53 protein-coding genes and 2 pseudogenes (2 of these 55 cut by a window edge) are annotated in these 56,272 nt (G+C 63.2%); 29 read left to right on the plus strand and 26 right to left on the minus strand.

What is annotated here, in order from left to right:
- Positions 1–1,492: the 5' portion of a beta-glucosidase gene (locus OSC50_RS08340; RefSeq protein WP_266246099.1), read on the minus strand. The gene continues 1,259 nt to the left of window position 1, outside the view; only the first 1,492 of its 2,751 coding nucleotides appear in the window; it begins with the start codon at positions 1,490–1,492; the stop codon falls past the left edge of the window.
- Between the two features lie 507 nt (positions 1,493–1,999).
- Here OSC50_RS08340 and OSC50_RS08345 point away from each other — a divergent pair.
- The 12 genes from OSC50_RS08345 to gspD all read left to right on the plus strand — a co-directional run bounded on the left by OSC50_RS08345 (position 2,000) and on the right by gspD (position 12,180).
- Entirely contained in the window at positions 2,000–2,224 is a 225-nt protein-coding gene (locus tag OSC50_RS08345) for a hypothetical protein (protein WP_181081271.1), read from the plus strand.
- Positions 2,225–2,317: 93 nt separating this feature from the next.
- The gene (gene gspE / locus OSC50_RS08350) at positions 2,318–4,036 is read left to right on the plus strand and encodes a type II secretion system ATPase GspE (RefSeq protein WP_266246096.1); all 1,719 of its coding nucleotides are present in this window, start codon (positions 2,318–2,320) and stop codon (positions 4,034–4,036) included.
- Positions 4,033–5,235: a type II secretion system inner membrane protein GspF gene (gene gspF, locus OSC50_RS08355; protein ID WP_266246094.1), complete on the plus strand. Its 1,203-nt coding sequence runs from the start codon at positions 4,033–4,035 to the stop codon at positions 5,233–5,235. Before gspE ends, gspF begins: the two co-directional genes overlap by 4 nt.
- Positions 5,236–5,255: 20 nt before the next feature.
- The gene (gene gspG / locus OSC50_RS08360) at positions 5,256–5,681 is read left to right on the plus strand and encodes a type II secretion system major pseudopilin GspG (RefSeq protein WP_181081274.1); all 426 of its coding nucleotides are present in this window, start codon (positions 5,256–5,258) and stop codon (positions 5,679–5,681) included.
- 3 nt (positions 5,682–5,684) lie between these two features.
- Positions 5,685–6,116 (plus strand): type II secretion system protein, encoded by a 432-nt coding sequence (locus OSC50_RS08365; RefSeq protein WP_253508476.1) that lies wholly within the window; start codon positions 5,685–5,687, stop codon positions 6,114–6,116.
- Complete coding sequence (locus tag OSC50_RS08370) at positions 6,113–6,469, plus strand: prepilin-type N-terminal cleavage/methylation domain-containing protein (protein ID WP_181081276.1); 357 nt, start codon at positions 6,113–6,115, stop codon at positions 6,467–6,469. The genes OSC50_RS08365 and OSC50_RS08370 overlap by 4 nt, the downstream gene beginning before the upstream one ends.
- Positions 6,466–7,095, plus strand: a complete 630-nt coding sequence (locus OSC50_RS08375; RefSeq protein ID WP_266246091.1) for a type II secretion system protein GspJ — start codon at positions 6,466–6,468, stop codon at positions 7,093–7,095. The genes OSC50_RS08370 and OSC50_RS08375 overlap by 4 nt, the downstream gene beginning before the upstream one ends.
- Positions 7,092–7,817 carry a type II secretion system protein GspK gene (locus OSC50_RS08380; protein ID WP_266246089.1) on the plus strand — a complete coding sequence of 242 codons (726 nt, stop codon included), beginning with the start codon at positions 7,092–7,094 and terminating at the stop codon, positions 7,815–7,817. The genes OSC50_RS08375 and OSC50_RS08380 overlap by 4 nt, the downstream gene beginning before the upstream one ends.
- Positions 7,814–8,857, plus strand: coding sequence for a PilN domain-containing protein (locus OSC50_RS08385; RefSeq protein ID WP_266246087.1), 1,044 nt, complete (start codon positions 7,814–7,816; stop codon positions 8,855–8,857). The genes OSC50_RS08380 and OSC50_RS08385 overlap by 4 nt, the downstream gene beginning before the upstream one ends.
- Entirely contained in the window at positions 8,832–9,443 is a 612-nt protein-coding gene (gene gspM, locus OSC50_RS08390; protein ID WP_181081280.1) for a type II secretion system protein GspM, read from the plus strand. Before OSC50_RS08385 ends, gspM begins: the two co-directional genes overlap by 26 nt.
- On the plus strand, positions 9,440–9,964 hold the full coding sequence (locus OSC50_RS08395; protein ID WP_253508469.1) for a general secretion pathway protein GspN: 525 nt from the start codon (positions 9,440–9,442) through the stop codon (positions 9,962–9,964). The genes gspM and OSC50_RS08395 overlap by 4 nt, the downstream gene beginning before the upstream one ends.
- A complete protein-coding gene (gene gspD / locus OSC50_RS08400; RefSeq protein ID WP_266246085.1) occupies positions 9,961–12,180 on the plus strand; it encodes a type II secretion system secretin GspD in 2,220 nt (739 codons plus the stop codon). Before OSC50_RS08395 ends, gspD begins: the two co-directional genes overlap by 4 nt.
- Before the next feature lie 133 nt (positions 12,181–12,313).
- On the opposite strand, the gene OSC50_RS08405 is transcribed toward gspD, so the two are convergent.
- Positions 12,314–12,652, minus strand: coding sequence for a polysaccharide lyase family protein (locus OSC50_RS08405; protein WP_266246083.1), 339 nt, complete (start codon positions 12,650–12,652; stop codon positions 12,314–12,316).
- Between the two features lie 313 nt (positions 12,653–12,965).
- Here OSC50_RS08405 and OSC50_RS08410 point away from each other — a divergent pair, with 313 nt between their 5' ends.
- On the plus strand, positions 12,966–13,301 hold the full coding sequence (locus OSC50_RS08410; RefSeq protein ID WP_266246081.1) for a DUF6124 family protein: 336 nt from the start codon (positions 12,966–12,968) through the stop codon (positions 13,299–13,301).
- Between the two features lie 222 nt (positions 13,302–13,523).
- Here OSC50_RS08410 and OSC50_RS08415 read toward each other — a convergent pair whose 3' ends face one another.
- From OSC50_RS08415 to ssp4, 3 genes are read right to left on the minus strand one after another with little or no spacing between them, the layout of a single operon-like run.
- Positions 13,524–14,666, minus strand: a complete 1,143-nt coding sequence (locus tag OSC50_RS08415; protein WP_181081285.1) for a hypothetical protein — start codon at positions 14,664–14,666, stop codon at positions 13,524–13,526.
- Between the two features lie 25 nt (positions 14,667–14,691).
- A complete protein-coding gene (locus OSC50_RS08420; RefSeq protein WP_253508459.1) occupies positions 14,692–15,198 on the minus strand; it encodes a hypothetical protein in 507 nt (168 codons plus the stop codon).
- Positions 15,195–16,109, minus strand: coding sequence for an Ssp4 family T6SS effector (gene ssp4, locus OSC50_RS08425; RefSeq protein WP_266246077.1), 915 nt, complete (start codon positions 16,107–16,109; stop codon positions 15,195–15,197). The genes OSC50_RS08420 and ssp4 overlap by 4 nt, the downstream gene beginning before the upstream one ends.
- A gap of 187 nt (positions 16,110–16,296) precedes the next feature.
- Here ssp4 and OSC50_RS08430 point away from each other — a divergent pair, with 187 nt between their 5' ends.
- Positions 16,297–16,785 (plus strand): Hcp family type VI secretion system effector, encoded by a 489-nt coding sequence (locus OSC50_RS08430; RefSeq protein ID WP_266246075.1) that lies wholly within the window; start codon positions 16,297–16,299, stop codon positions 16,783–16,785.
- Between the two features lie 80 nt (positions 16,786–16,865).
- On the opposite strand, the pseudogene OSC50_RS08435 reads toward OSC50_RS08430, so the two are convergent.
- Together OSC50_RS08435 and OSC50_RS08440 are read right to left on the minus strand one after the other, a co-directional pair.
- Positions 16,866–17,567 (minus strand): annotated as a pseudogene (locus OSC50_RS08435) (DUF1835 domain-containing protein); the annotation flags it as partial.
- A 181-nt stretch (positions 17,568–17,748) separates the two neighbouring features.
- The gene (locus OSC50_RS08440) at positions 17,749–18,825 is read right to left on the minus strand and encodes an aldo/keto reductase (protein WP_181081289.1); all 1,077 of its coding nucleotides are present in this window, start codon (positions 18,823–18,825) and stop codon (positions 17,749–17,751) included.
- 259 nt (positions 18,826–19,084) lie between these two features.
- On the opposite strand from OSC50_RS08440, the gene OSC50_RS08445 reads away from it, so the two are divergent.
- The 4 genes from OSC50_RS08445 to OSC50_RS08460 all read left to right on the plus strand — a co-directional run bounded on the left by OSC50_RS08445 (position 19,085) and on the right by OSC50_RS08460 (position 22,518).
- On the plus strand, positions 19,085–19,717 hold the full coding sequence (locus OSC50_RS08445) for a glutathione S-transferase family protein (protein WP_266246072.1): 633 nt from the start codon (positions 19,085–19,087) through the stop codon (positions 19,715–19,717).
- A 9-nt stretch (positions 19,718–19,726) separates the two neighbouring features.
- Positions 19,727–20,647 (plus strand): LysR family transcriptional regulator, encoded by a 921-nt coding sequence (locus OSC50_RS08450; RefSeq protein WP_253508448.1) that lies wholly within the window; start codon positions 19,727–19,729, stop codon positions 20,645–20,647.
- Entirely contained in the window at positions 20,647–21,513 is an 867-nt protein-coding gene (locus OSC50_RS08455; RefSeq protein WP_253508446.1) for a LysR family transcriptional regulator, read from the plus strand. The genes OSC50_RS08450 and OSC50_RS08455 overlap by 1 nt, the downstream gene beginning before the upstream one ends.
- A 78-nt stretch (positions 21,514–21,591) precedes the next feature.
- Complete coding sequence (locus OSC50_RS08460) at positions 21,592–22,518, plus strand: pyridoxamine 5'-phosphate oxidase family protein (protein ID WP_266246069.1); 927 nt, start codon at positions 21,592–21,594, stop codon at positions 22,516–22,518.
- Positions 22,519–22,546: 28 nt separating this feature from the next.
- Here OSC50_RS08460 and OSC50_RS08465 read toward each other — a convergent pair whose 3' ends face one another.
- From OSC50_RS08465 to pmrG, 4 genes are all read right to left on the minus strand, one after another.
- Positions 22,547–23,377: a helix-turn-helix transcriptional regulator gene (locus tag OSC50_RS08465; RefSeq protein WP_266246067.1), complete on the minus strand. Its 831-nt coding sequence runs from the start codon at positions 23,375–23,377 to the stop codon at positions 22,547–22,549.
- Between the two features lie 389 nt (positions 23,378–23,766).
- A complete protein-coding gene (locus tag OSC50_RS08470; protein WP_266246065.1) occupies positions 23,767–25,287 on the minus strand; it encodes an ArnT family glycosyltransferase in 1,521 nt (506 codons plus the stop codon).
- Positions 25,287–26,942, minus strand: a complete 1,656-nt coding sequence (gene arnT / locus OSC50_RS08475) for a lipid IV(A) 4-amino-4-deoxy-L-arabinosyltransferase (RefSeq protein ID WP_266246063.1) — start codon at positions 26,940–26,942, stop codon at positions 25,287–25,289. The genes OSC50_RS08470 and arnT overlap by 1 nt, the downstream gene beginning before the upstream one ends.
- 165 nt (positions 26,943–27,107) lie before the next feature.
- Positions 27,108–27,797, minus strand: coding sequence for a lipopolysaccharide core heptose(II)-phosphate phosphatase PmrG (pmrG, locus tag OSC50_RS08480; protein WP_181081302.1), 690 nt, complete (start codon positions 27,795–27,797; stop codon positions 27,108–27,110).
- A gap of 261 nt (positions 27,798–28,058) precedes the next feature.
- Between pmrG and OSC50_RS08485 the strand changes: the two genes are divergently transcribed.
- From OSC50_RS08485 to OSC50_RS08510, 6 genes are all read left to right on the plus strand, one after another.
- Positions 28,059–28,727, plus strand: coding sequence for an ABC transporter ATP-binding protein (locus OSC50_RS08485; RefSeq protein ID WP_266246061.1), 669 nt, complete (start codon positions 28,059–28,061; stop codon positions 28,725–28,727).
- A gap of 1 nt (position 28,728) precedes the next feature.
- A complete protein-coding gene (locus OSC50_RS08490; RefSeq protein WP_266246059.1) occupies positions 28,729–31,191 on the plus strand; it encodes an ABC transporter permease in 2,463 nt (820 codons plus the stop codon).
- Positions 31,181–32,245: a lipocalin-like domain-containing protein gene (locus tag OSC50_RS08495; RefSeq protein WP_266246058.1), complete on the plus strand. Its 1,065-nt coding sequence runs from the start codon at positions 31,181–31,183 to the stop codon at positions 32,243–32,245. The genes OSC50_RS08490 and OSC50_RS08495 overlap by 11 nt, the downstream gene beginning before the upstream one ends.
- A gap of 137 nt (positions 32,246–32,382) precedes the next feature.
- A complete protein-coding gene (locus tag OSC50_RS08500; protein ID WP_266246056.1) occupies positions 32,383–33,378 on the plus strand; it encodes a hypothetical protein in 996 nt (331 codons plus the stop codon).
- 2 nt (positions 33,379–33,380) lie between these two features.
- Positions 33,381–33,737, plus strand: a complete 357-nt coding sequence (locus OSC50_RS08505; RefSeq protein ID WP_253511862.1) for a hypothetical protein — start codon at positions 33,381–33,383, stop codon at positions 33,735–33,737.
- 146 nt (positions 33,738–33,883) lie between these two features.
- Positions 33,884–35,326 (plus strand): hypothetical protein, encoded by a 1,443-nt coding sequence (locus tag OSC50_RS08510; RefSeq protein ID WP_266246054.1) that lies wholly within the window; start codon positions 33,884–33,886, stop codon positions 35,324–35,326.
- 72 nt (positions 35,327–35,398) lie between these two features.
- On the opposite strand, the gene OSC50_RS08515 is transcribed toward OSC50_RS08510, so the two are convergent.
- The 13 genes from OSC50_RS08515 to OSC50_RS08575 form a co-directional block, all read right to left on the minus strand.
- The gene (locus tag OSC50_RS08515; RefSeq protein WP_181081811.1) at positions 35,399–36,262 is read right to left on the minus strand and encodes a LysR family transcriptional regulator; all 864 of its coding nucleotides are present in this window, start codon (positions 36,260–36,262) and stop codon (positions 35,399–35,401) included.
- A gap of 85 nt (positions 36,263–36,347) precedes the next feature.
- Positions 36,348–37,766 carry an amidase gene (locus OSC50_RS08520; RefSeq protein ID WP_266246052.1) on the minus strand — a complete coding sequence of 473 codons (1,419 nt, stop codon included), beginning with the start codon at positions 37,764–37,766 and terminating at the stop codon, positions 36,348–36,350.
- On the minus strand, positions 37,763–39,031 hold the full coding sequence (locus tag OSC50_RS08525) for a Zn-dependent hydrolase (RefSeq protein ID WP_266246050.1): 1,269 nt from the start codon (positions 39,029–39,031) through the stop codon (positions 37,763–37,765). Before OSC50_RS08525 ends, OSC50_RS08520 begins: the two co-directional genes overlap by 4 nt.
- Before the next feature lie 13 nt (positions 39,032–39,044).
- The gene (locus OSC50_RS08530; protein ID WP_181081808.1) at positions 39,045–39,740 is read right to left on the minus strand and encodes an ABC transporter ATP-binding protein; all 696 of its coding nucleotides are present in this window, start codon (positions 39,738–39,740) and stop codon (positions 39,045–39,047) included.
- Positions 39,740–40,489, minus strand: coding sequence for an ABC transporter ATP-binding protein (locus OSC50_RS08535; protein ID WP_181081807.1), 750 nt, complete (start codon positions 40,487–40,489; stop codon positions 39,740–39,742). The genes OSC50_RS08530 and OSC50_RS08535 overlap by 1 nt, the downstream gene beginning before the upstream one ends.
- Positions 40,486–41,496 carry a branched-chain amino acid ABC transporter permease gene (locus OSC50_RS08540; RefSeq protein ID WP_253508430.1) on the minus strand — a complete coding sequence of 337 codons (1,011 nt, stop codon included), beginning with the start codon at positions 41,494–41,496 and terminating at the stop codon, positions 40,486–40,488. The genes OSC50_RS08535 and OSC50_RS08540 overlap by 4 nt, the downstream gene beginning before the upstream one ends.
- A 1-nt stretch (position 41,497) precedes the next feature.
- Positions 41,498–42,358 (minus strand): branched-chain amino acid ABC transporter permease, encoded by an 861-nt coding sequence (locus tag OSC50_RS08545; protein ID WP_266246047.1) that lies wholly within the window; start codon positions 42,356–42,358, stop codon positions 41,498–41,500.
- Between the two features lie 59 nt (positions 42,359–42,417).
- Positions 42,418–43,620, minus strand: a complete 1,203-nt coding sequence (locus OSC50_RS08550) for an ABC transporter substrate-binding protein (protein ID WP_181081804.1) — start codon at positions 43,618–43,620, stop codon at positions 42,418–42,420.
- A 148-nt stretch (positions 43,621–43,768) separates the two neighbouring features.
- Positions 43,769–44,536, minus strand: coding sequence for a FadR/GntR family transcriptional regulator (locus OSC50_RS08555; protein WP_181081803.1), 768 nt, complete (start codon positions 44,534–44,536; stop codon positions 43,769–43,771).
- A 107-nt stretch (positions 44,537–44,643) separates the two neighbouring features.
- Entirely contained in the window at positions 44,644–45,393 is a 750-nt protein-coding gene (locus OSC50_RS08560) for an alpha/beta fold hydrolase (protein ID WP_181081802.1), read from the minus strand.
- Positions 45,394–45,500: 107 nt separating this feature from the next.
- Positions 45,501–46,913: an efflux transporter outer membrane subunit gene (locus tag OSC50_RS08565; RefSeq protein WP_266246044.1), complete on the minus strand. Its 1,413-nt coding sequence runs from the start codon at positions 46,911–46,913 to the stop codon at positions 45,501–45,503.
- Positions 46,906–48,876 carry a MacB family efflux pump subunit gene (locus OSC50_RS08570; protein WP_253508421.1) on the minus strand — a complete coding sequence of 657 codons (1,971 nt, stop codon included), beginning with the start codon at positions 48,874–48,876 and terminating at the stop codon, positions 46,906–46,908. Before OSC50_RS08570 ends, OSC50_RS08565 begins: the two co-directional genes overlap by 8 nt.
- A 1-nt stretch (position 48,877) precedes the next feature.
- On the minus strand, positions 48,878–50,047 hold the full coding sequence (locus tag OSC50_RS08575; RefSeq protein ID WP_266246042.1) for an efflux RND transporter periplasmic adaptor subunit: 1,170 nt from the start codon (positions 50,045–50,047) through the stop codon (positions 48,878–48,880).
- 263 nt (positions 50,048–50,310) lie between these two features.
- On the opposite strand from OSC50_RS08575, the gene OSC50_RS08580 reads away from it, so the two are divergent.
- The 5 genes and pseudogenes from OSC50_RS08580 to OSC50_RS08600 form a co-directional block, all read left to right on the plus strand.
- A complete protein-coding gene (locus OSC50_RS08580) occupies positions 50,311–50,793 on the plus strand; it encodes a sigma-70 family RNA polymerase sigma factor (protein ID WP_181081798.1) in 483 nt (160 codons plus the stop codon).
- Between the two features lie 119 nt (positions 50,794–50,912).
- Positions 50,913–52,250: a lysine N(6)-hydroxylase/L-ornithine N(5)-oxygenase family protein gene (locus OSC50_RS08585; protein ID WP_181081797.1), complete on the plus strand. Its 1,338-nt coding sequence runs from the start codon at positions 50,913–50,915 to the stop codon at positions 52,248–52,250.
- Between the two features lie 77 nt (positions 52,251–52,327).
- Positions 52,328–53,548, plus strand: a complete 1,221-nt coding sequence (locus OSC50_RS08590; protein ID WP_181081796.1) for a putative DNA modification/repair radical SAM protein — start codon at positions 52,328–52,330, stop codon at positions 53,546–53,548.
- Positions 53,545–54,378, plus strand: a complete 834-nt coding sequence (locus OSC50_RS08595) for a TIGR03915 family putative DNA repair protein (RefSeq protein WP_253508419.1) — start codon at positions 53,545–53,547, stop codon at positions 54,376–54,378. Before OSC50_RS08590 ends, OSC50_RS08595 begins: the two co-directional genes overlap by 4 nt.
- Before the next feature lie 12 nt (positions 54,379–54,390).
- Positions 54,391–54,840: pseudogene (locus OSC50_RS08600) on the plus strand (GNAT family N-acetyltransferase); the annotation flags it as partial.
- A 196-nt stretch (positions 54,841–55,036) separates the two neighbouring features.
- Here the strand turns inward: OSC50_RS08600 and OSC50_RS08605 are convergent.
- The gene (locus OSC50_RS08605) at positions 55,037–56,056 is read right to left on the minus strand and encodes a branched-chain amino acid aminotransferase (RefSeq protein WP_181081794.1); all 1,020 of its coding nucleotides are present in this window, start codon (positions 56,054–56,056) and stop codon (positions 55,037–55,039) included.
- A 183-nt stretch (positions 56,057–56,239) separates the two neighbouring features.
- Positions 56,240–56,272, minus strand: the 3' portion of a protein-coding gene (gene lpdA / locus OSC50_RS08610; RefSeq protein ID WP_266246038.1) for a dihydrolipoyl dehydrogenase. Its footprint extends 1,347 nt past the window's final position; only the last 33 of its 1,380 coding nucleotides appear in the window; its start codon lies off the right edge, out of view — the gene reads right to left on this strand; it ends in the stop codon at positions 56,240–56,242.

A 56,272-nucleotide genomic window follows, 5' to 3' on the forward strand; every position in this document is an offset into this window, starting at 1 on the left:
TAAACACCTGCTCGCCGCTGACGGTCGGGGTGATCTGCCCGCTGTAGCGAATCGACGTCGCGCCGGTGTCGCCATTGACCGGCAGGCTGTCGGTGGACCAGTCCAGGTCGACGTGCTGGTCGGTGCGGCTGGCGGCCGGCTCGCCGGACCAGTTGGTGTTGCTGAAGAACTCGGTCTTCAGACCTTTGACCGGCTTGCCGTCGCTGTCGACATGGGTCCAGGTCGAGGTGGTCGGGTCCAGGGACAGCCCATCGATGAACTCCACCTTGGCGCCCGGTGCCAGTTGCTGCAGGCCGCTCAGCTCGCTGATGTAGTTGGCGGCCATCACGTTGGCGCTGCCGAAACCAGTGGGTGGCGCGTACTTGGCGAGGCTGCCGACCACAGCGATGCGCTTGACCTTCTTCGCATCCAGCGGCAGCAGGTTGTTCTGGTTCTTCAGCAGCACAATGCCTTCGCGCGCGGCATTGAGCGCCACGCGGTTGCTGGTGGCGCTGTTCATGTTATGGCTGGTCAACGGCGCCTTGCTGTCGAATTTGTACAGGTAGATCTGCTTGAGGATGCGCCGCACTTTGTCGTCGATGGTCGCGCTGCTCAGCTCGCCGCTGTCCAGATACGGCTTGAGTACCGTGCTGTTCATCTGGTAACCCATCATGTCCAGGTCAGTGCCGGCCTGGGCCGCGGGCAGGCCGTTGACCACCGCGTTGTAGTCGCTCTGCACGAAGCCCGGATAGCCCCATTCGGTTTTCAGAATGTCACGCATCAGGTGTTTGTTCTGGCAGGCAAACTCACCGTTCACCTTCTGGAACGCGCACATCATCATCGCGACTTTGCTGTTCTTGGAGGCGGACTCGAACGGCGGCAATGTCATCTCGCGCAGTACGCGCTCGCTGATGATTTCGTCGAGGTGGAAGCGGTTGCTTTCCTGGTCGTTGGCCGCGAAATGCTTGGCGTTGGCCCACACGCCGCGGGACTGGATGCCGTTGATGACAGCGGGGCCCAGGCTGGCGCCGAGGAACGGGTCTTCACCGGATAGATACTCGAACGCACGGCCGCTGTAGGGCATGCGGTACAGGTTCACGCCGGGGCCGGTGACGAACTGATAGCCGCCACTGGCGGTGTCATACCCCAGCGCGCGGCCCAGGTCGATGGCGCGGCGCGGGTTCCAGCTCGCGGCCAGGTTAGGCCCGGACGGGTACACCACGCCCTGGGCGTTGCCTTCGCTGGTGTAGCGCACGCCTACGCCGCCGTCGGCGCCGTGGATCTGCGGGATGCCGTATTGGCTCAGCGGTTTGACGTCCCAGCCACCGATGCCGCCGATGTAGGCGAGCTTTTCTTCCATGGTCATCTTCGCCAGGGTTTTATCCGCGGCTTTTTCGGCGCGGCTCATCCGTCCTTCGTCCAGCGCCGGGCTGGTGGCGGCATGCACTTGGGACACCGCCATTGCCAGCAGGGCTAACGCCGACTGCGCACCGATCATTTTGCGTTTATTCATGGCTCTCTCCGACAATGGTCATTCAACATGGCGCGACGAGACGTGTGTCATTCAGGGCACGCTCGTCACTTTTTTCTGGGCAATAGTTGCCCTTGATCGCAATTTTTAACCGATGGCTAATTGCAACTACTTGGCGAAATTCGCGGGTTTATTAGTTAATTAAAAGTGTGAGTTATTGTTGTGAGTAGTGTCTAAGCGATATCACGCGATGGCATTTTGAACCGCAAAAACCGCACAATTAAGGCAATTCTTGCGGTTATAAGTCAAACAAAAGCTAATTTTTGCGTGAAATTAGAAATAATTCCTTACGTTTCGGAACTAAGACTAAACCTACAAGTCGATTGGTTTAAGAAAATTCATTGCGTCATGGCGAACTAGTGGCTTTGTCCGGTAGTTCTAATGTGCCATGTTTTATACAAGCTGTTTTACCCACTGCTTTGGTGTAGGGTCTTGAACGCGTTCAAGGCGCCACTGGAGCGGCCTGCTGTTTTTATCTGGAGAATGTTTATGAAAGTTTCCCTGTTAGGTGCCGGTTTTGTGCTGGGCGTCGCGCTGAGTGGCGCGGCCATGGCGGCTGAGTCCACCGACGCCGACGCCAAGTCCGGCGCTGCCGATTCCACCGTGTTGACCCAGGCCCACGACGCCAAGGCCGCGAAAAAGCAGAAGGCCGAAACCACCAAGGGCGGGCGACCGCTGAACAGCAGCCAAACCGCGCCCAAAGCCTCGAACTGACGGGCAAACGCGCTCCCCTGCAGGAGTGGGCGAGCCCACTCCTGACACGGTTTCTCCATAGCCCTTAGAACATAGCCCCTCAGACAGTCACCCATGCCCAGCCCTTCGACGCCCATCGATGCCTGCCAATTGCCCATCCCGCACACCGAACAGGTTTGCGCGTGGCTGATGCATCACGCCGGGTTGAAGACCGTCGATCTGGAGCGCGCCCGTCGCCTGGCCCAGGAGTCCGCCGACGACGAACTGCTCGGCCTGCTGACCCGCCTGGGGCTGGTCTCCGAGGTCGAACTGGCCCGCGCCTGGGCAGATCTGCTCGGCGCGCCACTGCTGTCGGCCGAGGTCGCGCCGGCGTTGCTCGATCCGTTGCCGGTATTGACCGAACGCTTCATGCGTCATTACCAGATAGTGCCGGTCGGCTGGAGCCACGGCGGGTTGACGGTGCTGTCGGCCAACCCGGCCCAGCGGTATGCGTTCCAGGCCCTGGCGTACGCCTGTGACGTGCCGGTGTGGCTGGCGGTGGGGCCACGTACCGAAGTCGATACTCTGATCGAGCGCTATTACGGCCAGGGCCGCTCAGCCATGGGCACCCTGATCGAAAACCTCGACGAACAGGGCGGCGCGCTGGAAGACATCGAGCACCTCAAGGACATGGCCTCTGAAGCGCCGGTGATTCGCCTGGTCAACCTGATCCTGCAGCGCGCCGTCGAGCAGCGTGCCTCGGACATTCATATCGAACCGTTCGAAAACCAGCTCAAGGTGCGCTACCGCATCGACGGCGTGCTGCACGACGCCGAAGCACCGCCGTCCAGTTCCTCGGCGGCGGTGATTTCGCGGGTCAAGATCATGGCGCGCCTGGACATCGCCGAGCGCCGCCTGCCCCAGGACGGGCGGATCATGCTGCGCATCCAAGGCAAGGAACTGGACCTGCGGGTGTCCACGGTGCCCACCAGTTTTGGCGAGTCGGTGGTGATGCGCCTGCTCGACCGGCAGACCGTGCGCTTCGATTTCCAGAGCCTGGGCTTTGACGGTGCGCGCCTGCAGACTTTTCTCGAGGTGCTGGAACGGCCCCACGGCATTCTGCTGGTCACCGGCCCGACCGGCTCGGGCAAGACCACCACGCTGTACACCGCGCTGTCGCGGCTCAACACCGCCGAGCGCAAGATCATCACCGTGGAAGACCCGGTGGAATACCAGCTCGAAGGCATCAACCAGATCCAGGTCAAGCCCGCCATCGGCTTGGATTTTGCCGGGGCGCTGCGCTCCATCGTGCGTCAGGACCCGGACGTGATCATGATCGGCGAGATCCGCGACCTGGAGACCTGCCGCATCGCCATCCAGTCCTCATTGACCGGGCACCTGGTGCTGTCGACCCTGCACACCAACAGCGCGGCGGCGAGTATCACGCGCCTGTTGGACATGGGCGTGGAGAGCTACCTGATCGCCTCGACGGTCAACGGCATTCTGGCTCAGCGCCTGGTGCGCCGGCTTGACCCGGCCACGCGGGTGGCCTTTGAAGCACCGCCTGAACTGGTCGAAGAACATGGGCTGGACCGCCTGACGGACCAGCGTCCGATTGTGCTCTATCGCCCCGGCACCGGTGGTTATCGCGGCCGCAGCGCGATCACCGAATTGCTGGTAATGAATGACGAACTGCGCAGCCTGCTGATGCGCCAGGCCGACGCCGCCACCCTGGAGCAGGCCGCGCGTCGCAGCGGTCTGCGCACCCTGCATGAAGAAGGCTTACGCCAGGCCCTGGCCGGCGTGACCTCGCTGGAAGAAGTGCTGCGTGTGACGCGTGGGGAGGGCACGTGAGCCTGTTCAAATACCGCGCCCTCGATGCTCAGGGTGCGCCGCAGAACGGCACCGTCGATGCGAAGGATCAACCCGCCGCCGTGGCCCTGTTGCAAAAGCGCGGCCTGCTGGTGTTGCAGGTCGACCCCGCCGGCCTGAGCGGCCTGCATAAAGCCCTGGGCCGTGGCCAGCTCAACGGCGCCGCCCTCGTCAGCTTTACCCAGCAACTGGCCACGTTGCTCGGCGCCGGCCAACCCCTGGAGCGCGCCCTCGGCATCCTGCTCAAACAACCCGGCCAACCGCAGACCCGCGCGCTGATCGAGCGCATCCGCGAACAGGTCAAGGCCGGCCAGCCGTTATCGAAAGCCCTGGAAGAGGAGGGTGGGCAGTTCTCGCCGCTGTACCTGAGCATGGTGCGCGCCGGTGAAGCGGGCGGCGCCCTGGAAAACACCCTGCGCCAGCTCAGCGATTACCTGGAACGCAGCCAGTTGCTGCGAGGCGAGGTGATCAACGCCCTGATCTATCCGGCGTTTCTGGTGGTCGGCGTGCTCGGTTCGCTGGCGCTGTTGCTGGCCTACGTGGTGCCGCAGTTTGTGCCGATTTTCAAGGACCTGGGCGTGCCGATTCCGCTGATCACCGAAGTGATTCTGAGCCTTGGGCAATTTCTCGGCGCTTATGGATTGGCCGTGCTGGCCGGGCTGATCGTGACGGTCTGGGCCTTGGCCGCGCGCCTGCGAGACCCTCGGCGCCGTGAACAATTTGACCGCCGCGTGCTTGGCCTGCGCGTTATCGGCCCGTTGCTGCAACGGGTCGAAGCGGCGCGTCTGGCACGCACTCTGGGCACCTTGCTCAGCAATGGCGTGGCCCTGCTGCACGCGTTGGTGATTGCGCGACAGGTTTGCACCAACCGCGCCCTGCAGGCCCAGGTGGCCCAGGCCGCCGAGTCGGTCAAGGGCGGCGGCACCCTGGCCAGTGCGTTCGGCACCGAGCCGCTGCTGCCGGACCTGGCCCTGCAAATGATTGAAGTCGGCGAACAGGCCGGCGACCTGGACGGCATGTTGCTCAAGGTCGCCGACGTGTTCGACGTTGAAGCCAAGCGCGGCATCGACCGCTTGCTGGCCGCGCTGGTGCCGTCGCTGACCGTGGTCATGGCGGTGCTGGTGGCGGTGATCATGCTCGCGATCATGCTGCCGCTGATGAGCCTGACCAGCAATATATGAACCCACAAGGACCCACTCCCATGCGTCATACCCGATTCAAGCCCGCCCGCCGCCAGGGCGGTTTTACCTTGCTGGAAATGCTCGCGGTGATCGTGCTGCTGGGCATCGTCGCGACCATCGTGGTGCGCCAGGTCGGCGGCAACGTCGACAAGGGCAAGTACGGCGCGGGCAAGGCCCAACTGGCCAGCCTGAGCATGAAGATCGAAAGCTATGGCCTGGACGTCGGCTCGCCGCCCAAGACCTTGCAGCAACTGGTCGACAAGCCCGCCAACAGCACCGGCTGGGCCGGCCCGTATGCCAAACCGTCGGACCTCAAAGACCCGTTCGGCCACGCCTTCGGTTATCGCTTCCCCGGCGAACACGGCGCCTTCGACCTGATTTTCTACGGCCAGGACGGCCAGCCCGGCGGCGATGGCTACAGCGCCGACCTGGGCAACTGGGAATAACCCATGCCCACCCGCCAACGCGGCTTTACCCTGCTGGAAATGCTGGTGGTGATCGTGCTGATCAGCCTGGCGGCCGGCCTGGTAGGGTTTGGTCTGCAACAAGGCCTGCGCGCGGCGAAGGAGCGCCAGGTGGTGGGGCAGATGGTTGAAGCGCTGCGCAGCACACGGGCGCGGGCGATTGTCAGTGGCGCCACGCAACGTACATTGTTCGACCTGAAAACACTCCGTTTCCAGGCCCCGGATCGCCCGCCAAAACACTGGCCCGCCGACCTGCAAGTGACCCTCCACACCGCCGAGCAGGCCGGCTCCGCGATTGAGTTCTACCCCGACGGCAGCTCCACCGGCGGCCACCTGCTGCTGGCCCACGGCACGCGGCGTTGGCGCATCGACGTCGGCTGGCTGACCGGCAGCGTGCTATCCAAGGCGTTGCCATGAAAAACCAGGGCGGTTTCACCTTGCTGGAAATGCTCGCCGCGCTGCTGCTGATGGCCCTGTGCAGCACGGTGCTGCTGGTCGCCTTTGGCCAAAGCGCCCGTTCGCTGCTGCAAGTGACCCACAGCGACCGCCTCAGCCACGCCGCCCTCAGCGTGATGGACCAGGAAGCCTCCGGGCCCCTCGCCAACGGTGTGCGCCAGGGCGAACTGGACGGCATCGCCTGGCAGTTGCGCATCGCCCAGCAACCCGGTCGCCCCGGCCAGCCGCACCTGTTCCGCCTCGACCTGAGCGTTCGCGAAGGCTCGCGCAGCGCGCAATTCAGCACCCTGAAATTACGCGGGGCGAGCCTGTGAACACGCGACAACAGGGCTTTACCTTGCTGGAAATCCTCATCGTCATCAGCCTGTTGGGGGTGCTGCTGGTGCTGGTCGGCGGTGCGCTGCTGGGAGCGAATCGGGCGGTGCTCAAGGCGCAGCGGTATACGGTGAGCCTGGATGAAATGCGCGCGGCGCAGCAATTTTTGCGCAGCTCGATCAGCGAGGCGCTGCCCCTGGACGTCACCGAGGATGACAGCCAGACCGACGGTTTTTTCATCGGCAGCGCCCAGCGCATGCAATTTGTCGCGACCTTGCCCGGCGTGCTCGGCGGCGGCATCCAGCGGTTCACCTTGCAACTGACCGCGGGCGCGGCGCCGCGGGATTTGCAGGTGACGTTCGCGCGCTTTGAAACGCCGGCCCAGGCCAGCGTGCCGGCGTCACGCGGCGAGCCCCAGGTGCTGCTCAGCGATGTCGAGGACTTGCAATTGAGCTATCGCGGCCTGTCGCCCACGGGCCAGCCCACCGGCTGGATCAGTGCCTGGCCGTGGTCGCGGCGGCTGCCCCAGACGGTGCGTATTGCCGCGCAGGTCAACGGGCCGGTGCCGTGGGTAACCCAAGTGATTGCGCTGCGCCTGAACCTGTCCAGCGGAGCTCCGGAATGATCCGCCATCAGCGCGGTGTCGCGTTGCTGCTGGTGCTGTGGGTGCTGGCCTTGCTCAGCCTGCTGCTGGGCGGCCTGGCCGGCTGGGTGCAGTTGCAGACGCGTCAGGCGGCGTGGCATCGCCAGCACACCCAGGCGGTGCTGGCCGCCGAAGCGGGGATTGCCCTGGCGATGCAGGCGTTCGCCGACTCGCAGCAGCGCAAACAGTGGATCGCCGATGGGCGCGAAATCCCACTGGTGTTCGACGATGCGCAATTGCGCGTCAGCCTGCGCAGCGAGCGCGGCAAGTTGTATTTGAACAGCGCCGAGGTGGCCGATTTTGCCCGCCTGGCCCTGGCCTGCGGGGCCAGCCAGGCCCAGGCCAACCAGATGGCGCGAGCCCTGGAGACCCGTCGCAACCAGGGCCTGGCGCCGTTTCGCGTGGTTGAAGAAGTACGTCAGTTGCCGGGCATGACCCAGGCGCTGTACAGCGCGCTGGCCCCCGAGATCAGCCTGTGGAGCGGCCTCGACCGGCCCGATGCGGCCTTCGCCAGCGCCCTGATGCGCCGTGCCTTGAACCTGCCGCACCTGAGTGCGGTGGGCGCCGACCCCGGCGAGGTGCTGGTGATCGACAGCCACGCCGAACGGCCCGGCGGCTACCACGCCCGGTTGCAGGCCACCGTGTTATTGAGCCCCGCGCAAGGCAGCGCGCAACCTTATCGAGTACTCCGTTGGCAAGAATGAATGACTACCTCGCGGCGCGCGTGCGGCCGCTCACGGCGCCTATCGCCCAGCGCTGGCGTGGCAGCCTGTTGCAACAGGGCTGGCGGCTGTGGCTCAAGGAACTGCGCGGCTGCCTGCCGCGCTGGTTGTTGCTGCACGATATTGCGGACCGGCTCTACCACTGGCCGCTGACCGCCGCCGTACCGCCCGTGGTGGGCGAGGTGCGCCAGGTGCTGGTGCTGACTGCGCAAACGGTGCTGATACAAACCCTGCGGCTGCCGCCGGCCGCCGCGCGCAACCTGTCTACCGTGGTCGGCTACGAACTGGATCGCTTCACCCCGTTCGAGGCGGCGCAACTTTATTTCGTCGTTCGCCAGGAGCGGCGCACGCCAGCCTATGTAGAAGTAACGCTGATAGCCGTTCTGCGCGAGCGTCTGGACCAGATCCTCGCCGACTGCGCCGATCTGGGGCTGCGGCCCCATGCGGTGGATGTGCAGGACGCCACGGGCAACGCCCTTGGTGTAGACGTGTTGCCGCTGCCGCTGCGCCGCCGCCAGCGCCCGCCCGGAAAGGGCCTGCAACGCAGCCTGCCGTGGTTGTGCGGCGCCTTGATGATCGGTGCCATGCTGCTGTGGCTCGACGACCGCCAGCGGGTTTTGGAGGCCATGCAGCAGAGTGTGCGCGAGCAAAAAAACCAGGTGGCCGAGATTCAGGCGCTGCGCCAGCAACTGCTCAATACCCGGGGCGCCGCGCAATACCTGATTCGCCGCAAAATGGCGCAACCGCCGCTGTCGGCGCTGCTCAATGAACTGACCGCGTGCCTGCCGCCCGACACCTGGCTCGATCAGTTGGAAGTCAGCGACGGCGCCGAGGTGTCCTTCTCCGGGCAAAGCGCCAAGGCCAGCGCGTTGATCACCCGAATCAAAGGTTGCCGCAGCCTGGAAAACGCCCAGTTCGAAGGGGTGATTCAACCCGATGCGCAAACCGGCAAGGATCAGTTTTCCTTGCGCGCCCACCTGCACCAGGAGGCCGCTGATGCGCCGACCGCTGACACCCCGTGAACGCCGTGGCGCCGCCCTGATCGGCCTGGCCGTGGTGCTCGGAGCCGTCTACTGGCTGTTGATCGACAGCTGGTTCGCCGGGCCCTTGCGCGCCATGAGCGAGCAGGCCGAACAGCTGCGTGAGCAACAGCAACGCTACGCCGGCGTGCTTCGCCAGGGCGATAGCCTGCGTCAACAATTGGAGCAGGCGCGCCAGGACCCGGCCAGCAGCACCAGCCTGTTGCCGGGCGATGACCCCAGCGCGGTCGCCGCCGACCTGATGCAACGCATCGCCGACCTGATCAACAGCCGCGCCACGGTCGGCGGCGGTTGCAGCCTGACCCAGCGCATGCCGATCACCCCTCAACAGGACGACAGCGAGCCCTATCGCCAGGTCAAGGTCAGCCTCACGCTCAACTGCGCCATCGAGCCGTTGACCGCGATTGTGCATGAGCTGGAATATCAGCGGCCGTTTCTGTTCGTCGATGAAATGAGCATCCGCCGCGCGCCGAACGCGCCGGTCAGTGGCGGTGCCGGCAAGCTGGTGGTGCACCTGTTGGTGCGCGGCTACCTGCAACCGGCGGGCGCGCGGCAGGTGCAGCCATGATCAGTGCACTGCGCCCCGTTGAATGGCTCCTGCTTGGCGTTGCCGCGGTGTTGAGCCTGCTGATGGTCGGCATTCTCAGCAGCATCGGCGACGCGCCCGAATGGCTGCCGGCGCCTGCGCCCGATGCGCGCACCCAGGCAGCGGCCAAGGTGCTGAATGCACCGAGTGCCAGCCTCGACAGCCTGGCCGGAACCTGGCAGGCGCCGCTGTTCAGCCCGGATCGCAGCCCCGACCGCGCCGTCGGCCAGGCGGGTGTGTCCGACCTGTCGAGCCTGGTGCTGACCGGCATCATCCTGGACGGCAACGTACAGGTGGCGCTGCTCAAGCGCGCGGACGGCCCGCCGCTCAAAGTCCACCAGGGCCAGACTTTGCCCAACGGCTGGCGGCTCGAACAGCTGACCGCCCGCGACGCCCGTTTTGTGCTGGATGGCCGCACGCACACCCTGAGCCTGAATACCCCGCGTTTGCCGCCACCGTCCACCACGCCCCCGATTACCCTTCCTCACGAGTCCACCCCTTGATCGATACTTTCCCTGGCGCTTTGCGCACCACTGCGTTTTGCCTGGCCACCGCCGTCACCCTCGGTGGCTGCGGGACCTTTCCCGAGCACCTGGATGCCGACCCGGCGCTGTTGCACGAGGCGCTGCAAGGCACCGGTTCGCAACGCCCGCCGGTGGCCCCGGCGGCTGAACAGGCACCGCTCGACAGCACCCAGCCCAGCGCGAAGACCCCGCCTCAGCGTCAACTGATCCGTGGCAATCAGTCCTTCGTCCGCTCGCCAAGTGCGGCGCCCGCCGGCCGCGAGGAGGGCGGGGGTGACATCGTGTTCAACTTCGCCGACCAGCCCATTGAAGCGGTGATTAACAGCGTGATGGGCGACCTGTTGCACGAGAACTACAGCATCGCCCAGGGCGTGAAAGGCAACGTCAGTTTTTCCACCTCCAAACCGGTGAATAAGCAGCAGGCCTTGTCGATCCTCGAAACCCTGCTGTCCTGGACCGATAACGCCATGATCCGGCAAGGCAACCGCTACGTGATCCTGCCGGCCAACCAGGCGGTGGCGGGCAAGCTGGTGCCGCAGATGCGCGTGGCCCAGCCGTCCAGCGGCTTGTCGGCGCGCCTATTTCCGCTGCGCTATATCTCGGCCACCGAGATGCAGAAACTGCTCAAACCGTTCGCCCGCGAAAATGCATTCTTGCTGGTGGACCCGGCGCGCAATGTGCTGAGCCTGGCCGGCACCCCGGAAGAGTTGGCCAACTACCAGGACACCATCGACACCTTCGATGTGGACTGGCTCAAAGGTATGTCGGTGGGCGTGTTCGGCCTGCAACGCGCCTCGGTGGCCGAGCTGATGCCCGAGCTGCAAAAGATGTTCGGCCCCGACAGCGGCATGCCGTTGGCGGGCATGGTGCGGTTCCTGCCGATCGAACGGACCAACTCGGTAGTGGCGATTTCCTCGCAACCGCAGTATCTCAGCGAAGTCGGTGACTGGATCCACACCATCGACGAGGGCGGCGGCAACGAGCCGCAGATGTACGTGTATGACGTGCGCAACATGAAGGCCACCGACCTGGCCAAGTACCTGCGGCAGATCTACGGCACGGGCGCGATCAAGGACGACGCTCCGGCCAAGGTCGCCCCCGGTTTGCGCACCGCGACCTTGTCCTCGCCAGGCACCAACAGTACGTCCGGCAGCACGCCCGGCGGCCTGAGCAACAACCTCAATGGCAACCAACCCGCCGCAGAAGAAGAGGAGCAGGAGCCCGAAGCCGAGCAGGACAACGCCGAGCAGGTCACCAGCGAAGACGCCCCGGCCAAAAGCCTCGACGCCGGTACCCGCATCACCGCGCAAAAGAGCAGTAACCAACTGCTGGTGCGCACGCGCCCGGTGCAATGGAAAGAGATCGAATCGGCGATCAAGCGCCTCGATAACCCGCCGCTGCAAGTGCAGATCGAGACGCGCATCCTCGAAGTCAAACTCACCGGCGAACTGGACCTCGGCGTGCAGTGGTATCTGGGACGCCTGGCCGGTAATTCCACCAGCACCACCGTGGCCAACGCCGCCGGGAGCCAGGGTGCGCTGGGCGGTGGCGGGGCAGGGCTGGGGGCGACGGATTCATTGTTCTATTCCTTCGTCAGCTCCAACCTGCAGGTGGCGCTGCACGCTCTGGAAACCAACGGTCGCACCCAAGTGCTGTCGGCACCGTCGCTGGTGGTGATGAATAACCAGCCGGCGCAGATCCAGGTGGGCGACAACATCCCCATCAGCCAGACCACGGTGAATACCGGCACCTCCGATACCACCTTGAGCAGTGTTGAATATGTGCAGACCGGCGTGATCCTCGACGTGGTGCCGCGAATCAATCCGGGTGGCCTGGTGTACATGGATATCCAGCAGCAGGTCAGCGATGCCCAGGACCAGACGAGCAATGGCGACACGCAAAACAATCCACGCATCTCCACGCGCTCGGTATCGACCCAGGTGGCGGTGCAGAGTGGGCAGACGGTATTGCTCGGAGGGCTGATCAAGCAGGACAACGCCGAGAGTGTCAGTGCCGTGCCTTACCTCGGGAAAATTCCGGGGTTGCGCTGGCTGTTCGGCAACACCAGCAAATCCAAGGACCGCACCGAACTGATCGTGTTGATCACGCCAAGGGTCATCACCAGCAGCAGCCAGGCAAGGCAGGTGACGGATGATTATCGCCAGCAGATGCAGTTGCTGCGGCCGGCTCAATAAACCAGGGCACAGGAATGCGGTCGACTGAAATGGCTTATGCAAGATTCCAGTGGTTTACGAGCCTCGTCTTTACTGCTCAATCCATTGAACACAGTCGTACACAAACGCAGGGCTTAAAAAACCATCGCCCGTCTTACCGGACGCGAAAATTGATCCTTGTCGGGGAGTTGACGTCTCGCCACTGCACGGCCGGAAAGTCGGTCAACGGGCTGCTCCCCACCGTATAGATCAGCGGTTTCCAGGGCGCCATGCGTGAGTCAGAAGGGTGTTCGGACGCCAGTCGACTGGCGTTAAGGAAACCCGCCGGCGTGCCATCCGCTACGCCGATCTGCCACTTCACGCGGCCCTGCGGCAACTGTGCACTCAGTGTTACTTGCGCGCGCGTGCCCGGCATGATGTCGACAGTCCCTCGCGCCACTTCCAGTTCGTTCTGATAGAGCGTGGTTTGGCAAACACGGGTTTGGGTCTCCACAAGACGCTATTGTTGATCTCGGACTTTTCCGACAAGGCTTTCAGGTTGTCGCTCGGAACTGCGCTGACTAACCTCCTGGCCGTCGCTGCCAATTCAGCGACCGGATTTGACCGTCCGCCTCGTAGTGCTCCTTTGCCAACACCGATTCAGGCGTTTTTTTCACGTCTGTTGTATCGTGTCGCGGCAGCTGTACGCGGGATACCTTAGGGTATGCCGGAGTTCCTACGAGCCGGTCGGTCAACCCGCGTATAGCTGCCACCCTATTTCGTTTGACCGCGAATCGTGACGGCTCCATTCTCGTAGGAGTTCCACCATGATTAAAGACAGTCCAAACCCCCCAGGCCCTCAAGACTTCGACTCCAGCACCCTGCACGACGTGGCCTACCGTGCGATCAACCATTACCTGAACCCTGAAAAACCAACACCCGAACCCAGCGACGGGCTCTTCACCCTGCGCGCTGACCTGGACACGGAAACCTTGCTGGTCAACGCCTCCCAGGACTTGGCTTCCATCAACGAAATCGCCGCCCACCTCGCCTTCGAAATTGACGGGGCTCAGCGCAATGTAGCGTTGGGCCTATGCCGAATGCTCGAAGGTGTGCAACTGCTGGTGGACAAGGCGTTGGATAAAACCCACCCCGCCGCCTGAAGAGCAATGATGCCGCTCGGTCCTCTGTGGCGAGCGGGCTTGTCGAATCGTCGCACCGCCCGCGTTGGGCTGCGCAGCAGCCCCAATAAGAGCACCGCAGTGTGCCAGGCAGCTCCGGGCTATGTTTTGGGGCTGCTGCGCAGCCCAACGCGGGGCAAGCCCGCTCGCCACAGGTGGTTTATGTTGGCTCATGAAGGAACAGATCACTGGACTCTGCGCGTTCTACTTGTTGGCCTCGCCGTGCATCGGCCACATCTGTTCCCGCTGTGTCTGCCCGACCCACACCATGCCATGCATGAAGGTATCGCGCTCCTCGGGCGTGGTCAGCGGGAAGCTGGCGTATTGGGTGTGCGCCATGACCCGCAACTCCTCGAACCAGGCCTGTTTTTGCTGCTCGTCGCTGAAGGCCTGCCCCTCCAGAACATGGGTGGGCATCATCGTGGTCAGGTCCAGCGGCAGCGCGTCACGGGTGCTGAGGCGTGCGTTGATGTTTGACGTGCAAATCTCCACCGTAAGACCGGTGATACCCCTGGCCAGTAGCTTTTTCAGCGGTTTGATCTTGTGATGTGCAGCGAAGTTCGTGGACTTGAGCAAGGTGTTGTAGTGCGGTTTGAAATGGTTGATCAGCGCCGCTTCCGCCAAGGTGATCACCTCATCGCGGTTCAGTCGCACTGAGCGCAGCCGCTCGAAGTGCGCGTGCTCCTCCTGCTCGCTGGCAAGCGGGTCGAGGTTGAGGTCGCCGCCATTGCTGATCATTGTCCGGCCGTATTCGAAGCGATACAGCAGCAGCGAAATCTCCAGCTCCGGGTGGTTGGTCGAGGCCTCGGCCAGGATGCGTTGCAAGGTGGTGTGGTTGAGCAAACGGTCGACAGCGCTACGCGAATTGACTCGGCCGATACCCTGGCCGACGTACAGCACGTCCATATCCCGGTGGTCGGCTTCAAGCGCACTGCTGGCGCTCGCGACCACGATATGCGCGGCGGTGGTGACCTGTCGTGAGGCAGTGATGATCTGCAAATGCGTGCCGTTTGGCGCAACGGTTACTTGTTCGATGGCATCGTGATCGTCCGGTGTGATCGGCGGGATGTCATAGCGAAAAGGCACGGACTGCACCCCCAGCTCGTCCATCACCAGGAAACTGCCGTGGAGTGTGCGGTCGAGCAATTGAACGTCGTAGGGGTTGATCAGCACCCGGCGCCGCGCGGTGATGAGGTAGATATTACTGCCTGCAATCAGCTCGCGGTAACGGGCATCATCCTTGGCCCGATACAGGTCGGCGGGGGTGAGTACCGAGGGCGGGCTGGAGTAGAGATGGGTGGCGCCTTCGGCGCTGAATTGGCGTAGGAGGGTGTTGATGTTCTGCATGGCTTGTCCTTGTTTGTGAGTGGGATTACCACCATTTCCAGCGGCCTTGTTTTTTCAGGGTCGCGATGATGTCTTCGCGCTTGTGGCGGATGTCTACCATCTTGTGGCGCAGTTCGCGGCAGCGATTGCTGTTGAGGATCAACAGGCCGGTCAAGGGGCAGAGCAGGCAGATGGCGTAAAGGTAAGTGTTGGGGCGGTAGGCGATGGTGGGAAGTGCTACCAACAGGCAGATGAGGTATATCGCGACGTTTATCCAGACCCAATGGATGCGGCCGTAGAGCACTTCGTATTTGGCGAGGGCGAATACTGCGCCAAGTCCTGTAGCGCCGAAAAAAGATGTTTTGGTGGCAAAACCTGTGGGGCACGTCGAGAGATAAGTGAGCATTGCCAGGATTGCCGTCAATCCTATTGAGGCGCATGCGACAAGCAGGTCTGCTCCGATTACCGGCATGTACCGCTTGATTAATGTCCAAGGGTTTTCAATAAAGACGGCCGAGTAATATTCGTTTTTTATTCCGTTCTGCTTGCTCACTGGCTGAGTTCCTCGTAGATGCCTATTGCGAGCGTCCTGACATTTCCGTTGGTTGCACTACTGGTGAAGCTAAGCGTCGCAGCCAGTACGTCCATAATGTGGGTAGCGGTTGCATGCTGCATCTTTGCGGCGCTGATACGCTTGGGGAGTCTGCCCTTGGCTTTTTCCAACTTGAGCAATTTGGGCGTTAACCTCGGGTCTCGAATGCTCAGCAACTCATCATTGAGTTTAGCCCGCTCCTGGCGAGTCAATCCTTTGAGTGCTTGGCGGACGGATTTTCCGGATACGCTTGTGGTTGTAGTAATGGCTTTCACTGTGACTAACATCGAAGTTGAAACGCCCAGCAATGCCACTCCGTCCAGCACTACCGTTGCGTCTTGATACCAGGATTCGCTATCTAAATAATCATTGAATTCCGGGAAAGCGGCTTCTGACCCCGTTCGGAGGACACCAGCGATACACTGCGCCGTACCCGCCACCGCTGCGGCCTGACCCATGAAGGAAATCACCGCGCTCGTCCCAGCTGTAAAAGGCATCAGTGCAAAACCACTTGAAATCACCACCCAGCTCAGTATCGCCCCCGCACACGTCACCGCCGTATTCAACGCTTCACTCACCAACCGCGATTCCCGCGGCTCATGCTCCAACATCCGCTTGAACTCCACCGGCCCTACATAGCGAGGCGCCTCACGCAACACCACCTTAATGGGCTGCACACTGCAAATCGCCTGGAACTCACGCAGCGTGACCACGTTGAAGCCCTCATCGATATACACCACGCCCGCACCAATCAGCGCCGGATCGCTGTCGATGGCGAAGAACAGTCGACGCAGGTCGATGCTGTTTTCAATGCGTTGGCGGGTAGTGTGGTGGGCCGAGGGAAATCCATCCTTGAGCAGGGCGGTTGTCATTCCTTAACTCCTGGGTTTTTGGGGAGTCGAGAGAGTAAAGACGCAGCAGCGCAAATTAATGTCGGATGTTTCGTCTTTTCAAGACGGGCACTTCCCGATCCAGCTTTGCCATCTTGTGAGCGCCGTCTCGATTCGGGAACGGTGCGCCCCACGTCACTCCCGACGAACAACAGGACAAGGAACCAACATGGCAGTCGATATGTTTTTGAAACTGGGCGATATCAAGGGTGAATCACGGGACCAGGCCCATCGCGACGAGATTGATATCACCGAATGGGCGTGGGGGCTGTCGCAGACCGGGTCAATGCATTCAGGCACCGGCGGGGGCTCGGGCAAGGTCAACATTGCCAACCTGAACCTGAAAAAGCCGCTGGATAAATCCAGCCCTAACCTGATGATGGCCTGCGCCAGCGGCAAGCATTATCCCGAAGCACGATTGGTGGTGCGCAAAGCGGGCGGTTCCAGCCCAGTGGAGTATCTGGTGATCACCCTGAAGGAAGTGATGGTGGTGTCCTACGGCACCGGTGCCAATAATCAGGACGATGTGCTCTTCGACAGCATCGCCTTGAATTTCGCCACCGTTGACGTCAGCTACCAAGCTCAGAAAGCCGATGGTGCCAAGGAGGGTGGGCCCGTGAGGTTCGGCTGGAATATCCGGCAGAACGTGAAGGCCTGAAGTCGCTCTCATAGCGGCGAAGCACGGGCGGGTTGATGAAAATCAATCCCCACGTGGTTGGGTACGCCGCGTCCTCGCACCGCCAGTTGCACCGCGTCGTCGTTGATCCGGCGCCGCTGTGGCCAGAGCCAGGCGAGCACATCCGGGGCCAATTGGCCAATGCCGATAAAGCGTTCGACGCCGGGAATGCGATCGACCTGGATCAATTCCAAGTGGCGCGGTGCTCGGTCCAGGCCTGCCAGGGCGCGAATCAGGAACAGTTGATCGTAGGCGTCCGCTTCGCACCACAGTACGCTCGGTGCATCGTCGGCCAGGGCGTGCAGGTGCTGGTATTCGTTGTCGACCCGCTGCGCCACGGTGGTCAGATCCATGGCAAAGGTCTGGCTGATGAAGGCGCTGCGCAGGGCACGAAATTCCTCGGCGGGCAGGTCGCGTACCGGGCCCATGCACAGCGGATCGGTGAGCATACGGAACTGGCCCTGGAACCCGGCCAGTTGCAAGGTATGGGCGATGTCACTGCCGCAGCGCCAATGGGTGGTGCGGGCTTCGTCGCTGGCTTGGAAGTTGGGATGGCGTGCGGCGAAGTCGAGGGCGTCGACATGGGCCTTGAGTTTGGGCCAACTGCTGAAACCCAATTGTTTGGCGATTTGCCATTGGGCCTGGGACAAGGTTGCGTGAGCGTCGTGGGCTTTCAGGCGCGTCAGCAGTTCCTTGGCGCGCTTGCGCTGCTGCTCAAGGTTGAGGCGGCCATCGGTGGTGGAGGTAACGGGACGTTGCGACATACGAGCTCCTTGCGCTTACCTTTTCCGCTGTCAGGTGGGGAGTCGTAGAAATCGAGTGGGTGATGCGATGTCCTGGGCGCAGCCCTTTCCGCGGAAGGTGGCGTGGATCGCGCCAGGGCGCAAATATAGGCAGTGTGCCTGGCGATTGCAAGGCGGCCCTGGCGCGCAGGGCCGCTCTGGCTTACTGGTCCTGACGCGCGTCCAGGGTCTTCTGGTGCTCGGCCAGGAACGGTTGCTCTGCCGGGTCGAAGCGGTCGATCCCGGCGGTGAAACGGTGCCAGTACGGGTACAACGGCTGGCGCCGCGTGGCGGCTTCGATGCGGGAGGATTGTTCCTCGCTGAGTTTCAACTCGGTGGCCGCCAGGTTGTCGCGCAGGTGTTCCTCGGTGCGCGCGCCGACGATCAACGAGGTGATGCCCGGACGATCCTTGAGCCACGCCAGGCACGTACGCGCCACTGAAACGCCGTGCTCATCGCCCACGGCGGCGAGGGTTTCGATGATGTCCAGGGCGCGTTCCTGATCGTGCACATAGGGTTCCGGCCAATCGCTGCCCTGGCGGGTGTTGGCCGGCGGCTTGTGCCCACGGCGGGTCGAACCGGTCAGCAGGCCTTCGCCCATCGGTCCCCATACCAGGGTGCCTACGTGCTGATCGAGGGCCAGCGGCAGCAACTCATATTCGGCCTCGCGGGATTCCGGTGTGTAGTAGATCTGTTGCGTGATGGGTTTGAGCATGCCGTGCAACTCGGCTTTGCCCAGGGTTTTCATCATCTGCCAGGCCGTGAAGTTGCTGGTGCCGAAGTAGCGGATCTTGCCCGAGCCGACCAACAGCCGCAGGGCTTCGAGGGTCTCCTCGATGGGCGTCATGCCGTCCCAGTTGTGCAATTGATACAGGTCGATATGGTCGGTGCCGAGACGCTTCAGGCTGGCCTCGCACGCGCGAATCAGGTGATAGCGCGAGGAACCGGAGTTGTTCGGGTTGTTGTCCACCGGGCTGCGTCCCTTGGTGGCCAACAGGATGTCGTGACGCTTGTCGCCCAGGGCTTTGCCCACGACTTCTTCGGCCAGGCCGTGGGAGTAGAGGTCGGCGGTGTCGACCATGTTCACCCCGGCGTCGAACGCGATGTCGAACATACGCCTGGCCTGGGGCACGTCGACGGCGCCACATTTTTCAAACTCGGCGCGCCCGCCGAACGGCACGGTGCCCAGGATGATTTCGGACACCAGCAGACCCGAATGGCCCAGTTGTCGATATTGCATGTCGCCTCCTGCAAAAACGTTGAACGTGAAGTTCTGAGCCATGGGGGCCGCGATAGTTTGAATTTTTTACCTGAAATCGCGGTGCCGCCCCTGTGGCGGTGGGGCAGCCAACGCCCTTCAACTGATTGACACCCTCACCGACATAGGTGTGTGATTGTTTCGCAGGGTGAAATGCTCGATTGTGAATCGTGGTGATTCCTCCGGCGGCGGCAGCGCTGGAAGATGGTCAGCGTTGCCCACCCCACTTTTGGAGCCTGTCATGTCTCAGCCTGCGATCAAACTCTATGGTTTCCCGTTGTCCGGTCATTCCCATCGCGTGGAGTTGATGCTGTCGTTGTTGGGGCTGCCCAGTGAATTCATTCTGGTGGACCTCAAGCAAGGCGCTCATAAAACCGAGGAGTTCCTTGCCAATATCAACAGTTTCGGCCAGGTGCCGGCGATCGATGATGGCGGCACCGTGCTTGCCGACTCCAATGCAATTCTGGTGTACCTGGCACGCCAATACGGCAACGGCCAATGGCTGCCGAGCGACCCGGTCGGCCAGGCGCGGGTTCAGCGCTGGCTGTCGGCGGCCGCCGGACCGCTGCACGCCGGACCTGCCACCGCGCGCTTGGCGGTGGTGTTTGGCGCCGATGTGGATGCGCCGTTGGCCATCAGCCGTGCCCACGCCTTGCTGCACCTGCTGGAGCAGCAACTAAGCCAGACGCCGTTTTTGGTCGGTGAGCAACCGAGCATCGCCGACGTCGCTTTTTACAGCTACGTGGCCCACGCGCCGGAAGGCAATGTGTCGCTGGCCGACTACCCTCAGGTACGCACCTGGCTCGGGCGCATTGAAGCCTTGCCGGGTTTTGTGGGCATGCCCCGCACGGCCGCCGGGCTGCAATCCAGTTAAGGAGCACCGATGGACCGATTTCACGAGATGCAGGTGTTTCTGGCGGTCGCCGAGGAGCAGGGCTTTGCCGCTGCGGCGCGGCGTTTGAACACGTCGCCGCCGAGCGTGACCCGCGCCATCGCCGCCATGGAGCAACGCCTCGGCACGCAGTTGCTGGTGCGTACCACCCGCAGCCTGCACCTGACTGAAGCCGGCCAGCGTTATCTGGAAGATTGCCGGCGCATCCTCGCCGAGCTGGACGAGGCCGAGGAAGCGGCGGCGGGCAGTTATGCCAACCCCTGGGGCCACCTCACGCTGACCGCCCCGGTGCTGTTCGGCGAGCTGTATGTGGCACCGCTGCTGGGTGAATATCTCGACCGCTTCCCCCAGGTGACGATCAACGCGCTGCTGGTCGACCGTGTGGTGAACATGGCCGATGAAGGCGTCGATGTGGCCGTGCGTATCGGCCACCTGCATGAGCCGGGGCAACAGGCGATCAAGGTTGGCGAGGTGCGCCGCGTGGTATGCGCCGCGCCGGGGTATCTGGATCAGCATGGCCGGCCCGACCATCCCGCGCAGTTGCGCGAGGCGACGATCGCCACCTCATCCGCCAGCCAGGTGGTCAGTGAATGGCAATTCGTCGACAACGGCCGGCCGCTGGCGGTGTCGATCACGCCGCGGCTGGTGGTTTCGGCGAATAACGCGGCGATCAACCTGGCGCGCCTGGGCTGGGGGATGACGCGAGTGTTGTCCTACCAGGTCGCGGCGGCGGTGGCGGCCGGCGAACTGGAGATTGTCCTCGAGGCCTTCGAGCCGCCGCCACTGCCGATCCAAGTGGTGTTCCACAACCGTAGGCGCGTGCCCGCCAGGATCAACAGTTTTGTCGACTTTCTCAGCCAGCGCCTGAGCCAGGATGCTGCGTTGAACCCGCCCCACGGGCGTCGTCATTGATGGAGCGCTATCGCGATATGCAACTGTTCGTCGCGCTGGCCGGGCAACCGAGCCTGGCATCGGCGGCGCGCGCCCTTGGGGTCTCCGGCCCGACGCTGGTGCGCGCGATGGCCCGCCTGGAGGCGCGCCTGGGTGTCGCCCTGTTGCTACGCAGTACGCAGGGCGTCCGCCTGACCAACGCCGGTGACGCCTACCTGGCCGACTGTGTGCGGCTGCTGGCCGCCGTCGACGCCGCCGAAGCATCGGCCAAGGGCTTGCAGATACAAGTCCAGGGCACCCTGCGGGTGTGCATGCCGCTGTTGTTCAGTCGTTATGCGATGGCGCCGGTGTTGGCCGGCTATTTGGTGCGCTACCCCGATGTGCGTCTGCTGGCGCGGTATCAGGACGCCCACCCTAACCTGCATGAAGAGGGCGTGGATGTGGCGATCCTGGTGGGCGAGTTGCCCAACTCGTCGCTGATCGCGCGGCCGCTCGGGCAGGTGCGGCCTATCCTCTGCGCCAGCCCCGATTACCTGGCGGTCCATGGCGAACCCCGGCACCCGGATGAACTCAAGCAGCATCGCCTGATCGCCAGTGCGGACCCACAGGACCCCTTCAGGGCGCGCGCACGCCTGACGTGCTCCACGGTGCAAGGCGCGATCAACGCCGCCGTGCAGGGCGCGGGGCTGCTGCAGTGCCTCAGTTACCCGGTGCATGAGCATGTGCTCAGCGGGGCCCTGCGCCAGGTGCTGCGGGACTTCGAAGGACCACCGCTGCCGGTGCAGGTGGTGTACCGCGAGGGCCGGCATGCGCCGATGCGCGTGCGCAGTTTTGTCGAGCACTGTGTGAGCGCGTTGCGCGGGCATCCGGCATTTCAGTTGGCGTAACAGTGGATTGCCGCAGGTGGTGATTCCCTCGTTGCGTGTCCGGGCGCAGCATTCACCTATTCCTGCTGGAGGTGACCCATGAACACTCTCGAACAATCCCCTTGGCACGCCGGCGAACGGCAGATGCAGCAGAGCGCCGGCGTCGCCGAGCGCATGGCGGTGATCGGGCCCAAGGTCATTCGCGACCACTTGCCCGAGCAGCATCGGGATTTCTACCCGCTGCTGCCATACCTCGTGCTCGGCGTGGTCGATGGGCAAGGCACGCCTTGGGCAACGCTCGTGGAGGGTGCGCCAGGCTTCGTACACTCGCCCGACCCGCAGCGCCTGCAGATCGACAGCCTGCCGGCGGCCACCGACCCTGCCCGCGCGGGGTTGCACCAGGGTGCCTCGGTCGGCGTGCTCGGCATCGACCTCAATACCCGTCGCCGCAACCGCATGAACGGGCGCCTCGACGCCCTTGACCCTGACGGATTTTCGGTCGATGTGGTGCACACCTTCGGCAATTGCCCCAAGTACATCCAACTGCGCCCTGTCGAAGGCGTCGCGCGCAAACCCGGCAACGCGGTTGAGCGCAGCGATCACCTGGACGCCGCCGCGCAGCACCTGATTCGCAGCGCCGACACCTTCTTCGTCGCCACCTACGTGGACACCGACGGCGAGCGCGCGGTGGACGTTTCCCACCGGGGCGGCAACACCGGTTTCGTGCGCGTCGAGGGCAACGTGCTGACCATTCCCGATTACGCCGGCAACCTGTTCTTCAACACCCTGGGCAACCTGGCGGCCAACCCGCTGGCAGGACTGTTGTTTATCGATTTCGACACCGGGGATGTGCTGCAGCTTGCCGGACGCACCGCGCTGATCCTCGACGGCCCGCAGGTGGCGCTGTTTGAGGGAGCCCAGCGCGTGTGGACGGTGACGGTGGAACACGTCGCACGTCGCCCTGCCGCGCTGGCATTACGCTGGCGGTTTGCGGAATTTTCGCCGTTCAGTCTGGCGATGGGATGACCGCTCTTGCGGCAAGCCGCGCCACGCCTTACCCCGTACCGTATCCAGACTCACCGGTGCCGATCATCCACTTGGCCAGACCATGCCGGCCACTCACGCCCAGTTTGGCGGCGGCGCGTTTGAGGTAGGTTTCGATCGAGCTGTTTTTCACGCTGAGTTTTTCCGCCAGCTGCGGCACGGTGCCGCCCGTTAACAAACCCAGGCATACCTCTTGCTCGCGCGCCGACAGGCTGATGTCGTCCAGGGACAGGCGCTGGTAGAACGCCTGCTGCAGGTGCGAGGGCTGCGACAGCGCGAGGCCCGGTTCGGGCGGGGGGCACGGTGCCTGGCGCAGCAGGTGGGCGTGGTGTTCGAGCAACGGCAGCAAGGTCTCGGACAGGCGCTTGAGAAACGACAACTGGCTCAAGGAAAACCCACGTTCGGTGCACGGGCGGGAGAACGATATCACCCAGCGCCTGTCGCCCTGGCGTGACACCAGGTGGCACTGGTGCAGGTTGTCCCAGGGTTGCGGGCTGTTGAGCCTGGCGTTCATTTGAATCAGCAGCGGGTCCTGCATGTCGAGCATGGCTCGCCACAGCGGGTGGTCTGGGCCCGAAGGCAAGCGTAAGGGGCGTGCGGGATGCTGGCCGGCGCTGCCCAGCCGCTTGATATCGATGACGCGTTCGTGCGGTTCATCCAGGGTGCATTCACTGAGATCGACGCAGTGGATCGGCACCCATTTGTTCACCAGATGCAGCAGGTGCTCGGCGAACCGGGCGTGCCCGCTATGGGCAATGACCTCGCCCAGTTCTGCGTAAAACGGCGCGTTCTCAGGTTGGCTGGTCGGGGGCGCGGCCCGCTGTGTGTCGAGATCGGGCACCGTTAATGGCCACCCTGAGGCCTTGCCGCCGCTCTGCGCTGTAGAGAGCGAGGTAGACGTTGGAGATTTGGTTGACCCATAAAAACCTGATCCTACGTATCCAGCTGAAAGGAGGTACACAACGTGCCATAAAAACCACGTCATTAATTGGACGTTTCTGACGGTCCTTTCCGGACAGGAATCAGCGGACGAGTCTGGATGTATTGATTAACTGTTTGAAAATAATAGATAAATGTTCAGATCACTGCGCACGTTGTGCACGTGGTGCGATTTATCGAGTAGGCAATTTCCTACAGGAATTTAATCGTTTCAGCCGTCAGGCTTCATGGATACCCGATCCATCCGTTTGGATGTTGCGGCCGGGAGGGGGAGGGCGCGAGCTGCTCAACTCAGGGCAAACGAGGAATGAACGCCCGGCTGCCGTCCTGGCGTACATGAAACAGCCGTTCGCCATTGTCCGGTTGTGTGGTGACCACCTGATGGTCCACGGCGAGGTAAGCCAAGGGCGTCGGGTCGTCCTTGGAGAAGGCGGTGACAATAATCGTGCGCTGCGGGTCGAAGTGCCGGCCGCTGGTGGTATCCAGCCAGGCCATGAACGCGGCGCTGTCACCCAGGCGCGGGAAGTCCTGGGCTTGGCTCACGTAGTAAAACGGTCTGCCAGGGTTTTGCAGGTACAGGGGCGCCTTGTTGTCGGCTTCCACCAGGACCATCTGCCATTGATCCCACGGCGCGGTTCTCACCGCCTCGGTCCGTACATCCTCGGCAAAGCGCGTAACGCCGCCACGGCCGTTGCTCCAGGGATAGGCCACACCGAGCACACCGAGCATGACCACGGCGGCGATGGCGAAACCCTTCTGCCAGCGAGGACCGCTGGCGGGCCGGGTCGCCAGCCGTTCGCTCAGCCACCAGGCGGCCAGCAACTGGGCGAACGGCACCAGCGGCAGTACGTAGTAACTGCGTCGGCTGCCGCTGGCGGTAAAGAACACAAACAGCAGGCCCAAGGCCCACACCAACCAGCGCACGTTGGGCGGGGTCCGGCGCCAGTGCCGCAGCGCCAGCCACAGGCCGAGCAGCCAGCACGGTGCCCAGGGCAGGGTGTAGGCAGGGAGGTAGATCAGGTAGGTGTAGATCGGCTCCATATGGTCGAACGGGGCGAAAAAGCGCACCACGTTTTCCCGGAACACCAGCGCCAGGCCGCTCTCGCCGTAAGTCGGTGCGCCGTAGAGGCGGGATAGCACGAACGGCACGGCGTACACCACGGCGCCGAGCAGCAGAGCCAGGAACAGGCGCGGGCTGAGGTGGCGCTTGTAACGCTGTTCGCGGAGCAGATGCGGCAGCAAAACCAGGCCCGGCAGCACCACGCCGATCAGGCCTTTGAACAGCGAAGTTGCCGCCAGCAGCAGGCAGAACACCGTGTAACGCCCAAACCGCGTGTCCTCCGGCCCGCGCCAGTACCACCACACTGCGGCCAATACGCCGCACAGGGTCAGCACATCGGCGGTGGCTACGCGGGCCCAGAACAGAAAGTAAAACGTGGTGGCAAGCATCCACCCGGCGATCAGGCCGGTGCCTTTACGGAACAGGCGCTCGCCGAGCAGGTAGATCAGCCACACGCTCAGCCATGCGGCGATGACCGATGGCAGGCGCAGCGACCACGGGCCCAGGCCGCCCGTCAGATGCGCCATGCCGGTGATCAGCCAATACGAAGGCAGGGGTTTGTCGTAGTAGGGCGCACCCTTGAGGTAGGGGTCGAAGTAATCGCCGCTCTGCAGCATCTGCAGCGCAATGTTGGCCCAGCGGGTTTCCGGGCCCCAGAGGTCACGCGCGCCGAGCCCGCATAGCAGCAACAGGGCCGAAACGCAGAGCAATAGGCACAGGGCGCCGCGGTCGGTCCTGAAAAAGCGCGGCATCAGGGCACCTGCGGATACAGGGTCAGTTCCAGATAGCCCTTGTTATAGCGCTTACCCCCAGGCGGCAGCTGGCCCGCCTCGGCCATTTCGCTGGTGCTGCCGACCCGCAGCAGTACGCCGACCGGGCCGTGGCGGCGAGCCTGCGTGAGCCAGTCCTGAACCTGCGCCAGGTTCACTTTTCGTTGCGTTGCATCGGGGTATTGCAGGCCATAGCGCAGTTCACCCTCGGTGTTGTACAGCGTCACTTGCGTGCGTTGCAGGCGCCAGGCCAGGGCGCTGGCGCTCTCCAGTTGGTTGCTCAGCAGGGCGTTGGTTTGCTGCAGTTCGTCCAGGTGTTCCAGCACGAACTGATCGGGCATTTCGTTATCGGTGATCAGCGCCGGCATACCGGCCGGCAGCAGCACCACCAGCAGGCCGATGCCCAGTGTCGGCATGGCCCACAGGGCGAGCGGGCGGAAGGCCTGCAGCAGGTTGGTCAGAATCCACCCCAGCAGCACGATGAAGGTCAGCGACAGGCTGAACATCTCGGCATGACTGTTGCCATAAAGCGGTCGCGCAATTTGCAGGTAGATCAGACCGATCATTGCGGCCATGCCGATGACGAAGTTGAGCAGGCCGTTGAGGCCGATCGCGCGACCTTTGCCTTGGTTCACCAGATCGACCAGCGTGTGGCCCATGAGCAAAGCCAGGGGCAACAGGCAGGGCATGATATAGGTCGGCAGCTTGCCGTTGCTCAGGCTGAATAAGCCCAGCGGCAACAGCAGCCATAGAGCCAGGAAGCGCACCGGTGCCTGGGTTCTTGCCTGCCAGGCCTTACGCAGGGTATTGGGCAGCAGCCCGGCCCAAGGCAGGCACGCTACCACCATGATGGGCAGGAAGAACCACCACGGGCGTACGTGCTGCGCGTCGTCGGCGCTGAACCGGCGGATATGCTCGTTCCAGAAAAAGAAGCGCCAGAAGTCCGGTTCCTGCCGATGAATCGCCCACACCCACGGCAAGCACACCAGCACGGCCACCAGCACCGCCAGCGGCCCATAGCGCAGCAATTCCCCCAGGCGCCGTTGCCAGAGCATGTAGGGGACGGCGATCAGTACCGGCAACGCCCAGGCCAGAAACCCTTTAGTCATGAAACCCATGGCGCAGGCGAACCCCACAGTGGCCCAGGCGCTCATCCGGCGAGACAGGGTTTGACTGTCCAGCGCAAACCACAGCGCGACCAGGCTGAGGTTGACCCACAGGGTGAAGAGCGGATCAAGATTGGCATACCCGGCCTGGCCGGCCACCAGGCCAAAGCTCAGGTAGAGCAGGGCGCAGGCGAAGCTTTTGCGAGGGTCGTTCCACAAGCGGCGGGCGATCAGGTAGCCCAGCAGCACACTCAAGCCGCTGGCGAGCGCCGATGCAATGCGCACACCGAACAGGTTCTGGCCGAACAACGCCTGGCCCAGGGCGATCAGCCAATAGCCGCCGGCAGGTTTTTCGAAATAGCGGATGCCCATGAAATGCGGTGCGATCCAGTTGCCGCTGAGCAGCATTTCCTGGCTGACTTGGGCGTAACGTGTTTCATCCGGCGTCCATAGACCGTGCAGGCCCAGGGGTAATAAATAAAAAGCGGCGAACGCGGCTAATAGCACATGCAGGGGGTTTATGCGGGTCATGACAATGTCGGTTTTAAGTAATGAAGTAACAGCGGCGGAATTCACGGGGCTCACTAAGCAGCGGGAAATAGTCATGACGTCCTTAAATTAAAGGCGTAATTGAACATGCCAGAACTGGGCTGTCTTTTTGCTGAACATAAACTGCAGTAATGAGTTGCCTGCCACTTAAAGTTGCTTGAGTGCCATCGGCCAGTCGGGGTTATTCACGATGCCCAGAGGCTTGAATTGACCATTGGGCAAAACTTGCACGAACAGCGCGCTGCCATATTCAGGGAACTTGGCATGGGGGTAGCCCAGGCGGGCTTCGAAGTCGGCGATGCAGCCGCTGTGAGTGACGAATACCAGGTTGCGTCCGGACTGTTTGTGGCTGAGCAATTCCTCACCCATCGCCGTGCCGCAGACGGCTTGCTGGCTGGCGGTGACCTCGGTCTGGCCGAACATGAAACGGGACGTCTGGGCCGTGCGAATGGCCGGGCTGGCGAGCACGTCGCTGCCTTCCATGCCCAATGATTTAAAGGCTTTGCCGAGCTGTTCGGCGCGTTGGCTGCCTGCGATCGTCAGGCCTTCGACAGGGCCCAGGCATGGGTTGCTCGAGCGGTCGCAGCGCTCTTCGTGGCGTACCAGCACAATCAGGTCGCCGTCGCGCCAGAGCGGCAATACCGATGAACTCAGCAAGCGATTACCGACGCCCAGGTCCCGTGGCGACAATGGCCAGAACATGAAGGCGGCCACAAGTAAGGCAACGACGACGATGCCCAGCCAGAGGGCTGACAAACGCTTGATGAAGTGTCTGCGCGTGCGCGGTTCGGTCAGGATAAGGTCAACCACTTCATTCACCTTGGGCGCTGTCGGCAGCGTTTTATTTGATCAGGTGCTACGGGTCGGCGAATGCCTGCCGGGGAGCCAGAAGCTGTCACAGGGCGGCTGTCTTTTCGCTGAACATGCGGCGGTTAAAAGTTGCCAGACGTGGCAACTAATAAGTGGCCGACGGGTGACGCTTGGCCGGCACTTTAAAGAGCCGTGAGTGGGCGAGCGGTGAAATCCATGTGAAAAATTTGCGTGGTCTCGACCTGCAGCCGTTATTCTCGATTGCCCAGCCATTACACGAGCGTTTCCATGTTGCAGGTGCAAGGCGTGTTTAAAAGCTATGCCACTCCCCAAGGCCCGTTGCCGGTGCTGGCGGGCGTCGATCTGCAGTTGGCCGCGCGCGGCAGCCTGGCGTTGATGGGCGAATCGGGCAGCGGCAAGAGCACGCTGCTGCACCTGGTGGCCGGGTTGGATCGGATCGATGCCGGGCGTATCCAGGTCGGCGAACAGCGCCTGGACCGGATGAGCGAGGCACAACTGGCGCATTGGCGGCGCACCGACATCGGTCTGGTGTTCCAGCAATTCAACTTGATCGGCAGTTTGCGCGTTGCCGACAACCTGGCGTTCCAGGCACGGCTGGCGGGGCGTTTCGATGCGCGGTGGCAGGCGCAATTGGTCGAGCGACTGGGCCTGGGCGACCTGCTGACGCGCTACCCGGAGCAACTTTCCGGCGGCCAGCAGCAGCGCGTGGCGGTGGGCCGCGCGCTGGCCTCGCGTCCGGGCCTGTTGCTGGCCGATGAACCCACCGGCAACCTCGACGAAGCCACCAGCGACGAGGTGCTGCAATTGCTGCTCGACCTGCTGCGCGACAGCCCCACCAGCCTGTTGATGGTCACCCACAGCCCACGGCTCGCCGCGCGGCTGGATCGCCAGGTGCTGTTGCATCGCGGGCAGGTCGTGCCGGCGGGTGCCGCCTGACATGTCGGTCTTCTATTGGTCGTTGCGCGCGTTGCTCAGCCATTGGCGGCGTCACCCGGTGCAATTTTTCAGCGTGCTGACCGGTCTATGGCTGGCCACTGCGCTGCTGACCGGTGTGCAGGCCCTTAACAGCCAGGCGCGCGACAGCTACGCCCGCGCCAGCCAGTTGATCGGAGGCGAACCCCAGGCCAGTCTCTCAACGCCCGATGGGGCCAGTTTTGCGCAGACGCTGTTCGCCCAATTGCGCCGTGCCGGGTGGCCGGTGTCGCCGGTGGTGCAGGGGCGTGTTCAGCTTCAGGGGCATGAGGACCAGCGCTTGCAGTTGATGGGCATCGAGCCGTTGTCGTTGCCGGGCAGTGGCGCGGTGGCGGGGCAGCGGATGAGCCAGGCGCAGATCCTCGCGTTCTTTGCGCCGCCGGGGCTTACCTTTATCGCGCCGCAGACGCTGCGGGGCCTGGGGCTGCATGAGGGCGAGCAACCGTTGACGGTGACGGGGCAGCGCCTGCCGCCGTTGCAGGCCCAGGCGGACATGGCACCCGGGCTGTTACTCACCGACATCGGCTTCGCGCAAACGCTATTGGCGATGCCCGAACGGTTGTCGCGCCTGCTGGTGGACAAGGCCTTTGCTGCGAGCCACCCGACACCGCCCGCCGAGCTGCAACTCAAGCAAGGCGAGGACAACAACCTTGCGCGGCTGACTGAAAGTTTCCACCTGAACCTCGACGCGCTGGGTTTTTTATCCTTCGTGGTGGGGCTGTTTATCGTGCACGCCGCCATCGGCCTGGCTCTGGAACAGCGGCGCGGTCTGCTGCGTACGTTGCGCGCGTGTGGGGTCAGCGCGCGCTGCCTGATCCTTGGGCTGGGCGTGGAGTTGGGGGTGTTGTCGTTGCTGGGCGGCGTGCTCGGCGTGGCCAGCGGTTACTTGCTGGCCAGCCTGTTGCTGCCGGACGTGGCCGCGAGCCTGCGCGGTCTGTATGGCGCCGAGGTGCCGGGGCAACTGAGCCTGAGCCCAGGCTGGTGGCTGGCCGGCTTGGGCTTGAGCCTGTTCGGTGCCTTGCTCGCCGGCGCCAACAGTCTGTGGCGCGCGGCGCGCCTGCCTTTGCTGGCGCTGGCCAATGCCCAGGCCTGGCACGAGGCGCATGGGCGCTGGCTGCGGCGTCAAGGCTATGTGGCCGCCGCCGCGCTGCTGGTGGCGCTGTTGGCGCTGTGGCGGGGTGATAGCCTGGCCGCCGGGTTCGTACTGATGGCCGCGTTGCTGCTGGGCGCAGCCCTGGGCTTGCCGGTGCTGCTCAACGGCTTGCTCAAGGCGGTGCTGGGCCGCAGTCGCTCGGTCCTTGGCCAATGGTTTCTTGCCGATTGTCGCCAGCAATTGCCGGCCCTGAGCCTGGCGCTGATGGCGCTGCTGCTGGCGCTGGCCGCCAATATCGGTGCCGGTTCCATGACCTCGGGTTTTCGCCTCACATTCAACCATTGGCTGGAACAACGCCTGACTGCCGAGCTGTACCTCAACCCCCAGACCCCGGCCCAGGCCGAGCAACTGGGCACCTGGCTGGCGCAGCAACCGCTGGTGCGCGCGGTGTTGCCCACCTGGCAGGTGGCGGTGCAGCTTGAGGGTTGGCCGGCAGACCTGGCGGGTGTGGTCGACGACGCGACCTATCGTCAGCACTGGCCGTTGCTGGAAGCGGCCTCTGCGCCGTGGGATCAATTGCGCGACAGTGACAGCGTAATGCTCAGCGAACAGTTGGCGCGGCGCCTGGCCCTGAGCGTGGGCGACACGCTGGACCTGCCGACACCGCAAGGGCGCTGGGCGCTCAAGGTGGTGGGCATCTACGCCGACTACGGCAACCCCAAAGGCCATCTGTTGATCAATGCCACGCATTTGCTGAACCACTGGCCGGGCCTGTCTCCGTCGCGGTTCAACCTGCGGGTCGCACCGTCCGATGTGCCGCCGCTGATCCGTGATGTGCAGCGTGTGTTTGCCCTGGAGGACAGCCGCATCATCGATCAGCAGCAACTCAAGGGCTGGTCGAGCCAGGTATTCGAACGCACCTTCGCCGCCACGGCCGCGCTCAACAGCCTCACCCTTGGCGTGGCCGGCGTGGCACTGTTCATCAGCCTGCTGACCCAAAGCCAAAGCCGCCTCGGCCAACTTGCACCGCTGTGGGCGCTGGGCGTGACGCGGCGACAATTGATGCTGCTCAACCTCGGCCAGACCTGGCTGCTGGCGGTGCTCACCTTGTGCCTGGCGCTGCCGTTGGGGCTGCTGCTGGCGTGGTGCCTGGACGCGGTGATCAATGTGCAGGCCTTCGGCTGGCGCCTGCCGTTGCAGGTATTCCCCTGGCAACTGGCGCAGTTGCTGGGCCTGGCAATGCTGGCCACGCTGCTGGCCTCGGCCTGGCCGCTGTGGCAGTTGTATCGCAGCCGCCCGACGGATTTGTTGAGGACATTCGCCTATGAAGGTTAAGTCGCTGTGCTGGGCGGTGCTGCTCGTGCTGGCGGCCTGCGACAAAGCCCCCGCGCCCGAGGAAAGCTTCGCCGGCCTTGGCAGCGACGCGGCGGACTTTGCCCAGGTAGTGCCAGGCAAGGTCTTCAGCTTTCCCGAGGACCATGGTCCCCACGCGGGCTTTCGCATCGAATGGTGGTACGTCACCGCCAACCTCAAGGATGCCCAAGGCAACGTGTTCGGCGTGCAGTGGACGTTGTTTCGCAACGCCCTCAAGGCCGGACCGACGCAACCGGGCTGGCACGACTCCACCCTGTGGCTCGGGCATGCCGCCGTCACCTCCGACACCCGCCACTACGCCGCCGAACGCTTCGCCCGTGGCGGCGTAGGCCAGGCCGGGGCGCAAGCGGCGCCGTTCAACGCCTGGATCGATGACTGGCATTTCACCAGCCGTCCCGGCGCCACCAGCACATTGGCCGACATGCAACTCAAGGCCAACGGTGCGCAATTTGCCTACGACCTGCGTTTAACCTCCAGTCGCCCACTGGTGCTGCAGGGCGACAACGGCTACAGCCGCAAATCCGACCAGGGCCAGGCGTCGTATTACTACAGCCAGCCGTTCTTGCGCGCCGAGGGCAGCGTCAGCATCGATGGCAAGACCTATCAGGTCAGCGGCCCCGCGTGGCTCGACCGCGAATGGAGCAGCCAACCACTGAGCGCCAGCCAGAAAGGCTGGGACTGGTTCTCCCTGCACCTGGATCGCGGCGCACACCTGATGCTGTTCCGGGTGCGGCAAACCGACGGCGCGCCGTACCTGACCGGCACCTGGATCGACCGCGAAGGCCGCACCCAAACCCTGCACAACGCCGATATCCAACTGACGCCGTTGGGCACCACCGCGATTGACGGGCGCCAGATACCGACGCGCTGGTCGCTGAAGATCCCCAGCAAACAGCTGGACATCACCACCGAAGCTCTTAACCCGAACGCCTGGATGAACCTGAGTATTCCGTACTGGGAAGGCCCGGTGCGCTTTGACGGTGGGGTGGGTTACCTGGAAATGACCGGTTATTAGGGGTGTTTCTGTAGGCGCTGTTTCTTCACGAAGTAGGCAACTTCCCAAATGTTAATGACCCCACTTGCGCTTGTGTCCGGGCCCCAGGCGCTTGCTTATATTTCCACGCCATCTTCTTTGCATCCCGGATGTAGGGCATGGCGCAGAGCTATATCAACGACCGCACCACGGACTACCACAGCTTGAAATCGCGCCTGATGGGCAGCGCCCCGAGCCGACAACGCTCCGAGCATTTTGATGTGTTGAACCGGCACCTGCGCCCCGGCCTGGTCACGCCGGGGCAACTGGTGATTATTCCCGATTCCCACAGCGTGAGTTGTTCGGGCGAGGAAGCCTGGTTGATGCGACATGCCCAAGAGGTGCGACGCCACCTGGATATGAACTCATCCACCGGCAATGCCTTGATCGGCAACTACGACTTGTTGCAGAGCTTCATGGCGTCCACCTCCATTGGCATCGGCAGCGCCACATCGGCCTGGGCGCGGCACCTGAATGAGGTGGCGCAAACCTTGGAAGACATCGAACGCTTGCATCAACGCTTGAAAGACGGCGCGTTGGACCGCGATGCCTTTATCCAGCAGCGCCAGGCCCTGTTCCGCCGCCTGGACCTGCAGCTGCAAGGCGCGGCGCGGTTCGGCACGGGGTTGCAGGGCAATGAGTCGTTGAAAAAGGTGCTGGGGATATCGACCAAAAGCTATCTGCATAAGGGTGAGATCGCCGGGTATGCGCAACGGATTCGGGAGACTGCGCAGATGTCGAAGTGGTTGGGCAAGGGGACCTACCTGGGGGTGGCGCTGGATGTGGGCGTGGCGGGGTTGGAAATCAAGGAGGCGTGTGTGGCGGGGCGGGAGACGCAGTGCAGGAGGGCGAAGTATGTGGAGACGGGGAGGTTGGTGGGGGGAGTGGCTGGGGCTGCTGGAATCGGAGGCTTAGGCGCTGAACTAACCCGCCGCGCCTGCACCCTTTTGTTAGGTGTGGCGACTAGAGGAAGCGGCGCACTGTCTTGTGGAGTTATTGGGGGAGCCGCGGGAGGATATGTTGGAGGAACTAAAGGAGGTGATGCAGGGGCGTTCCTTGGCGGAAAGATCATCGAGATCGACGGTGATGTGATATTTCAACCGGAGGGCGCTTAATGATGTCTGTTTTTTACATGTACACCCTTGTGATGATCGTTGGCACGTTCGTTGTTCTGGGACTGATGTTGTATGCAGGGCACACAAAACTCGACGAACTGGAAAGCTACTTCAAAGAAAACGCAGAGGTCCGTAAATATCAGGAACGCTGGAAACGAAACCAGCAGCTCAACCGGGGTAATCGCATGGCACTGTTGATTAATATCCTGCGCACGCCAAAACGTTCGGTTAAAGAAGGCCTCGTGACCGAAGCAGAGCTAGCCGCCGTCCCCCTTGCACTCAAGCGTTGGGCCGTTTGGCCATATCGTCTTGTGATGATTTGGGCTGTGGGTTGGGGGTATTGGGGGACCTGGCTGTAGAAGGAGCTTTTTTCCTACATGCATTTTCCCTTGAGCCCACATTTTTTTCAAAAAATACTGTACATCCATACAGTCATGTCCTACAGTCCATCCCAGGTGACCGGATGTCACCTGACCTTCAGTTTTTAACTATGGATGGATAAAAAATGAAATCGAAAAAAGCCTTTATGCTCGGCGCGGCCATGGCGGCCTCCTGCTTTGTTTCGGCCTTTGCCCTGGCGGAGCAAACCCCTCAGAAACTCACTGCCCAGGCCGTCCGGCAGGCGGTCGACAAGGCGCTCAAGCCCGGCGGCAAGTTGGATGCGGCGAAGGTTCCGGCCTTGCTCAAGCAAAAACTCAAGGCCGCCAAGACCGGCCAGTCCAAGGCGCTGACCCAGGCGGTGAAAACCGCACCGTTCGACACCGTGGTCGGTGAACTGAAAAAACCGGCGCAGGCCGAATTGAGCGCCGCCGCCATTGCTGCGTTCGAGCCGTTGTTCCCCACGCTTGATATCAACACGCTGTACAGCGTGGACGGGGTGCAGGCCGGCAACGAGTTCGCCTATCACTTCAACCTGCCGCAGAATGCGCGTATTCAAGTGCAACTGGTCAACCAGAGCGCCGGCACCGACATGTCGCTGAGCCTGTTCCTGGATGACGGCCAGGGCAACCTGAGCCTGGTCGGGTCTTCGGATGCCGCCGGCAACGCCGATGAATACCTCAATGGCGTGCTGCCGGCGGGGGACTATTACTGGTACATGGTGGCCAATACCGCCAGCAACGGGCAGTTCAGCTTTGGCGTCGCCGTAGACAGCAACATCGATGCCTACGAACCCAACGACACGCCGCAGACCGCCTTCGTGCTGCCGGACTCGATGAACAAAGTCAGCGGCAACCTCGACAACGCCAACGATGTCGATTACTTCGACTTCAAGGCCGTGCGCGGCCAGAGCGTGAGCATGTACCTTGCCGGTGATGAAACCGGCAGTCGCAACCAGTGGATCTTCGACCGGTTTGATGGGGTCAATTGGATCACGGTACCGGCCGGTTCGTCGTCGACCTACCCCAGCGTGGCGCCGGGCACCACGGTCAAAGTGCGCGTACGGGCCAACCCCGACGTCGCGCAGGACGCGACCAAGCAGTACCAACTGAGCCTGGGCTCTACGCCACGCCTCAATACCCACGACGTGAAGGGCGACAACATCGTGCGTGTGCCGGTCTCGGAAATGCCGCTGGCCACGCAAACGGCACGGGTGCTGAACTGGAAAACGCAATGGTCCGACTCCACCGGCGCGCCGTTGCTGGGCGTCACTCCGGTGCTGCGCGTGGACAATCACTTCATCGACTTCAACTACCGCTGGGTCAATTATCCGGCCACCACCAACAGCGCAGGTGAAACGTCGGCCACGGCGAATATCGGCAGCTGCTTCGGCGATTACCACACGGTCATCAACGACAGCAGTACCGGCGTGCCGTACAAATGGGACACCACGTACAACCAAGGCGGCTGGCGCATCGAGCTGGCTGAGTTCCCGGGGGTAGGCGTTGGCGGTGACAATGTGCAGTACGTCAGCCTGGGGCATATCTGCACCCAGACCATCGTGCATTGATCGTGATGCAACAGTGAAAAAGGGGGCAGCCTGCACAGGCTGCCCCCTTTTTTTGCGGCAATTTCTGAGGGTTTAAATCAGTGGATCCCAGCGCTGCGACCAATCCCCTTCGGCCTTGACCACCCCGCGCAGCAGTTCCAGCGCGCGCTGCAGCACCGACGAATCCCGCGCCCGTGCGTACACCAGGTACGTCGGAAAGCTGAACTCCGGCGCCTTGGGCACGCGTTGCATCACCCCACTGTCGAGATAGCTCTGCACCACCCGCGTGCGGAAATACCCGGCGCCGCCGTTCTCCAGGATGTACTGCAGCGCCAGCGGCCCGAGGCTGAAGCTCACGGCGGCGCGGGCACGCTCGGGCAGGGCGGCGTCATGCTGCTGGCGAAACCCCGGGCCCCAATCGATATAGACGTAGGGTTCGGGCTTGCTCGCCAACTGCACCAGGATCAGTTTTTCTTCCAGGACCTGTTCCACCTGCAAGCCCGGCCAATAGTGGGGCTGGAACACCAGCGCGGCGTCGAGCACGCCCAGCTCCAGCTGGCGCAGCAGGTACTCGCCTTCGCGGATTTCCGTGCGCAGGGCATGGCCGGGGATGTGCTCGCGCAAGGCCTTGGCCCAGCCGAGCATCAGCGGGTTGCACAGGCTCACCTCACCGCCGATATGCAGCACGTTGCGATAGCCGTCGGGCAACGGCAGGTCGCGCCGCGCGGCTTCCCAGGTTTGCAGCAATTGGTTGGCATACACCACGAAGGCCTCGCCATCGGCGGTCAGTCGCGCCCCGGCACGGTTGCGCACGAACAGCGTACAGCCCAGCTGGCTTTCAAGGTTTTTCACGCGGGCGGTGATGGCGGTCTGGGTAACGTGCAGTTTCTCGGCCGCCGCGGCCAGGCTGCCGCAGCGGGTGATTTCGAGGAAGGTGCGTGCCAGTTCAATATCCATGAAGCCCCCAGGAATGAATGGAGGACATTGTAGGGGCAGGGCATTGGAATGCGATCAGAAAATGTGCGAGGCGGTACGCCACCTCTCACCTGTTGGCCTGGGGTGTGGCGGCTTTGGGAGCCTGCAAGTGTCGGGTTGGAAATGCGCGCGCATACACTTGGCATACCCTCAACACCTGCTCATCGGCAAACCGCGCCGCGACCACATGCAATCCCACCGGCAGGCCATTGGCGGCCAGGCCACACGGAACTGACGCCGCCGGTTGCTGGGTGAGGTTGAAGGGGTAGGTGAACGGCGTCCACTCGGTCCATTCCTGCATGCCTGAACCAGGCGGTACGTTATGCCCGGCGGCGAACGCGGTGATCGGCAGCATCGGCGAGACCAGCACGTCGTAGTGCTGATGGAACGCCGCCATTCGCGCCACCAACGCTGCGCGGGCTTCCAGGGCGGTGTTGAAATCATCCAGGCTCAAGCGTTCGCCGCGTTGCGCGATGTGCAGCAGGCCAGGGTCCAGCAGGTGTTTTTGTGCCTTGCTCATCGAACCGGTCAAGCGCGCGGCGCCGGCGGCCCACAAGGTGCTGAACACGTCCAGCGGGTCACTGAAGCCGGGGTCGATCTGCTCAACATGGGCGCCCAACTGCACCAGGCCCTCAACCGCTCGTGCGACCACCTCGGCCACTTGCGGGTCCACGTCGATGTAACCGAAGTCGGGGCTGTAGGCGATACGCAGGCCCTTCAAATCCAAGGCGTCGGATAACCACGGCGTGCTGCGTGGCGCGCCGATCAAACCATCCCGCGCGTCCGGCCGCGCGACGGCCTGCAACATCAGCACGCTGTCTTCCACGGTGCGGGTCATCGGGCCCAGGTGCGACAGGATGGTCATGGAACTCGCCGGCCATTGCGGCACGTAGCCGAAGGTCGGCTTGATGCCGAAGGTGCCGGTAAACGCGCAGGGGATGCGAATCGAGCCGCCCGCGTCGCTGCCCTGGTGCAGCACCCCGAGGTTCAATGCCGCCGCCGCGCCGGCGCCGCCGGATGAACCGCCGGCCGTGGTGCGCGTGTCCCATGGGTTGCGGGTAATGCCATACAGCGGGTTGTCGGTGACGCCTTTCCAGCCGAATTCCGGGGTGGTGGTTTTGCCCAGCAGCACCGCCCCGGCCTTGCGCAGGAACGCCGGGAACGGCGCGTCGACATCCCAGGGGCCTTCGGCGGATGTGGTGCGCGAGCCCTTGCGCGTGGGCATGCCAACGGTCGGCGTCAGGTCTTTGATCGATGCGGGCACGCCATCCAGGGCGCCGCAGGGCTCACCCTTCAACCAGCGTTGCTCGGACGCCCGTGCGGTGCGTAGCGCGCCCTCGGGGTCGACATGGCAGTAGGCGTTGACCGTCGGGTTGTAGCGTTCGATACGCAGCAGCGCATCTTCGGTAACGTCCACCGGCGATAAGGTCTTGTTGCGGAAATGCTCCAGCAGTTGCACCGCTGTCAGTTGGCCTATCTCACTCATGCCCTGTCTCCCTGCGCCGCATTGACCATGGCGCGCAGCAACACCGCGCAACCGGCCGCCAGGTCGTTCGGGGCGGCGTTTTCGATTTCGTTGTGGCTGATGCCGCCTTCGCACGGCACGAAGATCATCCCGGCCGGGCCCAGTTCGGCGACGAAAATCGCGTCGTGCCCGGCGCCGCTGACAATATCCATATGGCTCAAACCCAACGCCTGGGCTGCCTCGCGCACGGCATTGACGCAGGCCAGGTCGAAGTCCAACGGTGGAAAATCGGCGGTGGGCGTCAGCTCAACCATCAACCCGTGCCGGGCGGCCGTGGCGTCGATTACGCGGCGCACTTCCTCGACCATGGCCTGCAATTTGTCGGCATGCAGGTGGCGCAGGTCGAGGGTCATGTGCACCTGGCCGGGAATCACATTGCGTGAACCCGGATGCAGGCTCAGGCAACCGACCGTGCCGCAGGCGTGAGGCTGGTGCTGATGGGCGATACGGTTGACCGCGCTGACCACCTCGGCGGCGCCCACCAGGGCGTCCTTGCGCAGGTGCATCGGGGTCGGCCCGGCGTGGGCCTCGACGCCGGTGAGGGTCAGGTCGAACCACTTCTGGCCCAGGCAACCCATCACCACGCCAATGGTGGTGGCCTGATCTTCCAGCACCGGGCCTTGTTCGATATGCGCTTCGAAATACGCGCCGACCGGGTGGCCCGATACCGCGCGCGCGCCGGCGTAGCCGATGCGCTGCAATTCGGCGCCCACCGACAGGCCCTGGTCGTCGCGTTTGTCGAGGGTGTCCTGCAAGTCGAACTTACCGGCAAATACCCCGGAACCCATCATGCACGGCGGGAAGCGCGAGCCTTCTTCATTGGTCCACACCACCACTTCGATCGGCGCCTGGGTTTCGATGTTCAAATCATTGAGGGTGCGGACCACTTCCAGGCCCGCCATCACTCCGTAGCAGCCATCGAACTTGCCGCCGGTGGGTTGGGTGTCGATGTGACTGCCGGTCATCACCGGCGGCAGCTCCGGATTGCGACCGGGGCGGCGCGCGAAGATGTTGCCGATAGCGTCGACGGTCACGCTGCACCCGGCGTCTTCGCACCACTGTACAAACAGGTCGCGGGCCTGGCGGTCGAGGTCGGTCAGGGCCAGGCGACACACGCCGCCTTTGGCGGTGGCACCGAGGCGGGCCAGGTCCATCAGCGACTGCCACAAGCGGTCGCGGTTGATCAGCGGGGCATTGCTCTGAAGCGGTTGTGCAAAGCTGTTCATGGGCACTCTCCGGTCAGGCGCTCAGGGCCAGGTATCGGTTTTTAATGCTCGGGTCGGCGCGGAAGGCTTCGGCGCTGCCCTCATAGACCACGCGGCCCTGTTCGAGCACGTAATGGCGGTCGGCGAGCTTGTCGCAGACCATCAGGTTCTGTTCCACCAGCAACACCGGCAGGCCGTCGTCCTTGACCTTGCGCAGGATCTTCACCAGCTCGTCGACGATCACCGGGGCCAGGCCTTCGGTGGGTTCGTCGAGGATCAGCAGCTTGGGGTCGTTGAGCAGAGCGCGGGCGATGGCAAGCATCTGTTGCTCGCCGCCGGACAACGCGTGGCCGGCGTTTTTGCGCCGCTCCTTGAGACGCGGGAACATGCCGTACACGTCTTCGAGCTGCCAGCGGCTGGTCTTGCGGACGGCGATGCGCAGGTTTTCCTCGACGCTGAGCAGCCGGAAAATCCCACGGTTCTCCGGTACCAGCGCCAGTCCCTGGCGCGCGATCTCGAAGATTTTCCGGCCCACCAGCGCCTGACCGTTGAAGTGGATCTGGCCCTGGCGCGGACAAATAATCCCAAGGATGCTGCGCAGCGTGGTGGTCTTGCCGGCACCGTTGCGCCCGAGCAGCGTCACCAGTTCGCCGGGGTTGACCTTCAGCGACACGCCTTCGAGCACGTGGCTTTTGTCGTAGTAGGAATGGATATTCTCGACGATCAGCATCAGGCAGCCTCCCCAAGATAAGCACTGCGCACACGTTCATCGGCGCGCACGAACTCCGGCGTGCCTTCCACCAGAATCTGCCCGTGGCTCATCACGGTAATGCGTTGGCTGATGGACATGACAATGCTCATGTTGTGTTCGATCAACAGCACCGTATGGTCGCGGCCAAGGTCGCTGATCAATTGGGTCATGATCGGGATGTCATCGATGCCCATGCCCGAGGTGGGCTCGTCGAGCATCAACAGTTTGGGTTTGGAGCAGATCGACATGCCCACCTCCAGCACCCGCTGCTGGCCGTGGGACAACTCGCCGGCCAGGGTATCGGCGCGGGCGCTGAGTTGCAGACGCTCCAGCACCTGGTCGGCCATCTCCAGGTGTTCGCGTTTGCTGTCTACGTGGCGCCAGAAATTCAGTGCGCGCGCACCGTCGCGGCCCTGGGCAGCGAGGCGCAGGTTTTCACGCACGCTGAGGTTCTGGAACAGGCTGGTGAGCTGGAACGAGCGCGCCATGCCCAGGCCCACCCGGGCGTGGGCCGGCTTGCGCATCAGGTTGCCGCCGTCGAAATGAATCGCCCCGGCCGTGGCCTGGCGTTCGCCTGTCAGGCAGTGGAACAGGCTGGTCTTGCCCGCGCCGTTGGGGCCGATGATGGTGTGGATGGTGCCGGCTTCGACCTTGAGGTTCACGCCGTTCACGGCACGGAATGCGCCGTAGGCCAGTTCCAGGTCTTGGGTTTCCAGCAGGATGCTCATAACACGTCCTCCTTGACCACGACACCGGCCTTGCGGCTGCCGCGTACTTTGTCGAACAGCGAAGCCAGGCCGCCCCACAAACCGCCGCGCATGAAGATCACCACCAGGATCAGGATCACCCCCAGCAGCATCAGCCAGCGTGGCCACAGGTCGGACAGGAAGTCCCCCAGCAGCACGATGGAACCGGCACCCAGCAGCGAGCCGAACAACGAGCCGGTGCCGCCGACGATGGTCATGATCAGGATGTTTTCGGACATCGCCAGGTCGATATTCGACAACGGCACAAAGTGCAGCAGCATGGCGTACAACGCGCCGGCAATCCCGGTGACCGCGCCGGACAGCACGAACACCAGAATTTTGAAGTGCCGCGTGTCGTAGCCGATGGCCGAGGCGCGGGTTTCGTTTTCACGGATCGCCATCAGCGTGCTGCCGAACGGCGAAGCGATGACCCGACGGGCGCCGATGAAAATCAGCAGGAACAGCACCGCCACAAAAGCATAGAACGCACGGGCATCGGCCAGCGACAGCAGCACAGTGTCACCCAGGCGAATCTCCGGGCGCGGCACGCTGAGCAGGCCGTTGTCGCCACCGGTCCAGTCGCTCAAGGTGTAGGCCACAAAGTAGGCCATCTGACTGAATGCCAACGTGAGCATTACGAAGTAAATGCCGGTACGCCGAATCGCCAGGGCACCGACCAGCAACGCCAGGAAACCACCGACGACGGCGGCACCGAGCAGCGCGCTGAACAGGCCCAGGTGCAGGTGGATCATCAGCAATGCCGCGCAATACGCGCCGGCACCGAAGAAGATGCCTTGGCCGAATGACAACAGCCCGGTGTAGCCCAGCAGCAGGTTGCAGGCCAGGGCGGCCATGGCAAAGATCAGGATCTCGGTGGCCAGGGTCGCCGAGGGCAATATCAACGGCAGGCCGATCAGCACCGCCAGCACCCACAGCAGCATGGCGCGCGACTGGGTCCTGGCAAACGGCAGGGGGTTTTTCTCGCTCATGTCAGGCTCTCCCGAACAGGCCGTAAGGACGTACCAGAATCACCGCGGCCATGGCGCCGTAGATCATCAGGCTCGCGCCCTGGGGCCAGAGTGTGGTCATCAGGCTTTGCACCACGCCCACCAGCAAACCGCCGACCAGCGCGCCGCTGAATGAGCCCATGCCGCCGATCACCACCACCACGAAGGCGATGCCCAGAATCTCCGGGCCCACGAACGGCTGCGCGCCGCGCAATGGCGCGAACAGCACACCGGCCATACCGGCCAGGCCCACGCCGAGGGCGAAGGTCATGGAGAACAAACGGAAAATATTGGTGCCGAGCAGCGACACGGTCTCGGTGCTTTCACTGCCGGCGCGCACCAGGGCGCCGAAGCGCGTGCGCTCCAGCAGCAGCCACAGGCCCAGGCCCACCAACGCGGAAAACACGATGAGAAACAGGCGGTAGTAGGGGTAGACAAAATCACCCACCACCAGCACCCCGCGCAACAGCTCCGGCACGGCGACGCTTTTGCCCACCGGGCCCCAGATCATCACGCTCGCCTCCTGGATGATCAGCGCAATACCCAGGGTCACCAGGATCTGGAACATGTGGGGCAGGTGATAAATGCGCTGGATCAACACCCGCTCGATGACCCAGGCCAGTGCGGCCACCACCAGCGGTGCGACCAGCAATGCCAGCCAGAAATTGCCGGTCAGGCTCACGGCGGTATAGCAGATGTAGGCGCCCAGCAGAAAAAACGCACCGTGGGCGAAGTTGACGAAGTTGAGCAGGCCGAAAATGATCGTCAGCCCCACCGCGATCAGGAAGTAGATCATCCCCAACCCCAGGCCGTTGAGTATCTGGAACAGGTAAAGATTAAGCATGCAGAAACCCTCGGACAGCTGGCCGCGGGGGCGGCCCTGTCGCGTTTGACTGGTCAGGATCAGGCGAGCGTGCAGCCTGTGGCGTCGACCGGCGGGAACGATTGGCCGGCACTGAGTACTTTGGCCAGGTCGTCCTTGTCGGCCATCTCGCTGGCGGGCTTGCCGATCAACAGGTAGTAGTCCTTGATCACCTGGTGGTCGCCGGCGCGGATCGACTCCTTGCCGGTCGGGCCATCGAAACTCAGGCCCTGCATGGCCTTGGCCACGGTCGGCCCATCGAAGCTGCCGGTGGCGATGATGGTGTCGAGCATGACCTTGGTGCTGATGTAGTCGGCGGCCAGGGGGTAGGTGGGGTTGATGCCGTATTTGGCTTTCGTCAGTTTGACCAGCTCGCGGTTGAGCGGGGTGTCGACCTGATGCCAGTACTGGGCGCCGAGGTACACGCCTTCGAGCACATCGCTGCCCAATTCCTGGAATTGGTCGAGGCCGGCGGACCACACCAGCAGCACTTTCATACGCTCCTTGATGCCGAAATTCACCGCCTGGCGCAGGGTGTTGGACGACTGGCTGCCGAAGTTGAGCAGCACCAGTACGTCGGGTTTGGTCGAGATGGCGTTGGTCAGGTAGCCGGAGAACTCCTGTTCCTGCAGCGAGTGGTAGCTGTTGCCCACGTGCTCCAGGCCATTCTCTTTGAGCACGGTCCTGGCGCCTTCAAGCAACGCTTCGCCAAACACGTACTGTGGGGTGATGGTGTACCAACGCTTGGCCTCGGGCAGCAGCTTGATCAGCGGCAGCAGGGTTTCGCGGATCGCGCCGTAGGTGGGCACCGACCAGCGGAACGTCGCTTTGTTGCAGTCCTTGCCGGTGACTTCATCGGCGCCCACCGGAGTCATGAACACGCCGCCAACCTTGTCGACTTCCTTGGCCACCGCAAGGGCCGAGGATGACAAGGTGCAGCCCTGGAAGAATCGCGCGCCGTCCTGCTGGATGGCCTCCTGCACCTTGCGTACCGCTTTGCCGGCATTGCCTTCGGTGTCGATGACCTTGTAGTTCAACGGCCGACCGAGCAGTTCGGGATACTGCTCCACCGCCAGGCGCGAACCCATGTCGGCAAACTTGCCATAGCTGGCGAAGGCGCCGGACATGGACTTGAGGCCGTAAAAGGTAAAGGGCTCGGCGGCAAATGCCGACCGCACGCTCAGCGGGAGGCTGAGGGCGGCGGCGGCGGTGAGGCTGGCTTTCAATAACGTACGACGCTGCATGGGGTGACTCCCTGGTTTAGTTATTGGCAGGAGCGGCAAGGGCGATACGGTGAAGCTGGGGCCTGTGGGCAGGCCTGTTATTGGGGCGAGCATGGACCGTGGTCACAGTGTGCGAGGGCAAACCCAGCGCACCTTGATCGAAGTTTTTTTAGGAGTGATCGAACTCCAAAAGAAAGTGCGGGCTGACCTGGCCTTCCAGCGCGGTCATATGGTGTTCGGCGTCGCACATGTGTTCGTGCATCAAGCTGCGCACCGCGCGCTCATCCCCGGCGCGAAAGGCGATCAACAGCTGTTTGTGATAATCGAGGTTGGCCGCATCGAACTGCTTGCGCTTGGGCTTGTAGGCTTTTTTCAGCACCACCAGGTCACGTAGCAGGTCATTGAGAAACTGCGCCATAAAACTCAGCAACGGGTTGGGGCAAGCCTTGGCCAGCAGGGTGTGGAACTCCAATTCCGCCAGGCGCTGTTCGCGCTGGCCGGCTTCGCTGTCTTCCGGCGCACTGCAAAAATCCACGTTGTCCTGCAGGGCCTGGAAGTCGTCTTCACTCAGGCGGCCCAACACCGACACCGCCAGTTCCACCTCGATGACCTTGCGTAACTGGTACACCTGCTCGCCGTCCAAATGTTGAAAATGCAGGTAGTTACGCAATGCGCGGCTGGCAGGTTCCGTGCCCGCCTGGTTCAGGTACGCACCGCCGCTGGGGCCGGTGCGGGTGCTGACCAGACCTTCGACCTCCAGAGCCTTGAGCGCTTCGCGGGCCGAGCCCTTCGAGCATTGGAAGCTCTCCATCAGCTCACGCTCGGTGGGCAGGCGATCGCCCGGCTTCAAAGCGTCGGTGACGATGGAGCGCTTGACCGATTCGACAATCACATCGGACAGCTTCTGGCGTTTGCGGCGTAGCGGACGGCTGAGCATGTGGGCGATTTATCGTATTAATGCGGATAAATAGCACTTAATAACGATCCGGCCGGAGCGTCAATGCGCGAGGTCGTTTTCGGTCGCAGCAGGTCGCAAACGGTTATCTAAGGCCAGTCACTCATTGGCAGGCATCGCGTGAACGATGGGGGTTGTTTGCCGTAGGCCAGGAATTCACCGACCCATCGGTAAACGCAACTGCCAGCATCGGCTTTTGCAGGGTCCTTTAGACGCAGGAGGTCCACCAGCGGCGTGCCGATGTCGTCGGCGTCGGCGTTGACCAAGACCATGCGCGCTACGCGTTCGGGGAACAGCACGGCATAGCGGTTGCCCAGCCGAGTGGCGTCGGCGTTGCCCAGGTAATACAGCTGAGCATCGCCGAGTTGGTCGCGTACATACTCCATGTCGCGCGCGGCGTATTCCACCTGGGTGGTCTGGTCCAGGGCGCGCGCGCTGAGTTCGACGACGTCGTAGCGCTCAAGCAGGCTGCGATAGGCCTGTGTGGCGTTGGCGCTCCAGCGACTGGCCAGTTGGAGAGCAAAAGTGCCGACGCCGTTCTTTGGCGGTGGCAGGCCCGCGTGCACGAAGATTACGCCCTGGCGACTCAGCGGTTGGCGCGCGCCGACACGGGTCACGTACAGGCGCAGAGTGCCTTGTCGAGGCGCCGCGTAGTCGCGGGGGACCGATACGCTGCCGCACTGAGTGCGTTCCACCACGTCGGCGGCCAGGCGGTCAGCCGAAGGCAGCGGGCAGTCCAGCAACCAATCGATGGCGGTGGGTTTGATCAGCGGCTCGGCGGCGGCCAGGCTCGCCAGCAGCCAGAGGCCGCCGCACGCCAAGTGTTTTACGACAGTCATCAGGAGGTCCGGGGCAGCCGTGTGATAACGGCTTTTTTACCAAGGACCTCAAGGCCAGGAATGTAGGGCTAACAGACGCCTCGCGTACGAAAGTGGAGTTTTGTTTATCAGATGTCGGTTTTCCAGCCGCCACCCAATGCCTTGTACAACGCGATGCTGGCCTGCAGGCGTGACAGCCGCAGTTGCACGTTCAGGTCCTGGGCCGCGTACAGGGTGCGCTGGGTTTCGAGTACGGTCAGCCAGTCGGCGGCCCCGGCCTGGTAGCGTTGCTGGGCGATCTGGAACGCGGTCTGCGCCTGTCGCAATTCTTCGTCCTGCCATTGGCGCTGCTGGTCGAGGCGGGTGATGCCGCTGAGGGCTTTTTCCACGTCGGCAAAACCGTTGATGAGCGTGCCGCGATAGGTCTGCAGCAGTTCATCCTGGCGCGCGCGGGCCTTATCGCGTTCAGCGCTTAAACGGCCGTTGTTGAAGATCGGCGCCACCAGCCCGGCGGTCAGTGTGTAGTAGGGGCTGCGCAGCACGTCGATGGCCTTGTAGGCGTCGGAACCCAAGGTGGCGCCAAGGGTGATGGCGGGCAGCAGGGCGGCGCGGGCCACGGTCACGTCCGCCTGCGCCGCCGCCAGTTGCGCTTCGGCCTTGGCGATGTCCGGGCGGCGACTGAGCAATTGGCTGGGCAGGCCGGCGCCGATGCTCGGCCACGTCAGCGCCTGGAAGGGCTCGGCGCCCAGGTCCAGGGCCTGCACGGGTTGGCCCAGTAGGGCGGCGAGGGTGATGCGCGACTCTTCGGCCTGTTGCGCAATCAGCGGCAGTTGGCGTTGCTGGCCGGCCACCAGGCTTTTTTGCTGGGCCAATTCCAGAGCCGTGGCGGAGCCCGCGTCATAGCGGGTTTGCACCAGCGCAAGCACATTGCGCGCATTGGCCAGGTTCAACTCGGCGATGTGTCGGCGCTGGTCGCTGGCAAGGGTTTGCGCGTAGCGGTCGGCGACGTTGCCGAGCAGGGTCAGCTCCACGGTGGCCTGGTCGAATTCGCTGGCCCGCAGGTTGTGCAGAGCGCTGTCGCGGGCGGCGGCGCGACCGCCCCAGAAGTCCACCTCGTAGCTGGCGGTCAGGTTGGCGCCGAAGTTGTTCACCGCATCGTCGCTCTCGCTGGCGTCGAGGTCCGGGCCGCCTGCGCCACGCAGTAACTTCTGATGGCTGGTTGTGAGGTTGGCCTTCACCTCCGGCAGCAACGGCGCGCCGGCGATCACCGCGCTGGCCTGGGCCTGACGCACCCGTGCCATGGCGGCGGCCACGTCGAAACTGTCGCGGCGCGCCTGTTCGATCAGGCGATTGAGCGGCGCACTGCCGAACCGTGTCCACCACTGGGCGTTCACGCTTTGGGCGGCATCGCGTTCGGCGTATTGCCAGGCGGCGGGCGGCACGATACCGCGGTCGATGCTGGGCGGCCGGCCTGCGCAGGCGCTGATCAGCAGGCACAGGCTGAGTACGCACAGGTGTGAAGGGACATAGGGTTTATTCACTGGTCAATGCCTTAACCGGATCGAGCCGGGCAGCTTTACGGGCCGGCATAAAGCCGAATACGACGCCGGTGACCAATGCGCAGCCGAATGCGCCGAGCACCGCCACCAGGGAAAACTGCACTGCCACCTTGGCCAGCACCAGCACGCCGCCCACCAGCAGGGCCAGGGCGATACCACACAGGCCGCCGACCACCGAGAGCATCACCGCCTCGGTAAGGAACTGGCGTAGGATGTCGCGCTGACGCGCGCCGGTGGCCATGCGGATACCGATCTCGCGGGTGCGTTCGCGTACCGTCATGAGCATGATGTTCATCACGCCGATGCCGCCCACCAGCAGGGAAATCGCCGCAATCGAGCCGAGCATCAGCGACAGGGTGTTCTGAGTGCGTGCCTCGGCCTGGATCATTGCGGCGTTGTTGGTCAGTTCGTAGTCGCGCTTGCCGTGGTGCAGACGCTGCATCAACTGGTCGATGGCCTGTTCGGCTTCGTGCACTTTGCGCGCGTCGGCGGCGGCGATCACCACGTACTCCGGGTTGTAACTGCCGAACAGGCGCACGCTGGCGGCGGTGTAGGGAATGGCGATGCGGTCGTCGCTGTCTTTGTTGCCGGAGCTGGCGCCTTTTTCCGCGAGCACGCCGATGACTTGGAAAGGCACGTTTTCGATCAGGATGTATTGGCCGATCGGGTCGACCAGGCCCTTGAACAGTTTTTCACGCACCCGATGGCCGATCACCGCCACCGTGGCGCCGGCGCGCTCGTCGGCCGCCGTGAAGTAACTGCCCTCGACCACCGGCCAGTTGAAAATCTCGGGAAAGTTGGTGTCGTTGCCGCCAACATAGGCCATGTAGTCGACGTTGCCATAACGCACCCCGGCCTCGCTGCCGTTGACCGGCATGATGCGCTGCACCTGAGGCAGCGCCGCCAGCGCGGCCACGTCTTCCAGGCTGACGATGCCCAGCGGCGTGCGCGGGTTGGGCGAGGAGCCGCTCAGGTAAAGAATGTTGGAGCCGAACGCGCCCATCTGCGCCATGACCTGGCGCTTGCTGCCTTCGCCCACGGCCAGCATTACCACCACCGAGGCCACGCCGATGATGATCCCGAGCAAGGTCAGCGCGGTGCGGAAGCGGTTGATCCACATCACGCGCCAGGCTGCCTGCACCGCGTCCACCAGCTCGGCTTTCCAGGCACCGTTATGTTCGGCGCCGTCGGCCAGGCGCTGGCGCAGGTCCACCGCTTGCAGAGCGCCAGGGGTAGCGGCGGGCGCGGTGTCGTGGGCGGATGCCGAATCGCTGATGATCAGGCCATCGCGAATCTCGATGATGCGGTTGGCGCGCGCCGCGACTTCGCGGTCGTGAGTGATCAGGATCACCACGTGGCCCTGGCCCGCCAATTCATCCAGCAGGCTCATCACTTCGGCGCCGCTGTGGCTGTCAAGGGCGCCGGTGGGTTCGTCGGCAAGGATGATATGCCCACCGTTCATCAATGCGCGGGCGATCGACACCCGTTGCTGCTGGCCGCCGGAGAGCTGGTGCGGGCGGTTGCCGGTACGCTCGGCCAGCCCCAGGCGCGTGAGCAGAGCATTGGCCCTGGCATGTCGCTCGGCGGCGCTGATACCGGCGTAGATCGCCGGCATTTCCACATTTTCCTGGGCCGAGCCGGACGGGATCAGGTGATAGCCCTGGAACACGAAACCGAACGCTTCGCGGCGCAGCCAGGCCAGGGCGTCGCTGTCCAGGTGTGCGACGTTTTCCCCGGCGAACAGGTACTCGCCCGAGGTGGGACGGTCGAGGCAGCCGAGGATATTCATCAAGGTGGATTTGCCGGAGCCGGACGCGCCGACAATCGCCACGAATTCGCCGGCGTGAATCGCCAGGTCGATACCGCGTAATACGTCGACCTGAGGGCTGTCGCCGCCACCGTAGGATTTGCGGATGTGCCTGAGTTCGATCAGCGGCGTGACCATCTCAACCTCCACTGCCGGCGACCGGGCCGATCAACAGGTGGTCGCCTTCGTTCAGGCCCTCGAGCACCTGCACGCGCAGGCGGTCGCTGAGGCCCAGGCGCACCTCCCGTTGTTCGATGCTGCCGTTGGGCATCACCACGCGGGCGATCTGTGTGTCAGTGGTGCCGTTGCCGAGCAGTGCCGAGACCGGTGCGGTCAGGGTGTCCTTGGCCTGGCCGGCGACGAAGAACACCTGGGTGGTCATCTCGGCCATCAGCGCATTGTCGGTGTTGTCCACATCCAGCAGCACGGTGTACAGCACCACGCGGCCGGCGCCGCTTTTGTTGGAACTGGTGGGGCTGCCGCTGCCCTGGGTTTCATTCAGGGGCTTGGGCGGTATCGGCAGGATCTGTCGCACGGTGCTGGTCCAGCGCCGGGTGCCGCCGCTCAGGGTGGTGAAGTAGGCGGTCATGCCGGGTTTGACGTGGCCGATATCGGCCTCCGACACCTCGGCCCATACGGTCATCGGCGACAACTTGGCGATACGCAGGATCAGCGGCGTCTGCTGCTGGGCGTTGAGGGTCTGGCCGACGCGCGCATCCACCGCCACCACGGTGCCGCTCATGGGCGCATAGATGCGTGTGTAGCCCAGCTCCGCCTCGTCGCTGCGCAGGCTGGCCTGGGCCTGCCGGATCTGCGCCTGGAACATATCGACCCTGGCCTGGGTCGCGCTCAGCTCGGCCTTGGCGGTTTGCACGTCCTCTTCACGGGTGGCATTGCCAGTGGCCAGGCGTTGCTGGCGCTGATACTTCTGGCGCGCCAGCTCATGCTGGGCCTGCTGCTCCTGCAATTGCGCCTTGAGGTTTTCGATGGCGTAGCGGCTGGCGTCGAGCTTGGCCTGCTGGGTGGACGGGTCGATTTCCACCAGCAATTGGCCTTCCTTGACCTGATCGCCTGCTTCGACGTGGATCCTGCGGATCTGCCCGGACGCCTGGGCGCCCACGTCCACATAGCGACGCGGTTGCAGGGTGCCGAGGGCGGTCACGCTGTTTTCGATAGTGCCGCGGGTTACGGTGACGGTGGTCAGGTCGTCGCGGCCCGACGGCAACACCTGCCACGCGGCGACGGCGATCAGAGGCATCAGGCACGCCGCAACAAGCAGGGCGCGTCGGGCGGGGCGGGGGCGTTTCATGGATGGATTCCAGCCAGGGAAAGTCGAGGCGCGGTTGCGCAGAGCTGACAGTTAAACGAGATAAACGCGCGAGGATTTAAGCGGTTACACACGCTGTTACAGGGCTTGCGGCTAAAAAAAACCGCTGTCGAGGCAAGACTGCTTTAAAAGTAGATGAGAATTACTATAAATTGCACCTACCCAAACTGCCATTATCCAATGGCATCCTTCTGCGGGCCCGAGCACGCTCGTGTCCGCAATGCGCTTTCAAGATGTCGGGAGTCATGTTGGAAAACTACTATCGCGAGCTGGTGTGTTTCCTCAACGCCAAGCTGGGCAACCGTCAGGTGGCCGAAGATGTGGTGCATGACGCTTATGTGCGGGTACTGGAACGCTCCAGCGACACCCCCATCGAACAACCGCGTGCCTTTTTGTACCGCACGGCGTTGAACCTGGTGATCGACGGCCATCGGCGCAACGCCCTGCGCCAGGTCGAGCCGCTGGACGTGCTGGACAGCGAAGAACGTTTCGCCCCCGGCACCCCGCACGCCTGCCACGATCAGGGCCAGCGCCTGGCGCTGCTCGAACGTGCCCTGGCCGAACTGCCGGCGGCCTGTCGCGAGAGTTTCATGTTGCGCAAGCTCGATGGCCTGAGCCACCTGCAAATCGCCGAACGCTTGTGTATTTCCCGCGCCCTGGTGGAAAAACACATCGTCAATGCCATGAAGCACTGCCGCGTGCGGATGCGCGAGTGGGACGCGCACTGATCCATCATCAGTTAAATTTTATTTCACTGTCCTCGTTTCCTATCAACACATGACCTGTTGTGCAGGTCTCGAAGGTATTCCCGCCCCACCGCCACGGGGCTTATCCAGAGGACACTGGAATGACACAGGCAATTGCTTCGCCCGCGGTTCACGACCTGATCGGCATCGGTTTCGGCCCTTCGAACCTGGCGCTGGCCATCGCCCTGCAAGAGCGCGAGAAGGCGCAGGGCAAACTGGATGTGCTGTTTCTGGACAAACAGGCCGACTATCGCTGGCACGGCAATACCCTGGTGACCCAGAGCGAACTGCAGATTTCCTTCCTCAAGGACCTGGTGACCCTGCGCAACCCCACCAGCCCGTACTCCTTCGTCAATTACCTCAAGGCCCACGGCCGCCTGGTGGACTTTATCAACCTCGGCACCTTCTACCCGTGCCGCATGGAGTTCAACGACTACCTGCGCTGGGTGGCCGGGCACTTCCAGGCCCAGGCCCGTTATGGTGAGGAAGTGCTGGCCATCGAGCCGATCCTGCATCAGCAGCAGGTCGAGGCGCTGCGGGTGATTTCCCGCGATGCGCTGGGCGAGCAGCATGTGCGCACCACCCGCTCGGTGGTGGTCAGCGCCGGCGGTACGCCACGGATTCCCGACAGCTTCAAGGCACTCAAGGGCGATAGCCGCGTGTTCCACCACTCCCAGTACCTGGAGCGCATGGCCAACCAGCCCTGCGTGCAGGGCAAGCCGATGCGCATCGCGATCATCGGCGGCGGCCAGAGCGCGGCCGAGGCGTTTATCGACCTCAACGACAGCTTCCCCTCGGTGCAGGTGGATATGATCCTGCGCGGTTCGGCGCTCAAGCCGGCGGATGACAGCCCGTTCGTCAACGAAGTGTTCTCGCCGGCGTTCACCGACCTGGTGTTCCAGCAGGTCGGCGCCGAGCGTGAGCGGCTGGTGGCGGAGTACCAGAACACCAACTATTCGGTGGTGGACCTGGACCTGATCGAGCGTATCTACGGCATTTTCTATCGTCAGAAAGTCTCCGGCGTTGCGCGCCAGGCCTTCCGCACCATGACCGTGGTCGAGAAGGCCGCACCCGGCCCGCTGGGCATCGAACTGACCCTGCGCAATAACGCCACGGGTGAAACCAGCGTCAATCACTACGACGCGGTCATCCTGGCCACCGGCTATGAGCGTCAGATGCACCGCGAACTGCTGGCGCCGCTGGAAGCGTACATGGGCGATTTCGAAGTGAGCCGCGACTACCGCATCGTCACCGATGAGCGCTGCAATGCCGGTATCTACATCCAGGGCTTCAGCCAGGCCAGCCATGGTTTGAGCGATACGTTGCTGTCGGTCTTGCCGATTCGCGCGGATGAGATTGCGGCGTCGCTGTATGCGCTGGACCGTGGGCGCGACACAGGGCGGTCGATACAGGATTTGCTGCTGGCCACCGCGAGCTGAGCTCGCACCTACGGACGGTACTTGTGACAAAGGGTTACCGCTGATACTGTACAAAAAACCAGTATCGGTAACCCGCCATGCAGTTGATCGAAAAACTCAGCATCCTCGCCGACGCCGCCAAGTACGACGCGTCCTGCGCCAGCAGCGGCGCGCCCAAGCGCAGCTCCGAGGGCAAGGCGGGGCTGGGTTCCACCGATGGCATGGGCATTTGTCACAGCTATACGCCTGACGGGCGCTGTGTGTCGCTGCTCAAGGTGCTGCTCACCAACTTCTGCCTCTACGACTGCCAATACTGCGTCAACCGCCGCTCCAGCGACGTGCCGCGTGCGCGGTTCAGTCCGGAGGAGGTGGTCACCCTGACCCTGGATTTCTACCGGCGCAATTGCGTCAGCGGGCTGTTCCTCAGCTCCGGCATTATCCGTTCGGCCGACTACACCATGGAGCAGCTTGTCCGGGTGGCGAAACTGCTGCGCGAGGAGCATGACTTTCGCGGTTATATCCACCTCAAGACCATCCCCGAAGCCGACCCGGCGCTGATTGCCGAGGCCGGGCGTTATGCCGATCGTCTGAGCGTGAATATCGAACTGCCCACCGATGCCAGCCTGCAGACGCTGGCGCCGGAGAAGCAGATCGGCTCGATCAAGCAGGCCATGCAGACCATCTACACCGGCGAGCAGACGGTGCTCAACGAACCTCGCGCGCCGCGTTTCGCCCCGGCCGGGCAGAGCACGCAGATGATCGTCGGCGCCGACGACACCGACGACAGCACCATCCTGCACGGCGCCGAAGCGCTGTACGGCCACTTCAAGCTGCGCCGCGTCTACTACTCGGCGTTCAGCCCCATTCCCAACAGCCCGAAAAGCGTACCCCTGGCCGCGCCGCCGCTGATGCGCGAACACCGCCTGTACCAGGCCGACTTCCTGCTGCGCAGCTACGGCTTCAGCGCCGGCGAATTGTTCGAAGGCCCCGGTCACCTGGCATTGGATATCGACCCCAAGCTGGCCTGGGCCCTGGAGCATCGCGAGGTGTTCCCTCTGGACCTCAACCGCGCCGAACCGACCTTGATCGCGCGTATTCCCGGTATCGGCCTGCGCACCACCCAGCGCCTGGTGGACCTGCGCCGCGAGCGCAAAATCCGCTTTGAAGACCTGGCCCGCATGCGTTGCGTGCTGGCCAAGGCCAAGCCGTTTTTCATCACCAGCGACTACCACCCGCAGCAGGCGGACAGCACCAGCGTGTTGCTGCGCGAGCAACTGCGGGACCGCCCGCAGCCGCAGCAGATGGGGCTGTGGGGATGATCAGCCTGGAATGCGACAACCTGTTCGACACCTGGCGCGAACAGGCGCGCTGGTTACTCAGTCATCAAGTCGACCCCAGCCAGGTGAGTTGGGGCGAGGCGCAGGCCGCGGATCTGTTTGCCACCGATGAGCCGATCCCTGCCGGGCTGGGGCCGTTTCAGGCGCGTATTCCCAAGGCACTGCTCGAACTGCTGGAGTCGGCCGCCTGCTACCACGGCGACCAACGCTGGAGCCTGTTGTATGAAGTGCTGTGGCGCGTCAGCCACGGCGACCGCACCGCGATGCTGGCCGGCGACAAACTGGGCAGCGAGTTGCAGCGGCGGATCAAGCAGGTCAGCCGTGAAGCGCACCACCTGCACGCGTTCGTGCGCTTTGTCGCGCTGCCGCCGGAGGCTGGGCCGGAACTGCCGGAATACGTAGCCTGGCATGAACCCGCCCACGACATTCTGAAATCGGCCAGCCAGCACTTTATCGGGCGCATGGGCCGTCATCGCTGGATGATCGCCACACCGTTGGACGGCGTGTATTACGATGGCGAACAGCTGGTTCATCAACGCCATTGCCCCGAAGCCTGGCAGCAACTGGCGCAGAACGTCGAAGACCCTCACAGCGCCATGTGGCTGACGTATTACAGCCATATATTCAACCCGGCGCGGTTGAACCCCAAGGTGATGGAAGGGCACCTGCCCAGTCGTTTCTGGAAAAACCTGCCGGAGGGCAAGCTGATCCCAAGCTTGATCAGCGAAGCGCGAACGGGGAAGCAGAAGGATGGTCAGGCCAAGATGATCGGCAGCAGGCCCGGTAAGCGTATTGCCAGCGGGCAAGGTTAAACAGGAGGGATCATGTCTACCGTCGTACGTCTCGCCCAGCCCGACGATGCCGAGGGGGTCAGCCAGGTTATCCTGGCGGCCTTGTACGGCAGTAATGCACAGGATTATCCGGCGCAGGTGATTGCCCGGGTGGCGGGTAACTTCACGCCGGAGGCGGTGCTGGACCTCTTCGCGCGTCGTATGGTGCTGGTGGCGGTTCAGGATCGGGTCATCGTCGGCACCGCTGCGCTGGATGCCAAAGTGGTGCGCTCGGTGTTCGTCAACCCGACGCGGCAAGGGCAGGGCATTGGCCGGTTATTGATGAGTGAAATCGAACTGCGCGCGGGGGAAGCGGGGGTGACAACGCTGAGTGTGCCGTCCTCGCTGACGGCCGAGCCGTTTTACGCCAGGCTGGGGTTTCGCACGGTACGTGAGGTCGATCACGGCAGTGAGCGCACCTTGGTGATGGAGAAGGCGCTGTTGCCGTGCGATGCCTGAGCACATCGGAAAGTAAATGTGGGAGGAGGCTTGCGCTATATGAGAATCCAAACGCCCTCCTCAGTTAACTGAAAGAACCGGCTCGAATGTGGGAGGGGGCTTGCCCCCGATGCGGTGTATCAGTCAACAGATTCATTGACTGAGCCACTGCTATCGGGGGCAAGCCCCCTCCCACAGGCGGTTAGACCTTTACGATCCAGCCGGCAGGTGCTTCGACGTCGCCGGTCTGCACGCCGGTCAGCTCTTTGTAGAGCTTCTGGGTGATCGGGCCGACTTCGGTTTCGCTGTGGAACACATGCAGCTTGCCGTTGTACTGGATGCCGCCGATCGGCGAGATTACTGCGGCGGTGCCGCAGGCGCCGGCTTCCTTGAACTGGTCCAGTTTGTCGATGAACACTTCGCCCTCGACCACTTCCAGGCCCAGGCGGGTCTGGGCCAGTTCGATCAGCGACAGGCGGGTGATGCCTGGCAGCACCGAAGGCGACTTCGGCGTGATGAACTGGTTGTCGTGGGTGATCCCGAAGAAGTTGGCCGAACCGACTTCTTCGATTTTCGAGTGGGTCATCGGATCCAGATAGATTGCGTCGGCAAAACCGGATTTCTTCGCTTCCGAGCCCGGCATCAGGCTGGCGGCGTAGTTGCCACCGACCTTGGCCGCGCCGGTGCCTTGTGGCGCGGCGCGGTCGAAGGTGGAGATCTGGAAGTTGTGGGGCACCAGGCCGCCCTTGAAGTAGGCGCCGACCGGGATGCAGAACACCGAGAAGATGAATTCGGGCGCGGTGCGTACGCCGATGTTGTCACCGGTGCCGATCACGAACGGACGCAGGTACAGCGCGCCGCCGCTGCCGTACGGCGGGATGAACCGCTCGTTGGCCTTGACCACTTGCTTGCAGGCGTCGATGAACGCGTCGGTCGGTACGTGGGGCATCAGCAGGCGCGCGCAGCTGCGTTGCATGCGGGCGGCGTTCTGGTCCGGGCGGAACAGGTTGATCGAGCCGTCTTTGCAACGGTAGGCCTTGAGGCCTTCAAAGCACTGCTGACCATAGTGCAGGGCGGTGGAGCCCTCGCTGATGTGCAGCACGTTGTCGTCGGTCAGGGTGCCGGCTTGCCATTCGCCGTTTTTCCAGGTCTGGAGAAACCGCTTGTCGGTCTTGATGTAGTCAAAACCCAGCTTGTCCCAATTGATGCTTTCGTTACCCATGACACCCTCTATCTCTGGTCAAGTCGGATTTTTTTTCTGGATGGGCGCAACAATACTTCATTCTTGGCTCGTGTGGGAGCAGGTGGGCGGACCATCCGACATCTGTATTGGCTGATCCGCCGCTATCGCGGGCAAGGCCGGCTCCCACAGCTGATTGCATCTCAAGGGTGGGAGCTGGGTTGCCTACAGATGCAGCGCGTGGCCCAGCGCCCGCAA

Origin of the sequence: Pseudomonas quebecensis (genome assembly GCF_026410085.1) — a bacterium.
Lineage (GTDB): Bacteria > Pseudomonadota > Gammaproteobacteria > Pseudomonadales > Pseudomonadaceae > Aquipseudomonas > Aquipseudomonas quebecensis.

What these genes read in the sequence shown, in the direction of transcription:
- OSC50_RS08505 (WP_253511862.1), top strand. Translation starts at nt 33,381, where the DNA reads ATGTCTGTTTTTTACATGTACACCCTTGTGATGATCGTTGGCACGTTC.
- OSC50_RS08525 (WP_266246050.1), bottom strand. Translation starts at nt 39,031, where the DNA reads ATGAACAGCTTTGCACAACCGCTTCAGAGCAATGCCCCGCTGATCAAC.
- OSC50_RS08590 (WP_181081796.1), top strand. Translation starts at nt 52,328, where the DNA reads ATGCAGTTGATCGAAAAACTCAGCATCCTCGCCGACGCCGCCAAGTAC.
- OSC50_RS08555 (WP_181081803.1), bottom strand. Translation starts at nt 44,536, where the DNA reads ATGCTCAGCCGTCCGCTACGCCGCAAACGCCAGAAGCTGTCCGATGTG.
- gspG (WP_181081274.1), top strand. Translation starts at nt 5,256, where the DNA reads ATGCGTCATACCCGATTCAAGCCCGCCCGCCGCCAGGGCGGTTTTACC.
- OSC50_RS08580 (WP_181081798.1), top strand. Translation starts at nt 50,311, where the DNA reads ATGTTGGAAAACTACTATCGCGAGCTGGTGTGTTTCCTCAACGCCAAG.
- OSC50_RS08345 (WP_181081271.1), top strand. Translation starts at nt 2,000, where the DNA reads ATGAAAGTTTCCCTGTTAGGTGCCGGTTTTGTGCTGGGCGTCGCGCTG.
- gspE (WP_266246096.1), top strand. Translation starts at nt 2,318, where the DNA reads ATGCCCAGCCCTTCGACGCCCATCGATGCCTGCCAATTGCCCATCCCG.
- gspM (WP_181081280.1), top strand. Translation starts at nt 8,832, where the DNA reads ATGCGCCGACCGCTGACACCCCGTGAACGCCGTGGCGCCGCCCTGATC.
- OSC50_RS08380 (WP_266246089.1), top strand. Translation starts at nt 7,092, where the DNA reads ATGATCCGCCATCAGCGCGGTGTCGCGTTGCTGCTGGTGCTGTGGGTG.
- OSC50_RS08490 (WP_266246059.1), top strand. Translation starts at nt 28,729, where the DNA reads ATGTCGGTCTTCTATTGGTCGTTGCGCGCGTTGCTCAGCCATTGGCGG.
- arnT (WP_266246063.1), bottom strand. Translation starts at nt 26,942, where the DNA reads ATGACCCGCATAAACCCCCTGCATGTGCTATTAGCCGCGTTCGCCGCT.
- ssp4 (WP_266246077.1), bottom strand. Translation starts at nt 16,109, where the DNA reads ATGACAACCGCCCTGCTCAAGGATGGATTTCCCTCGGCCCACCACACT.
- OSC50_RS08550 (WP_181081804.1), bottom strand. Translation starts at nt 43,620, where the DNA reads ATGCAGCGTCGTACGTTATTGAAAGCCAGCCTCACCGCCGCCGCCGCC.
- OSC50_RS08545 (WP_266246047.1), bottom strand. Translation starts at nt 42,358, where the DNA reads ATGCTTAATCTTTACCTGTTCCAGATACTCAACGGCCTGGGGTTGGGG.
- OSC50_RS08440 (WP_181081289.1), bottom strand. Translation starts at nt 18,825, where the DNA reads ATGCAATATCGACAACTGGGCCATTCGGGTCTGCTGGTGTCCGAAATC.
- OSC50_RS08605 (WP_181081794.1), bottom strand. Translation starts at nt 56,056, where the DNA reads ATGGGTAACGAAAGCATCAATTGGGACAAGCTGGGTTTTGACTACATC.
- OSC50_RS08515 (WP_181081811.1), bottom strand. Translation starts at nt 36,262, where the DNA reads ATGGATATTGAACTGGCACGCACCTTCCTCGAAATCACCCGCTGCGGC.
- OSC50_RS08370 (WP_181081276.1), top strand. Translation starts at nt 6,113, where the DNA reads ATGAAAAACCAGGGCGGTTTCACCTTGCTGGAAATGCTCGCCGCGCTG.
- OSC50_RS08520 (WP_266246052.1), bottom strand. Translation starts at nt 37,766, where the DNA reads ATGAGTGAGATAGGCCAACTGACAGCGGTGCAACTGCTGGAGCATTTC.
- OSC50_RS08470 (WP_266246065.1), bottom strand. Translation starts at nt 25,287, where the DNA reads ATGCCGCGCTTTTTCAGGACCGACCGCGGCGCCCTGTGCCTATTGCTC.
- OSC50_RS08510 (WP_266246054.1), top strand. Translation starts at nt 33,884, where the DNA reads ATGAAATCGAAAAAAGCCTTTATGCTCGGCGCGGCCATGGCGGCCTCC.
- OSC50_RS08540 (WP_253508430.1), bottom strand. Translation starts at nt 41,496, where the DNA reads ATGAGCGAGAAAAACCCCCTGCCGTTTGCCAGGACCCAGTCGCGCGCC.
- OSC50_RS08530 (WP_181081808.1), bottom strand. Translation starts at nt 39,740, where the DNA reads ATGCTGATCGTCGAGAATATCCATTCCTACTACGACAAAAGCCACGTG.
- OSC50_RS08575 (WP_266246042.1), bottom strand. Translation starts at nt 50,047, where the DNA reads ATGAAACGCCCCCGCCCCGCCCGACGCGCCCTGCTTGTTGCGGCGTGC.
- OSC50_RS08385 (WP_266246087.1), top strand. Translation starts at nt 7,814, where the DNA reads ATGAATGACTACCTCGCGGCGCGCGTGCGGCCGCTCACGGCGCCTATC.
- OSC50_RS08500 (WP_266246056.1), top strand. Translation starts at nt 32,383, where the DNA reads ATGGCGCAGAGCTATATCAACGACCGCACCACGGACTACCACAGCTTG.
- OSC50_RS08445 (WP_266246072.1), top strand. Translation starts at nt 19,085, where the DNA reads ATGTCTCAGCCTGCGATCAAACTCTATGGTTTCCCGTTGTCCGGTCAT.
- OSC50_RS08460 (WP_266246069.1), top strand. Translation starts at nt 21,592, where the DNA reads ATGAACACTCTCGAACAATCCCCTTGGCACGCCGGCGAACGGCAGATG.
- OSC50_RS08395 (WP_253508469.1), top strand. Translation starts at nt 9,440, where the DNA reads ATGATCAGTGCACTGCGCCCCGTTGAATGGCTCCTGCTTGGCGTTGCC.
- OSC50_RS08595 (WP_253508419.1), top strand. Translation starts at nt 53,545, where the DNA reads ATGATCAGCCTGGAATGCGACAACCTGTTCGACACCTGGCGCGAACAG.
- OSC50_RS08455 (WP_253508446.1), top strand. Translation starts at nt 20,647, where the DNA reads ATGGAGCGCTATCGCGATATGCAACTGTTCGTCGCGCTGGCCGGGCAA.
- OSC50_RS08585 (WP_181081797.1), top strand. Translation starts at nt 50,913, where the DNA reads ATGACACAGGCAATTGCTTCGCCCGCGGTTCACGACCTGATCGGCATC.
- OSC50_RS08430 (WP_266246075.1), top strand. Translation starts at nt 16,297, where the DNA reads ATGGCAGTCGATATGTTTTTGAAACTGGGCGATATCAAGGGTGAATCA.
- OSC50_RS08495 (WP_266246058.1), top strand. Translation starts at nt 31,181, where the DNA reads ATGAAGGTTAAGTCGCTGTGCTGGGCGGTGCTGCTCGTGCTGGCGGCC.
- OSC50_RS08485 (WP_266246061.1), top strand. Translation starts at nt 28,059, where the DNA reads ATGTTGCAGGTGCAAGGCGTGTTTAAAAGCTATGCCACTCCCCAAGGC.
- OSC50_RS08415 (WP_181081285.1), bottom strand. Translation starts at nt 14,666, where the DNA reads ATGCAGAACATCAACACCCTCCTACGCCAATTCAGCGCCGAAGGCGCC.
- OSC50_RS08535 (WP_181081807.1), bottom strand. Translation starts at nt 40,489, where the DNA reads ATGAGCATCCTGCTGGAAACCCAAGACCTGGAACTGGCCTACGGCGCA.
- OSC50_RS08450 (WP_253508448.1), top strand. Translation starts at nt 19,727, where the DNA reads ATGGACCGATTTCACGAGATGCAGGTGTTTCTGGCGGTCGCCGAGGAG.
- OSC50_RS08365 (WP_253508476.1), top strand. Translation starts at nt 5,685, where the DNA reads ATGCCCACCCGCCAACGCGGCTTTACCCTGCTGGAAATGCTGGTGGTG.
- OSC50_RS08560 (WP_181081802.1), bottom strand. Translation starts at nt 45,393, where the DNA reads ATGACTGTCGTAAAACACTTGGCGTGCGGCGGCCTCTGGCTGCTGGCG.
- OSC50_RS08570 (WP_253508421.1), bottom strand. Translation starts at nt 48,876, where the DNA reads ATGGTCACGCCGCTGATCGAACTCAGGCACATCCGCAAATCCTACGGT.
- OSC50_RS08410 (WP_266246081.1), top strand. Translation starts at nt 12,966, where the DNA reads ATGATTAAAGACAGTCCAAACCCCCCAGGCCCTCAAGACTTCGACTCC.